Raw genomic sequence first — 56,451 nt, 5'->3', positions numbered from 1 at the left:
TAACACAACAGAAACAGGACAATTGACCTCGGCGATGAAGGGCAGCCTCACCACATCTGCGATCGTGCACGCCTCGCTGCTGGCCTTTGCCCTTGTGTCCTTGGGCTCGCCTGCACCGCTTGAGGTGTCTCAGGCCGAGTCGATGCCTGTCGAACTCGTGTCCGTCGAGGAAATGACGCAGATCCAGCAGGGTGACAAGAAAGCGCCGAAGGCGGAGAAATCTGCCCCCGTTCCGACGACGCGTCCTGACACTGTGCCCAACGCACAGAATATCGGCAACAACAGTGCCGACCTCGATGCGCCGCCAACGCCGACCGAAAAGCCAAACAACAATGTCAGCGCTGCCGCTCCGCCAAAGCAGGAGCATCCGGCACCGGTGGTCGATACCAATCCGAACGACGTCAAGGACATCGTGAAGGAAGAGACCGCACCGAAGCCGCAGGAAATGGCAGCCCTTCCCCAGCCAAAGCCGGAGATCGCGACGCCGCCGAAGCCTGCCGAGCCGCCGCCAGCCGAGCAGAAAGCTCAGGAGCCGCCGCCGCAGAGCCAGGAACCAGCGGAAATTGCCGTGCCGCAGAATGTGCCGCGCCCGAATGCACGTCCGCAGCCGCCCGAGCAGAAGCCCGAGCCGCCAAAGCCCGAGGCGCAAAAGCCGGCTGAGCAGAAGCCCGCGGAAAAGCCGACCGAAAAGAAGACCGACCAGGCAAAAGCCAACGAAAAGCCTTCCGACAAGAAGGTCTCTGATCGCAAGCAGGAAACGGCGAAGGCTGCAGCAACGCAGCAGAGCGAGTTCAACGCCGACGAGATTTCCGCCCTTCTCAACAAGCAGGCACCATCCGGCGGCGGGGCGAAGCGCTCCACGCAGACTGCGGCCCTTGGCGGGAAGAAGACGATTGGCACGGGCTTGAGCGCCAGCGAGATGGATGCTCTTCGCGGACAGATCTCCAAGAACTGGTCGATGGTCGCCGGCCTGACCGACGTTGCGCAGGTGGTCGTTGAAGTCCGCGTGCATCTCGACCGGTCGGGTGAGATCGTCGGCCAGCTTGAGGTTTCGGCGACAGGCGGCCCTGACGGGACGCGCCGTGCGGTGGAAGGCAGCGCAAGACGCGCCGTCACCCGGTCTGCGCCCTTTACCAATCTCCCACCGGATAAGTACGACGGTGAAAAAGGATGGAACACCTTGTTGTTGACGTTCACGCCGGAAGACTTCGGTGTCTAAGCCGCCGCTTCGGGCGCCAGGCATCCGTATTCCAATCGATGTGCAATTTATGAAAAAAAGCTGAAAGGCTTGTCTCGATGATCAAGTTCTCTTTCCTTCGCGCGATGATGGTGGCCTCCGGCCTCATCCTGTCGTTCGTTGCGATCACTCCGGCCAACGCGGAAGTTCGGCTCAATATCACCAAGGGCAATGTGCAGCCGCTGCCGATTGCGATTACCGATTTCATGTCGGGTGACGGCATCGGCGCGCAGGTTTCCGCTGTGGTTGCCGCGGACTTGCAGCGCTCAGGCCTTTTTGCGCCGATCAACAAGAGCGCCTTCATCGAAAAGATCAGCAATCCGGACCAGCCGCCGCGCTTTGAAGACTGGAAGGTCATCAACGCTCAGGCATTGGTTACGGGCCGGGTAACGAAGGAGGCCGATGGCCGTCTTCGTGCCGAGTTCCGTCTGTGGGACACCTTTGCCGGCCAGCAGATGATGGGCCAGCAGTTCTTCACCCAGCCGGAAAACTGGCGCCGTGTCGCGCATATCATCGCTGACGCCATCTATGAGCGTATCACCGGCGAGAAGGGTTACTTTGACACCCGCGTCGTTTTCGTTTCCGAAAGCGGTCCGAAGCAGCAGCGCAAGCGCCAGCTGTCGATCATGGATCAGGACGGCTTCAACGTTCGCAACCTGACCAACACCAACGACCTCGTGCTGACGCCACGCTTCTCGCCGAACCGTCAGGAAGTCACCTACATGTCGTTCGAGGGCAACCAGCCGCGCGTCTATCTGCTGCAACTGGAAACCGGACAGCGCGAAGTCGTCGGTAACTTCCCGGGCATGACCTTCTCCCCGCGCTTCTCGCCGGATGGTCAGAAGGTGATCATGAGCCTTCAGCAGGAAGGCAATGCCAATATCTACACGATGGATCTGCGCTCGCGCACCACGACACGGCTGACGAATACCGGTGCGATCGACACCGCACCGTCCTATTCGCCGGATGGCCAGCGCATCGCTTTTGAAAGCGACCGCGGCGGACGCCAGCAGATCTATGTGATGAATGCCGACGGTTCCGGCCAGACGCGTATTTCCTTCGGCGACGGTTCCTACTCCACGCCGGTCTGGTCTCCGCGCGGCGATCTGATTGCCTTTACCAAGCAGTCGGGCGGCAAGTTCTCCATCGGCGTGATGAGGCCGGATGGTTCGGGCGAGCGCATTCTGACGTCCGGCTTCCACAATGAAGGACCGACCTGGGCGCCGAATGGTCGCGTGCTGATGTTCTTCCGCCAGAATGCCGGTGCCGGTGGCCCGCAGCTCTATTCCATCGATCTGACGGGGTATAACGAGCAGATGGTCAAGACCCCGACCTATGCCTCGGACCCGGCCTGGTCGCCGCTGCTTGACTGATAATTCCGGGCGCAGCGTCCCAAACCGGGGCGTTGCGGCGGTTTTGTGGAGAATGCCGGGAATGCGCCTCTTTCTTGCCGCAAAGTGCTGTGAGGGAGCAAAAAAGTGGGACATTTCCTTTTTGTTAACCATAAGCGTTCGGGGGCCGTTAACCTCAATCGGTTAGCGTCTGGCAACGTTATCGAAATCCTAAGGAGAGACCGGCGATGAGCCGTACACAAACTTCGGCGCTTAGCCCAATGCAGAGAATCGCCCGCAATCCGGCTGTCATCGCTCTGACGCTCGCTCTGGCACTTGCCGGTTGCGCGAACAAGAAGAACATGCCGAACAGCGCTGGCGAGCTTGGCCTCGGCGGTGGTGCCGGTTCCGCGACGCCTGGTTCGCAGCAGGACTTCACCGTCAATGTCGGCGACCGCATCTTCTTCGATACCGACTCCACCTCGATCCGCGCCGACGCACAGCAGACGCTCCAGCGCCAGGCTCAGTGGCTTGCTCGTTACCCGAACTACGCCATCACCATCGAAGGCCATGCCGACGAACGCGGCACGCGCGAATACAACCTGGCGCTCGGTGCACGCCGTGCAGCCGCCACCAAGGAATTCCTGGCCTCCCAGGGCGTTCCGGCAAACCGCATGAAGACGATCTCCTACGGCAAGGAACGTCCGGTCGCCGTTTGCGACGACATTTCCTGCTGGTCGCAGAACCGCCGGGCGGTTACCGTTCTCGGTGGCGCTGGCATGTAATTGCCTCGCGCAATCGTGATGAAATTTGCAAAGGCGGCCCTCGGGTCGCCTTTCGTTTTTTTCATAGTTTGGCCGAAGTTAAGTTGCTTTTTCATCGCAGATGGAAAAAATCTGGAGTTGCGCCGCTGGGGCGCAAATCAATGAGACAGGAAGCACTATGAAGAAACTTGTCGTGGCGGGAATGCTGGGGCTTGGCTTGAGCGGCACTGCAGTGTCGCAGCCGTTGTTTGGCTGGGGTGGGAACGCTAGCACGACCAATTCGCGGGCTCCGGTGGTCAATGTCCAGGCCAACGAGACTTACCGCGTACAGCAGCTTGAAGAGCAGATCCGTCAGTTGAACGGTCGTATCGAAGAGATGAGCTTCCAGCTTCTCCAGATGCAGGAAACCATTCGCAAGGCGCAGGAAGACAATGAGTACCGCTTCCAGGAACTGGAAGGCGGCGGCAAGTCCTCCGCACCGGCAGCAGCACCGAAGAAAAAGGCCGAGGCGGATCTTCCGCCTGCAGGCTCTTCCGCCGGTCCGTCTGACGATGTCGCAACCATTATCGAAGAGCCGTCTTCCAACGGCGCTTCGGCGTCCGGCGGTGTGGCGCCCACCGGTCCGCGGTCCAATGCTGCGCCCGGCGAAACGACGCTTGGCTCGATCGAGCTCGATTCGCGTGGCATGCCGATTGGCGGCACGTTGAATTCGAACGCCAATAATTCTGCGGGCGCACTTCCAGGTGTGAGCACGGGTGGCAAGTCCACCAGCACTGATCCGGTCAATACCGCCGCACTCACCAGCGAAAACGACATCTATCAGGCGGCCTACAGCCATGTGCTGGCGGGCGATTACAAGCAGGCGGAGCAGGGCTTCGAACAATATATCCAGGGCTATCCCAATGGCTCGAAAGCGGCGGATGCCAGCTTCTGGCTTGGCGAAGCGCAGTACTCGCAGGGTAAGTTCACCGCTGCCGCGAAGACCTTTCTCGATGGCCACAAGAATTACGGCAAGTCTCCCAAGGCGCCTGAAATGCTTCTGAAGCTCGGCATGTCGCTTGCCGCACTCGACAACAAGGACACGGCCTGCGCCACGCTGCGCGAAGTGCCGAAGCGCTACCCCAGCGCCTCCAAGACCGTTCTCGGCAAAGTCACCAGCGAACAGAAGCGCATCGGCTGCTGAGCCTGCTCGCAGCCCCCGCTATGGCGATCCCTTCTTCTCCGCTAGCGCCAATCGAGGCAGCGCGGAATTTTCTCGAACAAATTCAAAAACCTGCCCTTCTTCTGGTCGCTGTATCAGGCGGAAGCGACTCCACCGGCCTGCTTCTGGCGCTTCACGAGGTTTTGCTTGCCTCCAGTCGAGACGATGTCCAGCTTCACGCCGTGACCATCGACCACGCTTTGCGGCTAGAAGCGGCGGATGAGGCAGAAGCCGTCAAGTCGCTGTGTCGCACACTCTCCCTTCCTCATTACATTCGTCGCTGGACCGACGAGAAACCGGAAACCGGCATCTCCGCCGCAGCACGCTTGGCGCGGTATCGGCTGATCGGAGAGGTCGCCGCCAAGATCGGCGCGACCGCCATCGTGGTCGGGCACACGCTTGACGACCAGCGCGAGACGATTGCCATGCGCAGTCACCGAAGCGCGCAAGCGGACAGACCCGGACTTTCCGGCATGGCAGATGCGGTTCTCTACAATGCCCGCCACTGGGTGTTGCGTCCGTTCCTGGGCGTGAGGCGCGAGGATGTCCGCCGCTATCTCCTGGCCAGAGGGCAGGGCTGGGTCGACGACCCCAGCAATGAAGACGACAAATATGAGCGTGTGCGGGTGCGCAAGCGCTCCACGGACGCCGATGTTCCGTCCAGCGAGCCGCTGCTCGACAGGGTAGAGCTCGCATCCAGAGCCGCCGCTCTTGTGTCTGCTGCTGCGCAGGCTTATCCGGGGGGCTTGATCAAGCTCAACGCTGATTGCCTTATCGATGATCCTAGCGTCATCCGCTATGCCCTCGCAGCCCTCGCTGGTGTCGCGGGCGGCAGGGCCTATCCGCTTGCGGCGGAGAGTATGGATCGGGTGATGGCCTTCGTTGCCGGTGGAGAGCCAGGCAGGCTGACAGCGGGGCGTGTCATCTTCGACAGGCGCAAGGAATGGCTCTACCTGATGCGTGAAAACCGGGACGTGCCGACGATCACCGTTGTTCCCGGTGAAACCGGCCTGTGGGATGAGCGGTTCGAGATCGTCAACAGTTCCAAGGTCGCGGTAAGCGTTTCCGGCGGGGCGGCTGCATATGAAGAAGATGCCGCGCACACCACAGTTCCGACCGGCGTGCTCAAACGGGCGAAGCTTTCACAGCCGCTTGTTAGACCAGAGGGTACAGGGCAGGGCAGTGCTGATATTGGATTGGTAACGATCCGTCCCTTGCTTGCGCCTTATGACCTGTTTCTGCCCCGCTTCGATCTTGAACTGGCAAATGCCATTGCGCTCAGCCTTGAGCGCGGCGTCTATCCGCAGCTTCCGGTATAATAGTGCGGTAAAATTCGCAGAGTTTTTACCGCAAAACACATCTCCTTTCTCCCTTCGCCTTGGCAACCGCACCTGTCCTCCTTATGTTAGGGGCAACATAATGGCGGGCGGTCCTCCGTCCGTTGGAGTTCGGGGAGTTCAATGAACCCAAATTTTAGAAATTTCGCCCTGTGGGCGGTGATTGCTCTTCTGCTGATTGCGCTTTTCAGCATGTTCCAGACATCGCCGTCTCAATCCGGCTCGCGCGAAATTCCATATTCGCAATTTATTCGTGATGTCGATGCAGGCCGTGTCCGTGAAGTGACGGTAACGGGCAACCGCGTTCTTGGCACCTATACCGAGAATGGAACGACCTTCCAGACCTATTCGCCGGTCATTGACGACTCGCTGATGGACCGTCTTCAGCAGAAGAACGTCACCATCGTTGCGCGTCCTGAAAGCGATGGGTCTTCCGGTTTCCTGAGCTATCTCGGCACGCTCTTGCCGATGTTCCTGATCCTTGGCGTCTGGCTGTTCTTCATGCGGCAAATGCAGGGTGGATCGCGCGGCGCGATGGGCTTTGGCAAATCCAAGGCGAAGCTTCTGACGGAAGCACATGGCCGCGTCACTTTTGACGATGTGGCCGGTGTCGACGAAGCCAAGCAGGATCTGGAAGAAATCGTCGAATTCCTGCGCGACCCGCAGAAGTTCCAGCGTCTGGGCGGCAAGATCCCGCGCGGCGTGCTGCTTGTCGGTCCTCCCGGTACGGGTAAGACGCTTCTGGCGCGTTCGGTTGCCGGTGAAGCCAATGTGCCGTTCTTCACCATTTCCGGTTCGGACTTCGTCGAAATGTTCGTCGGTGTGGGTGCGTCCCGTGTCCGCGACATGTTCGAACAGGCGAAGAAGAACGCACCCTGCATCATCTTCATCGACGAAATCGACGCCGTCGGTCGCCACCGTGGTGCCGGTCTTGGCGGCGGTAACGATGAGCGCGAACAGACGCTCAACCAGCTTCTGGTTGAAATGGACGGCTTTGAGGCCAATGAAGGCATCATCCTGATTGCCGCGACCAACCGTCCGGATGTTCTCGACCCGGCACTCTTGCGTCCAGGCCGTTTCGACCGTCAGGTCGTGGTGCCGAACCCGGATATCGTCGGCCGCGAACGCATCCTCAAGGTTCATGCGCGCAATGTGCCGCTGGCACCGAATGTAGATCTCAAGGTGCTGGCCCGTGGTACGCCCGGTTTCTCCGGCGCGGATCTGATGAACCTCGTCAACGAAGCAGCCCTTATGGCCGCGCGTCGCAACAAGCGCGTCGTCACCATGCAGGAATTCGAAGACGCCAAGGACAAGATCATGATGGGTGCGGAACGCCGCACGACCGCCATGACCGAGGCCGAAAAGAAGCTGACCGCTTACCACGAGGCAGGCCACGCCATTACGGCGCTGAACGTGCCGGTGGCCGATCCGCTGCACAAGGCGACGATCATTCCCCGCGGTCGCGCACTCGGCATGGTCATGCAGCTGCCGGAAGGCGACCGCTACTCGATGAGCTACAAGTGGATGGTGTCGCGCCTCGTCATCATGATGGGTGGCCGCGTGGCCGAAGAACTGACCTTCGGCAAGGAAAACATCACCTCCGGTGCGTCTTCCGATATCGAGCAGGCAACCAAGCTTGCGCGTGCCATGGTGACGCAGTGGGGCTTCTCCGACGAACTCGGTCAGGTTGCCTATGGCGAGAACCAGCAGGAGGTTTTCCTGGGTCACTCCGTCTCGCAGTCGAAGAATGTTTCCGAGGCAACAGCGCGGACGATCGATAGCGAAGTTCGTCGTTTGATCGACGAGGCGTATAGCGAAGCCCGCCGCATCCTCACCGAAAAGCACGACGAGTTCGTCGCTCTTGCCGAAGGCCTGCTCGAATATGAGACGCTGTCTGGCGAAGAGATCAAGGCGCTCCTGAAGGGTGAAAAGCCTGCCCGCGATATGGGCGACGATTCGCCAAACAGCCGCGGCTCTGCCGTGCCAAAGGCGGGCGCCAAGAAGGACGGCCCGAACGAGGCGAAAGGCGACGGCGAAGCGGAAGGTGGCATGGAGCCCCAGCCGCACTGAGGTTGCTACACAAGTTTACGACAGGAAGGCCGCTCCGACAGGGCGGCCTTTTTGCTGGGTGCTTGCACCGCTCCCATGCGGTGGGCTAGCCTTTCCCGTTGCTGGCGCTTCCCCTGAAAAACCCAATGCTTTCCTGGGGAGAAACCCGACCACTCACGACATATATTCCGTTTTTGCGGTAATTTACGTGCCGCCAGACTCGCTTTGTGGCATCTAGCGACAAAGGGCGCTTGGACTCGACCAGTGGTCGTCCTCAATATTTGGAGTTCACATGACACGTCGCTATTTCGGAACTGATGGCATTCGCGGGCAGTCCAACGTTTTCCCCATGACGCCGGATCTGGCGATGCGGGTGGGGATTGCTGTCGGCACGATCTTCCGTCGTGGCCATCACCGTCATCGCGTCGTGATCGGCAAGGATACCCGCCTGTCCGGCTATATGCTGGAAAACGCCCTGGTCGCTGGTTTTACCGCTGCCGGTCTCGATGTCTTCCTGCTTGGCCCGATCCCCACACCTGCGGTTGCCATGCTGACGCGTTCGCTTCGTGCCGATATCGGCGTGATGATTTCCGCTTCGCACAATCCGTTCGCCGATAACGGCATCAAGCTTTTCGGCCCGGATGGCTACAAGCTTTCCGACGAGCTGGAGCTGGAGATCGAAGACCTGCTCGACAAGGACATCTACGCCCAGCTTGCCAAGCCGCACGAGATCGGTCGCGCCAAGCGCGTCGATGGCGACATTTATCGTTACATCGAATTCGTCAAGCGCACCCTGCCGCGCGATGTGACGCTGAACGGGCTCAGAATTGCCATCGATTGCGCCAACGGCGCAGCCTATAAGGTTGCTCCCACCGCGCTTTGGGAACTGGGTGCCGAGCTTGTGACCATTGGCAACGAGCCGAACGGCACCAACATCAATTTTGAATGCGGCTCGACCCATCCGGAAGCCTTGCAGAAAAAGGTTCATGAAGTGCGCGCCGATATCGGCATTGCGCTCGATGGCGACGCCGACCGCGTGATCATCGTCGATGAACGCGGCCAGATCGTCGATGGCGACCAATTGATGGCAACCATTGCCCATAGCTGGGCCGAGGACAACCTCCTGCGAGGCGGCGGCATCGTCGCAACCGTCATGTCCAATCTGGGCCTGGAACGGTTCCTTGGCGACAAGGGTCTGACGCTGGCGCGCACCAAGGTGGGCGACCGTTACGTGGTGGAGCATATGCGCAACCACGACTTCAATGTCGGCGGCGAGCAGTCCGGCCATATCGTGCTGTCCGATTACGGCACCACGGGCGATGGTCTTGTGGCAGCGCTTCAGGTTCTGGCGCGCGTCAAGCGGTCGGGCAAGACGGTGAGCGAGGTTTGCCGCAAGTTCGAGCCTGTGCCGCAACTGTTGAAGAATGTCCGCATTTCCGGCGGCAAACCGCTGGAAAACCCGGTGGTCAAGCAGGCGATCGCCGATGCTGAAAGCGCGCTCGCCGACAAGGGTCGTCTCGTTATTCGCCCATCGGGCACCGAACCGCTGATCCGCGTCATGGCCGAAGGGGATGACAGCGCGCAGGTCGAGCGGATCGTGAATGATCTGGTCGGCGTGATCGGCAGTGTGAAGTCGGCGGCTTGACATATCCGCAGAGGGCGCTCGCATCCGACGGGACGCCCTTTCACCTTTGCTTCAACGTCGGATAGCGGATCATGGGCTGAGGCGTCAGTTGGGTCGCACGCGAGTGATGTCTGCACTGACACCCGTCACGCCCGCTTCTGAAGGCTCCCCTCCAAGTCCCCGTTTAGAAATGCGTGCACCTTCTCCGTCTGGATCGGTCGGGAGAAGACGTAGCCCTGCACCAGCGTGCCGCCGAGCGTCTTGATGACGTCGAGTTCGGCCTGGGTTTCGACGCCTTCGACAATCGTGTGCAGGCCCATCTCGCGGCTGAGGGTCAGGAGCGAGCGGACGATGTTGTAGCTTGCGGCACTGTCCTGAATGTTTCTCACGAAGCTGCGGTCGATCTTGAGCTTGGTCAGCGGGAGTGAGTGCAGAGAGGTCAGGCTCGAATAGCCGGTGCCGAAATCGTCGAGCGAAATGCCGCAGCCGATCTTTCGGAGCATCTCGACGGAATTGCGTGCCTTTCGGGTGTCGTGAATGATCGCTGTTTCGGTGATCTCCAGGTCGAGCCGCTGAGGGTCGAAGCCGCTGGTGGCGATGATGGCGATGATGCCAAGCGTGGCTTCCGTGCTGTTGACATCCTGGGCTGAGAGATTGAAGGACAGGCGCACATCCTTCGGCCAGGTCTTTGCCGCAGCGAGTGCCTGTTTCAATAGCGGTTTCGTCAGCATGCTGATGATGCCGGCGCGCTCGGCAATCGGGATGAATTGTGCAGGCCCGACCGTTCCGAGAACTCTGCTCTCCCAGCGTGCGAGCGCCTCGAAGCCGACCGTCTTGCCGGATGTGACGTCGAGGATCGGCTGATAGACCACCGACAATTCTTTGGCGAGATCGGCCTGTCGCAGCGTCTGCTCGACGCGCGCATCGCGGTGGATTTCGACGATATGCTTGGTGGTGAAGAGCGTGCTGTTCCCGCGATGCTCCCGCTTGCTCTGGTAAAGTGCATAGTCGGCGCGGTCGAAGAGTTCTTCGGGCGTCGAGGCGACATCGGGATAGATGGCGATGCCGATCGAAGCGGAAATCATGATCTTGGCATCCGGCGTTTCGAAGGGGATGCGGAGTTTAGCGCCCATCATGTTGGCAGCGGCAAGCACAGTATTCTCGTTGACTTGACCGGAGATGATGAAGGCGAACTCATCGCCACCCAGGCGGGACAGGAAGATGCCTTGTGCGCTACATACGTCCTGCAGCCTCTTGCCGACTTCTTTCAAGAGCCGGTCGCCGGCGGAGTGACCGTAAAGGTCGTTGACGGGCTTGAAGCCGTCGAGATCGATCGCGCCCACCGCCAGCCGGTGCTTTTCGGCCTTGGCGAGCGTGAAGCATGCGTCGAGATGATGGAAGAATGCGCGTCTATTGGGGAGTTCAGTGAGGCTATCGATGTTGGCGAGCTTGAGGTTCTCATTGCTCAGCGCTTCGGTCTTCTGCTGGGCCAGCACCATTTGCTCGAAATTGTCGTAGTTGATCTTGAGCACGACCAGCATGCCGAAGCAGACGAGCAGAATGTTGATGGCCGTGGCAACCAGCGTCATGTGCCCGGTGGACGCGAAGAAGACGACGAACGTGCCGTTGACGATTGCCGTCACCATCAGGGCGGCAGAGCGCACATGCATCATGCAAAAGATGCAGGAGATGACGGTGATCGCCATATAGAAGGCCACGTGTGACTTCTGGAAGTCATCGCCATAGGGGTAGAGCAGGCAGGACCAAGTGGTAAAGCCTGCGGCAATTCCTGCCCCGAGGATGTTTATCCACCGCATGGTGGACGCGACGGCCGCAATGGACGGGGTTTCACCCCGAGACCGAAGCCAGAAGAGGATGCGCGCACCGCACAGGACCGTGAAGACAGATGGAACGCCAAGCGACAGCAACCTCGGTGCGGCGTCCAAATAGGTCAGGGCCAGCGCCCAGGTGCTCGACAGCAGGATGAAGTACATCATCGGCATCTGCCGGCTGAAGGCCGCATATTGCGCTTGCAACAATACCGGATTGTCCTGTGGCGTGGGCGCGAAGTCGAAGATGCTTTTCAGATTTGTTTTCACCGAGGGCCACTCTGGACAGGTTGTTGTACCGTCTTCTTCAACGGGTTAGTCGCGATTTCAGCTGTTGCCGAACGCAGCGAGTGGCGGCGTCATGGTCAATGCGGGACGATGACGGGCGATGTCGAAACGTTCTGCGCGTGAACATGCCTGAGAGGTCAAAGTTTCGGGGTGTTGCACGCGCTTTTCATTTTATACTGGATACCGGTTAATACTGTTGTCCATCGACAGGACGAATTCGAAAGAAACACATCGATTCGGCACAGTTGTGCTGATCTGTTCTCGTGCAGCTACGGGATGTACTTAAGCCCGCTATGGGTGCATTTGCGCAGCTTTAGCTGCTGACATTGCTGCCGTTAACGCGGCGTTGACTGTATTTATTAGTAAAACAGCCTTTACTGGCGGTAATATTAATCGTCACTTAACCAATTTCATTCAGGTTTCATAAGTGAAGAATTCACTGGTGTACGCGCCACTTGCGTGTGCCGCTTATGGAGCCACCTATATGAAGAAGAGCCTGATCGGTATTGTTGCCGCTCTGATGGCAGGTCAACACGCACTTGCTGCGGATGTCTATCAACCAGCCCCACCCGCCTACATTGAGACTGCACCAGAAATTCAGGTGAAGGAAGCGAGCGGCTGGTATCTGCGTGGCGATGTTGGCTATTCCTTCAACAAGTTCCGCGGCGGCAGCTTCAACCGGGCGGTGTCGGCATCTGCGATGGAAGATGTGAGCTTTACCAGCACGTCCCAGAAGGACAGCGTCCTCTTTGGCGCAGGTGTGGGCTACCAGATCAACAACTATCTGCGCACCGACCTGACCTTCGATTATCTGTCGAAGTCCAAATTCCGGGGCTCTGCTCCAAGCCTCGAATCGCACACCTCGCTCACGGCCTATGGCCTGATGGCGAACGCCTATGTCGATCTCGGCACCTATGGCCGTGTCACGCCTTATGTCGGCGCGGGTATCGGTGGCGCCTATGTGAAGTGGGACACGTTCAGGACCGATTCCGGTTGCTGCGAGTTCGACGGCAAGAGCAACTGGCGCTTCGCCTACGCTCTGATGGCTGGCGCCTCGGTTGACGTCACCTGCGATTTCAAGGCCGATATCGGCTATCGCTTCCGTCAGATCGGGCAAGGCGAAATGTTCGGTCTCAACGGCGCTGCCGGTCCTGGCCGCGACAAGGGCCTGACCTCGCATGAAGTCCGTCTCGGTGGCCGCTATGTCTTCAACGGCTGCGACACCGCACAATATATGCCGCCTGCCGATATTCCGGTTCAGCCCGCCGTTTACAAGTAAACGTCATAGACCGATCGTAGACTTCGACCGCCCGTATCCTGTCGATACGGGCGGTTTTCTTTTGTGCGGTTATCGGCGTCTGACGCATATCGGACAAAATTGTTGAAGCTTGCGACATATTCCGCTTGACGGAAGTGGCGGAGAGGAATAGCAACGGCGTCAGGACACTCCACCCTAACGTGGAGCGCCTATCTGGAAGGATAGTCAAATGACAGATACAGTGAAGCCGGACGTTCGTCCGGGCAATACGCATTTTTCTTCAGGTCCCTGCTCGAAGCGCCCCGGTTGGTCGCTTGATGCTCTCGCCGATGCACCGCTTGGTCGTTCGCATCGCGCCAAGGTTGGCAAAGCCAAGCTGAAGCAGGCCATCGATCTCACCCGCGAAGTTCTCAACGTTCCTGCCGATTATCGTATCGGTATCGTTCCCGCATCCGACACCGGCGCCGTTGAAATGGCCCTGTGGTCGCTGCTCGGCGAACGCGGCGTGGACATGCTCGCCTGGGAAAGCTTCGGTGCCGGCTGGGTCACCGATGTCGTCAAGCAGCTGAAGCTCAAGGATGTTCGCAAGTTCGAGGCCGATTACGGTCTCCTGCCGAACCTGTCCGAAGTGGATTTCGACCGTGACGTGGTCTTCACCTGGAACGGCACCACATCGGGTGTTCGTGTTCCCAATGCCGATTTCATTCCTGCCGATCGCAAGGGTCTCACCATCTGCGACGCGACCTCTGCCGCATTCGCGCAGGATCTCGATTTCGCCAAGCTCGATGTCGTGACTTTCTCCTGGCAGAAGGTTCTGGGCGGCGAGGGTGGCCATGGCGTCATCATCCTGTCGCCACGCGCCGTCGAGCGCCTGACGACCTATGTTCCGGCCTGGCCGCTGCCGAAAATCTTCCGCATGACCTCTGGCGGCAAGCTGATCGAAGGCATCTTCACCGGCGAGACGATCAATACGCCTTCGATGCTCTGCGTCGAAGACTATATCGATGCGCTTCTCTGGGCGAAGAACCTGGGCGGCCTGAAGGCGCTGATCGCGCGTGCTGACGCCAATGCCAAGGTCATCTTCGACTTCGTGGCCGAAAACAACTGGATCGCCAATCTGGCGGTTGTCGATGAGACGCGCTCCAACACCTCCGTTTGCCTCAAGATCGTCTGCAAGGATGTTGCAGCCCTTGATGCGGCTGCACAGGCCGATTTCGCCAAGGGCATGGTTGCTCTTCTCGAAAAGGAAAATGTGGCGCTCGATATCGGTGCCTACCGCGACGCGCCATCGGGCCTTCGTATCTGGGCTGGTGCGACCATCGAAACGGCCGACATGAAGGCTGTGATGCCATGGTTGAAGTGGGCCTTCGAAACGCAGAAGGCAACGCTTGCCAAGGCTGCGGCCTGATCCATTCCGGCCCTGCGGATTGCAGGGCCGCACACACTTTTCGCTTTCCCGCATAAACCGTTTTTCAAGGAGCCCACACCATGGCACCTCGCGTACTCGTATCTGACGAACTGTCGGAAACCGCCGTTCAAATCTTCCGCGACCGTGGCGTCGAGGTGGATTTCCAGCCGAAGCTCGGCAAGGACAAGGACAAGCTTGCTGAAATCATCGGCAATTACGATGGTCTTGCCATCCGCTCCGCGACAAAGGCGACGGAAAAGCTGATCGAAGCCGCGACCAATCTCAAGGTCATCGGCCGCGCCGGTATCGGCGTCGACAATGTCGATATTCCGGCTGCATCGCGCCGCGGTATCATCGTCATGAACACGCCGTTCGGCAACTCGATCACGACTGCCGAACACGCCATTGCATTGATGTTTGCCGTGGCTCGCCAGCTTCCGGCAGCCGATGCCTCCACGCAAGGCGGCAAGTGGGAAAAGTCGAAATTCATGGGTGTCGAGATCACCGGCAAGACGCTCGGCGTTATCGGCGCCGGCAATATCGGCTCCATCGTCTGCTCGCGCGCACTTGGCCTCAAGATGAATGTGCTGGCATACGATCCCTTCCTGTCGCCGGAACGCGCCCAGGAAATGGGTGTGACCAAGGTCGAGCTCGACGAGCTGCTGGCCCAGGCCGACTTCATCACGCTTCACGTTCCGATGACGGACAAGACCCGCGGCATTCTGGGCGCGGAAAACCTTGCCAAGACGAAGCCCGGCGTTCGCATCATCAACTGCGCGCGCGGCGGTCTCGTGGATGAGGCTGCCCTTGCCGACGCCATCAAGTCCGGCCATGTCGCCGGTGCCGGTTTCGACGTCTTCGAAGTCGAGCCCGCGACCGAGAGCCCGCTTTTCGGCCTGCCGAACGTCGTCTGCACGCCGCATCTTGGCGCATCCACCACGGAAGCCCAGGAAAACGTTGCTCTTCAGGTTGCCGAGCAAATGTCGGATTACCTCGTCAAGGGTGCGGTTTCCAACGCCATCAACATGCCTTCGATCACGGCTGATGAAGCGCCGCGTCTAAAGCCCTTCATCAAGCTGGCCGACGTTCTCGGCTCCTTCGTTGGTCAGGTGCAGGAAAGCGCCACCAAGGAAATCGAAATCCTGTATGATGGCGCAACCGCCAGCATGAACACCAAGGCACTGACGAGCGCACTTCTGGCCGGTTTGATCCGTCCGCAGGTGGCAGACGTCAACATGGTTTCTGCGCCGATCATGATCAAGGAAAAGGGTATCATCCTGTCCGAAGTCAAGCGCGACAAGACCGGTGTCTATGACGGCTTCATCAAGCTGACAGTCAAGTCCGAAAACCAGGTTCGCTCGGTGGCCGGTACGGTGTTCTCGGATGGCAAGGCGCGTTTCATCCAGATTAAGAACATCAACATGGATGCCGATGTCGGTCAGCACATGATCTACATCACCAATACCGACGTTCCCGGCATGATCGGCTTCATGGGGACAACGCTCGGTGAAGCAGGCGTCAACATCGCGAACTTCCAGTTGGGTCGCGAAGTCAATGGCGGCGATGCCATCGCGCTTCTCTATGTCGATGGTCCTGTGTCCGAAGACGTCTTGAACAAGCTGCGCGCCAACCCGGCGATCCGCCAGGTCAAGCCGCTGACCTTCAATATCGACTGATCGGCACAACGCCTTTCTCATCCTCAAGCCCGGTGCGGATAGCCTTCCGCACCGGGCTTTTTCTTTTCCATGGACCGTGATCTACCAAAGGTTGCGCATCACGAAATATTTATGGTTCATACCCTCAAAATGAAGACCGATAGTTGCTATATCCCTGTCGTTCTTTGTCGCTCAATGGGAGGGCGACCCAACAGGAGATAACGATGTTTGCTGCCATTCGGCGCTTTAAAGGTTTGTTCGCAGTTGCCGCTCTGGGGATTGCGGTTTCGTTCGTGGCTGTCGATATGGCAGAAGCGCGCCGCGCCAGCGGCGGTTTCGGCAGCCGTGGCACGCGTACCTTTTCGGCACCGCCCGCAACCAACACGGCGCCCGGTCAGTCCGCGCCGATCAACCGCAGCATGACGCCGAACACCAACCAGGGTGCGCAACCAGGCGCAGCGCAGCCGGCACGTCCGACCGCGCAGGCGCCGCAGCAGAGCCGCGGCATGTTCGGTGGCATGATGGGCGGTCTCATGGGCGGCCTGTTGATGGGTGGCCTGTTCGGCATGCTGATGGGCGGCGGTTTTGGTGGCATGGCAGGCTTCTTCGGCATGTTGCTGCAGATGCTACTGATCGGCGGTCTCGTCATGCTCGCCATGCGTTTCTTCGCCTCGCGTCGTCAGGGCCAGCCGGCCTATGGCGGTGCCTCCGGCCAGAACAATGCGCGCAGCGACTATTCTGCCAATAACGGTCAAGGCCAGGGTGGCTTCAAGATTCCCCAGATGGGATCGCGCGCCGGTGCCTTCGGTGGCGCTGCCGCGGCAACGGCCGCTGCCGCTCCCGTTGCCACCAGAGCTGCACCGCATGAAAACGCCATGTCCGAAGGTGACGAAATCGGGGTAACGCATGGCGACCTGGAAACCTTCCAGCACATGCTGCAACAGGTTCAGTCCGCTTATGCTGCGGAAGATTACGGCACTTTGCGAAAGCTGACGACGCCGGAAGCCATGTCTTATCTTGCCGAAGAACTCAGCGACCATGCGACGAGCGGCGTGAAGAACGACGTTCGCGATGTGACTCTGCTGCAGGGTGACGTTGCCGAAGCATGGCACGAAGAAGGCCAGGAGTTCGCCACCGTTGCCATGCGCTACTCGGCCATCGACATCATGCGCGACCGTGCCACGGGCAAGGTCATTGAAGGCAATGAGCATGAGCCGGAAGAATCAGTTGAGATGTGGACCTTCGTTCGCAAGGACGGCTCGGAGTGGCAGGTGGCCGCAATCCAGGCTGCCGCATAAATCTTAAGTTTTTTCGACATGATGAAGGCGCCGGGGTTCGATCCCGGCGCCTTCTTCTTTTTCGGCGCTTCGCACTGGTGGGCAAGCGGTTCAGGCCCCTGGACCGAACGCCGCAATGGGGTGCTCCGCACCGCTGTCCATTTATTGCCTTTTTTCGTTCATCTCACATTCAGTCACTGCCTTTTAACCCAGAAAGGCACACGTCAATGTGAACTGTTCGCGTTTTAGCAAATGCGTTCATAGGCGGAACTCCCGCCTTTTATTCGCGTTGACAATCCGAACTTCGGGCCGACCTTCGGACTAAACCCGAGCAGAGGAACAGGCGACCTGCCATAAGCGCGGTCCGCGAAATGGAGAGCAGACACGATGAAACGCTTCGACCTGATCGACGGGATGCGCGGCTATTTCCTCGTCTTTATGCTGATCAACCATCTGGTGTTTGCAGGCGGTTTCTGGCTGGTGGAAATCAATCACCGTCAGTTCGCCTTCGTTGAGGACGCACAGGGCTTCGTCTTCCTGTCCGGTCTCCTTATCGGCATGGTCTATGCCCGCAAGATGGTGAAATACGGCTACGAGGCCGGGCGCGACATGATCTGGAGCCGCGCGCTCGAATTGTACAAATATGCAATGGGCTTGGTGATTGCGGTACTCTTTGCCCGCATGGTCATCCCACACGCGCCCTACATCTGGTACAACTGGCTGGGCATGACGTCCTTTGACGATCCGCTGCGTCTGGCAGCGATTGCCACCTTCCTGTTCCAGCCCACTTTCATGGACATTCTGCCGCAATACATCGTCTACATGATCTTCGCGCCCTTCCTGGTAAAGCTCTGCCTTGATGGCAAGTGGGCCTATGTCATGGCCGGTTCGCTGCTGGTGTGGATGGCCGGTCAGCTTGGCTTGCAGCAGCTTTTTACCGCGCCGATGAACGAGATCGTCAAGGGCGTGGACGAGCAGGGCATCCGCGTCAGCTTCAACCTGTTTGGCTGGCAGCTGGTGTTCTACACGGCCCTGGTGCTGGGTGCCATGACGGCGCAGAACCGTATTCCGTGGACGAAGATCTTCTCGCCAGAACGTAGCTGGATTGCCAAGGCGGCGCTCATCGTCTGCCTGTTCTTCGTGCCGCTGCGTATTGCGACCGCCTGGAACCTGATGCCGGAATTCATGCTGGGCAAATTCTCGACCATGGAAATTCGCGCCGACTTCGGCCCGGTTTACCTGATCAACTTCCTGGCCGTTGGTGTTGGTCTCACATGGTTGATCATTGCCGGTCCGAAGCATCATAATCCGATCGTGCAGAAGATCGCCGCTGGCGTGATCTGGGTGCTGTCCCTGAAGTTCCTGCAGCTTCTTGGCCGCCACTCGCTTCAGGTCTATGTCTGGCACGTCGCCATCGTCTACGGCATCTACTATCTGGATGGCCGCACGGCTGAGTTGACGCAGATCCAGAAGACGGCGATCGCCGCAATCGGTATTGCGATGCTGGCGATCCCCGCGCTCTGGCGCGAACGTGACAAGTGGATCGGCAGCGGCCAGAAGACCGCTGGCGCTTGATCCGACGGCTCATCGACAAAAGCTCCACGGGGTGGCACATGCCGCCCCGTACTTGCGTTTACGGCCTTTTTTTTCTATATGCAGCGCTTGAAAATCCAAGCTTACGCGCTTCTTGAGGCTGATCCACTTGGATTTGACGACAGGCGGCGGGGCCTTTACCCCCGTTATGACTGACGATTGGAAAAACCTTGAATACGCTCGACTTTGACAAGAAGCCGGAAGATACCCGGATTGTCGTTGCCATGTCCGGTGGCGTCGATTCCTCCGTGGTGGCTGGCATTCTCAAGCGTGAGGGCTATGATGTCCTCGGCATCACCCTGCAGCTTTATGACCATGGCGCCGCCGTACATCGCGCCGGATCCTGTTGCGCAGGCCAGGATATCGACGATGCACGCCGCGTCTGCGAAACGCTCGGCATTCCCCATTATGTGCTGGACTACGAAGCGCGCTTTCGCGAGACGGTGATCAATCCCTTTGCCGAAGCCTACGCCATGGGCGAAACGCCGGTGCCCTGCGTTGCCTGCAACCAGACCGTCAAGTTTGCCGATCTGCTCGCGACCGCCCAGGAATTGGGGGCCGATGCGCTGGCAACCGGCCACTATATCCGCTCACGCCGCAACCCGGTGGCGGGTAACCCCAACCGCCGTGCGCTTTATCGCCCGATCGATAGCGACCGTGACCAGAGCTGGTTCCTGTTTGCAACGACACAGGAGCAGATCGACTATCTGCGCTTTCCCCTTGGCGGTCTTTCCAAGGCGGAGACGCGTGCGCTGGCGGAAGAGATGGGACTGGTGGTCGCCAAGAAGGCGGACAGCCAGGACATCTGTTTCGTGCCGCAGGGCAAGTATACCGACATCATCAACAAGCTGAAGCCAAATGCGGCGCTTGTGGGCGATATCGTCCATCTGGATGGCCGCGTGCTTGGTCGCCACGATGGCATCGTACATTACACGATCGGCCAGCGTCGCGGCATCGGTGTCGCAACCGGCGAGCCGCTCTATGTGGTGCATCTCGACGCCCGTGGCCGCCGTGTGATTGTTGGCCCGCGTGAGGCGCTTGAAACGCACCGCGTCTATCTTCGTGACATGAACTGGCTTGGCGATGGCGCGCTTGAAGATGACGCGGCCGGTGGCTTTGCCTGCTTCGCCAAGGTCCGCTCCACCCGCCCGCCGGCAGAAGCCGTTCTCCACAGTGACGAGAACGGCATCTATGTCGATCTCGCCATCGGTGAGGCGGGCATTGCGCCCGGCCAGGCTTGCGTTCTCTACTCCGCACCGGGGGCGGATGCACGCGTCTATGGCGGCGGTTTCATCGAGCGCTCGGAACGTTCGGCAGAAGCCGAAGCATCACTCAAAGCGCTGCTCGCCAACCCGGTCGCAGCCTGAAATCGGCTTCCCGGCCAAGTCTGTCGAAAGACTGACTTTTTGCGCATCTTGCGCTTGACACTTTAGGGAGCGGCACCTTATAAGCCGCTCATCCTGATGAAACGGGCCGCACATCGCAGCTTTGTTTCCCTCGTGGCGGGGTAGCTCAGGTGGTTAGAGCAGCGGAATCATAATCCGCGTGTCGGGGGTTCAAGTCCCTCTCCCGCTACCATTTTCCCAATCTTTTTTGATCCTTAGGCGCTGTGGACCGCTTTCGGTGTACCCTGTAGCGCGTTTTCGGAATTTTGACACGAGATTTCGGAATCAGCGCGATTCCGAATAGGCGTCAAAATTCTCTCAGCGAGGATTTAAATCGGGTCGCTTCAGCGCGGGCGCTCCACTCCATAGAGAGCTGGTCGCCCATTCCTTTTTCAGCGTCTTTGCAACAGAATCCCAAGAAGGCATCAGGTGTGCTTCGCTTCGCTTTTCTTTGATCAGCAAAGATTGAAGTTTTCGGCGTTCTGAGCCTGGGAGAGTGATTTTTGTAAGACCTTTCGCAATGTGCTCGTTACTCTCAAATGACGGCCATGCTCCGTTTACAAAAACATCGTTCAGGTGCGGACCCTGAGCATGGGCCAGAAAGATACCACTCTGAGCTCTCATATTGGAGTTTCCGATGTTCGGTGGCGTCGTGAGCGTAACTGAAAGACCGTCTCCTCGAGGAACTTCGCTAAGCTTTAAAGCCCAAACGCAAAGATCCTTTTCAAAATGCACGTCCTCTCCAATAGCAAAGAAAGCCGCGGTTAAGGGATCGTCAGACCAATCCAAAAGCTGTGTTGGAACACCGTGGTGCTGAGCCAGTGCGAGTAGAGAAATATCGATGTAGGGAACATAGTCCCAAGGAGAGGTAATCAGGCTCCTTTGTATCTCCCATGGAATTTCAAGTCCCACGTTGCGGCCTAACTGCGCGAATTGAATAGCAGCCTCTGATAGCGCAAACCGCCAAAAGATAGCCTGGTCCTCATTCCTCAATGACCAAAGCTCTGTAACTTGCTTGGAGCTCCACGCGACGGCTCTCATAAGCGCACTTACATGAGGGTTATCGTCCAGGGGCCGCCATCCTTTTGGAATTAGCTTCCAAGCCGCATCTGCATGCCCTCTAAAGACGTGAGATGGTCTGTCGACGAAGTGATCCCACCACTGGTTTGCTGATGGTCGAAGATATTCCAAGAATTGTTCGGCGGTGGTGAGGGAGATCGTTGTCAATTTTTATTTCCGGTTCGAACAGACACGGTATCACCGCCTTTTCTCAACCATCGCATCCTCACGGGAGCGCTTCAAGCCGCCGGGCCGTGAAACTTGACACCCTGGCCCGGTAACACTGGTGTTGGTGGCTCATAGCTGATCGTCCAGTTTGCCGCCAACGCCTTTATGAGCCCAGCGGCGACTTCATCGATTGCATCCGAGCGAACATCCGAGTTTTTATCCGTCACCTGCTTGGCGGTGGCGTCTGGAACAGCAAGCAGGTGCTGCGCTAGAAAGTCCGCCAACTCTTCACGCTCTACACGCCGCCCGTTTTCATAGAAGCGGAACATGGCGCTAACGTTCTTCGATACGCGCTCTCCAATCTCTAACGAACCGATGGACTGCCGCCGCCGACGAACGCCAGTGCCTGCGAATGCTCGCAGAAAGGGCATGGGGCTCACCATTATGGCGATGCGGATTTGCATACTCAGTTCGTCAAGGTTCCCGCTCATCACGCCTCCAAATAGAAGCGGGCCGTTAAGCCCGCCTCAAACGCTTCTCAAGACCCAATTAAAGACCGCTCAAATGGGCATTTTTGAGAGTTCGCCACGCATACGCTGCAGCCAGACTGACCACCCCGTTACCGGCCGCGTCGGATCGGTCCATCCGATCGGCCACCCCATGATCCAATCCGAAAAACTCGGGTTGAAGGTCAGGACATTGATCGAGGATCTCGGCCCAGCGTTCAAAGTGAGATGGAGGGGGCGCGAAAAGGGGAAGCTGAAGCGCTTTGTCGGCCGAGCTCCGCAAGCTTTCATCAGCAGCCATATGTGTGTCCAAAGCCGGGCTGCCTTCCCCAAAGCTAATTGACTGCCAGTCTGGCTCGGATCGTCCCGCATCAGGAAGCAGTCGTTGACCAGTTCCATCTCGATCTTGTTGCAGTAGAGGGACTTTGTCGGCGTGGGCCATAATGAAGAGCCTGCGCCGTATGTGGCTCGCACCGCATTCGAGCGCCGCGAACAAGCCCGCTTTGACTGTAAAGCCCAATCCTTGAAGGTCCCGGAAGACTGTGTCGGCTCCCAGGGACATGTGTCCTTCGACGTTTTCGAAGAAGCACCATTCTGGATCGATCTCTTTGATGATGCGGCGGACATGGGGCCACAGGTGCCGGGGGTCGTCCTCGCCCTTTCGTTTGCCTGCAAGGCTGAACGGCTGGCACGGATATCCGGCAGTGAGGACATGAACCTTGTTGCGCCAAGCTCGGCCGTCGAAGGTGGTAACGTCATCCCAGAGAGGTGCCTTATCCAAGGTCTCGTCTTCCATCCGAGCCACGAGAGTGGCCGCAGGGAATGCTTCCCGTTCGACGTAACAAACAGTTCTATAGGTGGGTTCTGCGATGTGCAGTCCGAGTTCGAGGCCTCCAACTCCTGCACAGAGTGAGAGGCCGGTGAGATCATTTCCGGGGGTATATAGAGCCACACGAGGTCATCCTTGGTTGCCGCTCCTGGCGGTCGGTTAAGGGCTCTGCTGGCCTCAAGTGATTGAAGGTGCCGCAGCGGCGGCACTTGATTTCGATATCGTTGGCGATGGCATCCTGTCGAGCCCTAAAAAGGAGCGCCGAACAGGAGCCACAACGAATATTTTCCATGTCAAAAAGCTCACGACTCAGTCACAGAAAACCCGCCCTGCAGGGTACGGGTGTGACAGTTATCGATTTGCACTGTCTAACGGGTCTGGACGCCAATCTGAGGCCCGTCGCTGGGGTGCGCGAAACACCCCGGCCACCCGGTTTTCACCGGAGGGCTGTGTCGTCACGGCCAGTACGCTGAGTTTGTGGCGTAGTCAGCCGGGATTGGATCCATCGCCTTGAGAGCGAAGTATGCGGCATAGAGCGGTTGTCTCCATGCGGCGGCAGCATCCAGCACCAACCACCATTCAGAAGCTTTCACTTCGACAAGGCCGGTATTCGTCTTGATACCGATAAGGCGGTCGGGTTCGCCCATGTTCATCGCCGCTTGCGCAAGCGGCGTGACCTCCTGCATCCATCTGGTCATGTCGCCCGGCGTTGTGCCGAAGTGATGGACGCCGCGCTCATCCTTGAAATCGAAATCGAAACCGAGAGATAAGCGACGGTCGAGTTCGGCAGCCACAAATTCTGGCGGCGTTTCACCGGCTGGCACTGTGTTGAAAAGACGTGGCGGCATTACTGTCTCCAGTTCTCGACTACGCCGGAAATGGCGATGTTTTTGTTGTTGAGGGTGCGGGTGCGCCATCGCATAGATGTTCCGGCGGGCTGAGCGGAGAGAGATGCCTGTCCCTCGTACATCTTGATCCCGTACTTGTCGCTGATCAGCGCCAGAGTTGCCGCCGTCCAGGTCGTGCCGTTATCGCGGCTCACCTCAGCGATAAGATCGGTGTTGATCGTGATCGTCTCAGCCTCAAGCGTCTGCACAACCAGACGGCCAGAGGCGGGTGCCGCCGCGGCCGAGTAAGCCTGCGAAAGCAGCGTCAGATTGTTACGGCTATAGGAGAAGGGGGCAGTAGGAACCGAGAACGCTGCGCTGTACCGAGCGCTCTGGCTAATGCGAAACTCATCGATGTAACCGGAGAAAAAGTTGCTTGCGCCCCATCCCGCTCCGATTCTTGCTCGCAACGCCTTATAGTTATACCCGCTGTCCGAGGCGGATCCCTCCAGCGCGCCGTTGAGATACAGACTTAATTGGAGATTTCGCCTGACGACGGCGACATGATACCAAGTGTTGGAGGAAATGGTCGTGTTCGAAACAAGCAGGTTCGTCTGATAAGAATAGAACTTGATTTTCCCGCCTTCGATATAGATCACAGGGCAGGTTTGGTCGCTCCCTGTTCTCATTTCAAAGATATATTGCGTGACGGATGCATCCACAGTCCTAAACCAGAATTCGATGGTGAAGTCGCCATAACCGAACTCCAGATCGTCAAACTTGACAGCGTCGATGCTATCGCCCGATCCATCGAAATAGGCCGAAGTGCCTCCGAACTTTGATTGCTCGCTACCGAGTCTGGCATCACCAGATGCAGTCCATTGCCTGCCCGTTTCATCAACAATTCTCCTCGATCCGGGAGTTCCATCAAAGTGCAACAGGCTGCGGGTGTTTGGGTCCGTTAACGTAGCTCGAAACAAGTCATTGACGGGATCGTAGGACGCATTCTGGCTTTCTCCGGCATTTTGAGTGTAAGCCGAGGCAGGAGGGGAAAACTCCCCATCCCAACGGGCGATATTCGATACACGGAACTCATCGATATAGCCCTTCAGATAGCTGTCTGTGGTGGCAGACCACCCGAGCTGGAAAGGATTGCCATTGGCTGCAACTGACAGAGTTGAGGCGACCGATTGTTGGAACACGCCGTTCTTGTACAGTGTCAGCACACCGTTCTTTCTGACGATTGCATAATGCGTCCAAGTGTTAACAGCGAGCGCGACTAACTCCTTAACGGCATTGCCGTTTACGTTGTTGAGGACGAAGTTGAGTTTCCCATCCGAATTACCGAGTGAACAGGCCAGGAAACCTGAGCTGGAATAATTCATGTGGAAGAAAGACGCGTATGGCTGCACTTGAGTGTCGATCCTCGTCCAGAAGTCGATCGTGAAATCACCGGTGCCAAAATTGAAATCCGTGCTGAACGGGACGGTCAATATGTCCCCGCTGCCATCGAGATAGAGCGCAGAGCCGCCGAACTTCGATTGAGCCGTCAAGATTTTGGCATCGCCCGATGGCGTGACACGCCGCCCATAGGCAGAGCCATCGACGAATGCCGTGCTGTTGTTCGCCCCGTTCGCCGAAATCAGCACCAGCGTGTTTTCATCCAGGCCACCAGTGTTAATTACCACGCCGGTGGTGTCGTCGAAGGCGTCTGCCACACCACCAGTATAGCCGATCGTTCTGCCTGTGAGGTCGGCAACTTCCAAAGCAAGAGCGGAGGCCACAGACATCGCGCTATCGGCGGTGGCTTGCGCTGCCAGCGCTGGCGTGCCGAAAATCTCTGTGAGCGAGGCTTTGGTTATGACCTTCAGCGAACCATCCACCATGACGGCAAACTTGTCTGCGGAGGCGGCAGATGTCACCACCGGCGCTCCGTTCAACGCCGTTTCTACGGCGCCAGCGCTCGCAGACTGAGCCTGCTGCGCATAGGTTTGCGCCTGGGACGCGCTGGCGGCTGCCTGATTTTTCAGAGTCTGCGCGTCATCCCGATAGCCTTTGGCCGAGTTTGCAGCAGCTTCCGCCGCCGCCACAATCGCGGAGGCAACTTGATCGTTGATCAGCCGGAACTTGCCAGCGTCATAGTCCGCAAAGCCCCACACCATCATTGGTGGGACGAGGCCACCGGCCGCGATCGCGTTTCCGCTGTTCGACACGATGGAAAGAGCCGCGCCCTCGTTAAAGCTGACAGTCGGCGCGGTCGTGTTGGCGGCGGTGATAGGCAGTGCGACGATCAGCGATCGGGAAACGGGAATACCCGTTTTCGCCTTGATCGCATTGGCCGTAGAGCCCGCGACCTGCTCTGCTTCAGCCCATTGCATCGGCAGGTCAAGAATGCGTTGCCATGTCATCGGCGTTCCAGCCAGCGGCTTATAGATGCCGTTGTTCTCCACCGTTTCGTCGGCATAAACCCATGCCGATAGAAGATTGGTGGCAACGGCCGATGATGACAGGTTTGCCGCCTGCATCGCCGCTTTAGTGGTAAAGTAAAGCGTGTTGCTGCCGCTGATCGGCAGGGCGGCGCGCATAGGACCAGAAGACAACAGCTGTTGCGCCATTTGTTCAGCAGTTTGCAGGCGGGTGGAGCTGCCTTTGCTGCCGAGATAATGGTCGAGCGTTGCGCTCTTCTGGACGTTTGGCGTTCTTGTGCCGGTTTCATTCACCATGCATCACCTCAGATAATCGAAATTTGGAATGGGCCGGCGAGAGGTCCCGCCACGCCCTGGTCGTTGAGCGGCTCTAGCCAGAAGTAATGTTTTCCGGCCGTCAGGCAGGTGGCGGTCTCCAGATAGACGGCGACATTGTCGATGCTGCCGGCGAAGTCGGAAGATGCGCTGAAGGCAAACAGATTGTTGCCCGAGACAGCCTGTATGCGGTCGGTGTAAGAGTTGCTGGCGGTGCGGCCGGAGCCGTCGCGGTCAGACCCACCGGACAAGCGCGGCCGTATTTCGCCAGCAGAGACCGTCGCATCGAAACCGATCCTGTACCACTTGCCCGATGTGGTTGAGAGCGCGGCGCTGATAGTTGAAGCCGCGCCTGCGCTCTTGCTCGCCTTACCGTTCGCAATCGACCAGCCGGAGCCGAGCGTCCAGCCGTTTGCCGATGCAAAATCACCGTTTGCGACCAGCCGTTCGCGTGTCAGATCGCCGTCAGTCAATTCGTAACTGCGGGACGGCGCAACTGCGAGCGGCGCGCCCACCGCGTCGGAATTGACATTGAGAACGGACGCGGTCGATCGGTAGAGCTGAATGGCAGTGGTGGCGGTGTCGTCGCCAGTCTGGAACGTGATCCGCGCTCCGCCGAGCAGGGCTTGAAGTGTGATTAAGCTGCTATCGAGCGCCGTTGGAACCGGCACGTCAGCGCCGCCGATGACGACGGCAACAGTGCTGGTATATGGACCAGGCACACCAGCTGGCGACACGGCACAGGCGCGCAGCTGGACCGCCGCGCCGTTGAGATAGGTGTCGATCACCACACCGCCATCGGCCGCAGGAACGGTGATCGTCGTCCAGTTGCCGGAGATGCGGTGGTCGATCTGGTAGGACGCAGTGTTGACAGGACCGGAACCGGGCGCGATCTGCGCGACCAGACGGTTCGCAACGCCGGTTCCCTCGATGCCGGAGGCGATTGCCGTCCAGCGTGGAACGGGTGGCTGCGCGTTCGACGCTCCCACCTCCGCCCCGACACGGCCGGACCAAGCGGGCGGCACTTCAGCATCGGTCAGTTGGTCGATAATTGGCGCGGCGTCGAGCAGATTGTAGACGCTCGCCATGTCATCCCCGGCCTCGATGCCGGAAACGATCAGGGGCAAGCTGTCGCGGGTCGCCTCGCCGAAGTGGATCATTGAGCCGATCTCGGGGAGATCGCCGCCATCCTGCGACAAGGTCACAGCGTTAGAAATGCCGGGCAGTGTTTCCACGCTTCTGACGACAGAGCGGCCGATCGGGTCCGTTTCGGAAAGGCCGGCGCGAAACCGGACGGCGTAGTTCTCACCAGCCGTCATTTGCACATCCTCATCGAGCGCGATCATTGCGCCTTGAACGTCGATCACGCGGGCCGAGACCATGACGCGGTCGAGAGCGTCGAAGGATGCCATGACCAGATCGCCGCGTGTGGCGACGCGAACCGGGCCGTCTTGAATGACCGAGTAGGTGTCGGGGCGGTAGATCAGTTCGTACATGCGCCGGCGTGCTTCAATCCAGATTTCGTCCGGGCTCGTCTTGCCGGGGAACTCGATCTGCTCGGTTAGCGTGATATCGCCGGTATGGCCCGGCCAGGGCACGATCCTTTCCGCCGCCTGATAATCATTGGTGGCATCGAGGAACGGCACGCGGAACCCATGGGGCGGGTCTAGATAGACGCGGCTTGTCTGGAAACTATGGCTGTTGCGCGGGTTGACGTGGTCAATGACGAGCTGCTGCGGCCGGTCGATGACGACACCCCACTTCAGGCCATCGTGACGTGGTGCGGCGCGGCCGGCTGCTGCGATCTCGGTCAGCACTTCGCGAAGCGTCATGTCGCCGTCGATCACGCGATCGTAGCGCAGCCCCTTCAGCTCACAGTACTCGTGCCAGTCCTGCAACTGGATCAGGTCGACACCTGAATCGGGCGACGGGCGGGCGTTTGCGGCACTTTGGAGTACGTAGCGGTAAAGCGCGGCCGGGTTGCGGGTCTGCCGGAAGACCCACCGGCCAAGGCCCTTATCCCAGTCCAGGCAGAGCCGCGCAGCGGTCGCATTGAAAGAGTCGAGCTGGCCATTGATCTGGTGTGTTGCTTTGATGCGCAACGCCACAAGTGCCAGCGGCTTGCCGAAGTTCAACGGATACTCAGGCCGGATCGTCTGAATGGCCGCCCACACGCTTCGCGACGCGATCTGACTGGATGTGTGCTCATCCGTCATACGGGTGAGTTCGACCTCATATCGGCCACGCGCCGGGAACTGCCACGTGTGCTGCCGGTAGATCGCTTCCGATCGTTTGGCGCTGATCGAAAGTGTGGTCAGCACGATCCAGTTGGTTGCGCCGACAAGGCGGTACCGAATTCTGATCTGAACCGTGATAGCCTGTTGACCGCCGCGATCGTTGATTTCGACCAGGCCGGACGGAAAGGCCAGGATGACCGAGCATTTGTCGGCATCCGTGCCGGTGTATCGAACGACCGGTGTTTCCACAGCAGCGGCTCCGGTCGTGTCGCCAAGGTCATTTCGAGGGTATGGCCGCGTCAACTCAGCGCCGACGTTCTTCTCGAAAACCTGTTGCGGGAAGTAGGTGACATGAGCATCGGCCGCGTAGCCTTCGCGAACTTCGATATCGACTTCATCGTACGAATCGAGAGAGGTATCGCCGATCTTGAAATCAGACAGAGCGAGCGGCCCATAGCCGTAGCAAAACAGCGCGCGGACATACTGCCAGTCGCCGACAATCTCGGTATAGGACATTGCCGCAAACGGAGCGGCATAACGATGCTGGCCGAGCACATCCGGCACGGGGCCGTCCGCCTTCATGGGATTGCGCCAGCTTGTAATCTGATAGTTCGGGACCTTCTCCGCGTCCTCCCGCCCTGGTGGCTTAGGCGGCGGGATCAGCGCATTGATCAGAAGATTGCCGAGAACCGAGACGCCCATGCCGATCACGCTGGAGGCGATCGCAAAGCCGGTGGTTCCAGCAGTGAAGCCGAGCCCCACGGCCCAATATTGCCCGAGCGCCACTGCCGCGACCGCGACGACGATCGAGAGAACGGCCTTCAGAATGCTTTTCCCCGGCACGATGCGGATCACCACACGCGCTCCGGATCGGGGCCGGACGCGGTGCCACTTGTTCGTCGGCACAACGATCGAGCCGCGTTCGTTGACCAGGAGGACACGGGCGTATTCCAGATCGGCAGGCGTTGCAGCTGGAAGTGCTGCCGCGACCATCTCGGCGACGGTCGAACCCTCCGGCATGTATAGATCGATGCGGCCGGCACCCGGATCGAATAGCGGCGCAGCCAGTACGGGGATGTTTTTAACGGGCGCGTTCATGCAGACACCCGTTCGGCAAGTCGGTGATGGCGGTAGATGCCGCTCTGGCGGGTCGCCCATTTGCCGCCTCGATAGTGCTCAAGGCAGGAATGCGCGCCTTCAGCCATGTGCAGCATCAGCCCGCCAGAAACGACGACGCCCACATGCGCGTCCAGCCGGCCGCGACGAAACACGGCAATATCTAAGGGCATCGCCAAGCCTTCGACCCGCGCCCACGAGGTGCTTTCCTTCGCGCCGCCGATTAGCGCCGAGATCTCGGCGTGCTCATCCGTGCTGATATAGCCGTCGGCGTAAGACGGCAGTTCAATGCCGAGTTGCTGCGCGAAGACGAGCCGAACCAATCCCCAACAATCGCAGCCACTCAGTGTCCTGCCGTGATCAAGATGAGGAATACCGACAAAGGCGTTAGACCAATGCTCCATCATTCGTGCATCCCCGGAAATCGCTGTTTCGTCATCCGGTCGGCGGGGTAGTATTCGTCCTCGACTGGCTGACGGGAAAAGTTGACCGTGATTTCGCCCGCGTTCATATCGGCAGACAGGATCCGCATATCGCGATACTCGGCCTCTACCTGATCAGGCGAGGAAGCCAGCACCACGGCCATGTGGAGGGTGCCTTGGGTGTTGACCGAGCGCAGCACTTCCACCATGCGGCGATCCACGTTCTCCAGAATAAGATTGCCGGCGGCCGGCGCGTCTTCCAGATCGGAGGGCAGATTGGTGGATGCCAGGACGAACAGGAACGGGTCTTCGACCGGATTTGGGGTGCTCCAGGCAGACCGCGTTCCGTAGGCAAGCGGCTCGTCAGAAAGCCGCTCGGTTGGATCCGTTGACAGGCGCAAGGGGGCGTCCAGTTCGGGATGCTCGATCATGAACAGCGCGACATAGATTTCGGCGCTGGAATGATCCTCGTGCGACAATCGCATATTGATCGAGACACGGCGGCTCATGAACGTTGCTCCTGGCGAATGATGGAAGAAACGACGGCATCACACACCGGCAAGGGACGTGCGGTATGATTGTGAGCGCCGCCGCGTTCACGGCAAAACAGGTGGGCGCGCAGCGGTTGCGCGGTCCAGCCGTGCGGGCATTGTTCTGAGGGGTGGCGGATCGATCCGCAAGTCTCGCACCTCATGGCATCACCGCTATGGAAAACGCCAGCCGGAACCGCGTGCCAATGACGGTCTCGACCGGCATGTTATCGCCAAATTGGCAGAGCCAGATGTTGGCAAGGAGCAAAGGAACGCCTTCGTCGGTGAGCAACGGCAGGCCGTCATCGCCAAGTATCGGCCATCCGTCGGTGGTCGGATCGGGCATGTAGAAGGGCAACGCCCCGCCCGCGCAGTCATCCGCGAGGAAATTGTCGAAGACGGCTTTGCCATCGCGGCCGACTTCGATCGAGAGCGTCACAAGTCTTGCCGCGCTGGAGAACTTACGGCGGTAGCCCGCAGGTCCATTGTCGGTTCGGCGCTTCAGGCGCGCGTCCTGGGGCGATGCCTGCCAGCTGTCGCGCATTGGTCGGGGAAGCGTGGTTGGCCAAGTCGGGATCATCGGCGCACCGTCTTCGGCCGCATACCGTAAGTTTTCTCAAGATGCTTGCGTGCCCCGCCGCCCGGCTGCGCCATCGCCGCGCCGACCTGGTCAGCGATTACAAACTTGACATGCCGGTTGCCCTTCTCGTCGCGGGTCTCTTCGGTTTCGACACGAGCACTCGAATAGTTGTTGACCGTGATGGAGCCACCGGCTGGCGCGTTGGAGTTTGCCACCGGGCTGGACGGGTAGACCGGACCAGCGGTGACGTAACCGCCGTCACGAAATGCGGCGACCGGACGGTTTGAGTTGATTGCCTCAAGCCATGGGCGATACTTGGCGGCGGCTCTTGCATTGACCATGAACTCGCCGTTGGAGGCCCAGATCGGGATAGCGTCGTCGCGCGGCCCACCGGGGCCGACAATCGAGCCACCGTCTGCAAACAGGCCACCGAAGCCCGACGCAATGGCGCGCGCGGTCTGTGGTGAGGCGTTCAGGATGGACTGATTGAGGCCACCGCCGAACAGGCCGCTAAAGAGCTTGCTGAAAAAACCGCCACCGCCGCCCCCTGACGGAGCGGACGGAAATGCATTCATCAGATTGCGCCCGAATTGATCGAAGTTCGCACCAAGGTTTCCGAGCCCCTGCGTCGCCGTTCCTGACGCGCCAGCCAGCCCACCGAGAGCTTCGGTCGCCCGGCGTGCCTGGACTTCCGACGCATTCAGCCAGCCAGTACCGACGCCGTTTTTGTAATTGCCCGAAAGCATCTCCAGTTGGAGGTTGCCGCCCGACATGCGCGTTTGACCGGTGGCAAAACCTACATGGCCGCCCGCCTGGTTCGCGCCGAGGCCGCGTGTCTGAAGCAGAACGTCGCCACGCATGATTTGCGAGGGATCAACCCTGCTGCCCCAATTCTGAAAGGAGTTGGCGGCAAGTGAACCAGTGCCTTTCACGCCGATCTGTTTCAGGGCGGAATTGACAAACCCCGCGCACCAAGCGGTTTGCGCGGCGTCGATGTCAACGCCTCCCTTTCGCAGAAATGCGTTGATGTCGAGGCTGTTCGAGCGTTCATTCGATCCAAGGAGACCCGATGCCAGATCGACCGCTTTACCAGTGCTCGTTACCGATGGAATGTTGCTGTTTGCAGCCCGACCACCCAAGCTCTGCAACATGCCACCTAAGCCCGACGCGCTGCCACTTGCCCCAAGCCCGCCCGCAACACCACCGTTGATCATGACCGTCGCTGCTGTGACAGACATCGTCCCGACCGACTTGCCGAGCACGTCACCGACAAGCGCTTTCGGATCAGCGGCTTTCTGACCGCCAAACAGTCGAGAGAATATGCCGCCTAAGCCGCCGACGTCCTGCAGTGTCGGATTGTCATCTCCGAGCAGTGCATTCTTGAGCGGGTTCTTGAACGCAAGCTCTGAGAGAAGGCTCTTGACCTCGTCAGCTGCGCTCTCAAGAGCGCCCTTGAAATCACCATCCATCAGCTTGTCGATGCCGTCATCGATCGCAGTTCCGAGGGAGGTTTTCACCTGGTCCCAGGCTTCGGCTTGTTTCTCGATTTCTCGATTGAGCGTTGCCATAGCGTCGGCCTGGTCACGCATCGCGTTTGCAATCGAGCCGTTGGTGTCGAGGCCGTCGCGACGGATGCGTTGCTCCGCTTCAAGCAAAGCGTTTGCTCGCTGCTGCACCAAGACGTTTTGGCCTATCAGCGACTGCTGGAGCTTCAGCTGCTCAAATTTCTCCTGGTTGCCGCGAAGGTACTCTTGCGCAGAGGCAAGCTTCTCCTGTTGGGCAAGCGCGGCATAACCCTCGCGAAGATCGCCGATCTGCTGTTCCAGCTTCTGTTTTGCCTCGCCTTCAGCCAGAGCAGCAGCGGCCACGAGCGGCCGGAGTGTGGCCTCTTCCTGGAGCATGCGATTGGCTTCCGCAGATGTGATGGCGCCAGACCCGACGAGCGCGTTCAGCCGCGCACGAGTTGCAGCCTCTGCCTTCATATCTGCCGCTTGCGTAGCAGCGCCCGCGATCGTCTCCTCGATGACGCGGTTTCGCGCACGAGCAGCTTCCGTGGCGATCGTCTCTGTTGAGACTTCCTGTTCCGCCATCTGAAGCCGAACGCGACGGGCTTCCAGCTCCGCTCTCAGGAGGGGATTGCGTTCATTTGCAATCTGAATGTCGAGACGATCGAGTTCGGCCGCTCGCTGCTGACGTGTCACCAGTGCTTCCAGAGCGCGGGTCTTGGCCTCGATCGCAGCTTCGTTCTGGCCGGCGTCGATGCCTTCGATGCCTCGGGCACTTTTAAGCGTCTCGATCTCGTTGCGGAGGCGCTGTGTTTGAGCGGCACGAGAATTCGCCGGTGAGGCTTCATAGAGCGTGACCGCTGCGGCGCTTCTTCGGTTTTCCTCGGCCTTGCGCTTTTGCTCCGCTGCTTCCTGTTCCTGTCGGCGCTTTTGCTCCTTCAGGTCATTCAGTTCCGCCTCGATATTTTCACGACCCCGGACGCGGGGTTGTTTCAGTATCCCTTCAAGTTTTGCGATCCGCTCATCTGTGTCGAGGGCTCCGACTGCTCGATCAACCGCTTTGCCCATCCAGTCGAAAGCATCGCTAGCCCCTCGCGATACGGACTCCCAAGCGCGGCCGAGGGCCGTGGTCGCAGCGCTCGCATCTGCAAGCTGGTTCGGAAGCGCCTTCAGGAGTACGGCCTGCGCTTCAGAAAGGCGGTTTTGGGCGGCAAGGTTGGAGGCGTGGCGAGCGGTCGCCGCATCGATCAGGCCGTATTTCTGGAAAAGCGTGTCCGCAGCCTTTGCGGGATCTGCGAACATTTCCGCAAGGGTGCTACCTGCGTCTTCCGCCGAGATGCCAACCGTGGCGCCGAAGTCCTTGGAGATGGAAATCAGGCTCTGGAAGTTCTCATGGCCTATCCGGCCCGTTCGCAGGAATGCAGCCTCCATGGAGCGCGCCGAGGACACCGAAATGCCAGCAGCAGCGGCCCCGGCCTGCGCCGACGCTTCCATTTCTGCCTTAGTGCCTGCGACGGCTCGGCCTAGCCCAGACGCAGCAACCTCGACTTCTTTGGTAGACCGGAGATAGCCGTTGTATGCCAGCGCGCCAGTCGCGACAGCGGCAGTCAGTGCGCCCAATCCAAGCGTTAACGGCGTGATCATCCGGGTCGCACCAGATGCGAGCGTGCCGATGTCCTTCAGGGCCGTTTTAAGCCCGCCCTGACCTGCGTACAGCTGGAGGATTTGCGGACCTTGTTGAGCCGCGATCATTCCAAGCGGCATGCCACTTGCCAGCGTCTGCCCCACATCGAACGCCTGATAAGTCAGGTTCTGACGACGGAAGCGGTCGTTTGCGTTTCCGCCTCCGGTACCGAACTCACGCCCCTTCTGTGCCGCGATAACGGCAAGCGTCGCCTGGCGCTGGCGCGACAGGGCAGCGGTCATCTCATCTGCGGATATCGCGCCGAGCTTGTGCGCCTCGCGGATCTCGGCCTGCATCGTCTTGTAATTAGAGATGGTGGCGAATAGCGGATTGTACTTCGCTCGTAGACGGTCAAGCTCAACGCCGTAAGCTTGTATGTCGGCCGCACGGCCGTTGCTGTTCGCTCCCTGCCGATCAAGACCCACGAAGGAATTGACGAGCTTATCGACGCTCGGCCGAGCCCGATCGGCAGCAGCCGAAATCTGGTTGACGGTTTGCACCGCCTCTCTGGCGCCGGTCCTCGCGCCGGCCGGGTCAATGTTGACGCCAATGGAAATCCGATAGGGCGCGGCCATCAGCGCGCCTCGCGGTGGTTGAGATGCTTCAACGCCTCATGTTCCATCGCCCGCAGGTCCGAGAACGCGTCTGGAGGCGACTGGAGATCGTCGAGCACCAGCTTACAGGCGGAGTAGTCAAGGCCGATGAAGGTGATGCCTGCCATTGTTGACGCCGTTCTCCATTGAGTGCGGCATTCGAGGAATACTTTGAACGAAAGGTGGTTCACCGCCAGGACCTCAAATGCTTCTTTCTTGCTGACTTCATCTGGCTCGTAAGGAGCGCCCATGATCGCAAAATCGTCGGCGATGTCTTCGTCAACCACAGTGGCCACGGCAGGGTCGGAGCGGCCCGTCGTCAGGTATGCCCAGACGCGCGCCGCATCCTTCAGTTTCCCAGGCGGCCCTTGTCTTCGCTGATAGCCTCGCCATATGCGCGGTCGATCGCGCTCTTGATGTGCGGAAAAGCGTAGACTTTCGGGAACGAGGAAAACGGCAACGCGACGCCATCCTTGTTCGCGATCTTGCGCCAGTCCTTGATCCGACGAAGCGCCATGGCATCGTCGAAAGCTCTTAGATTTTGCTGCGCGGCTTGATAGTCCTCATCAGTGAGGTTTAGGTTTGTCAGCTTTTCGAGCAGCTCGGCGCGGGCTTTACGATCGGCGTCTGCCTCATCGGGTGTAGGTAGCTCAAACAGTACTTCGAACTCGCGCTCGATCAGTTTTCCCGGATGGTCGGGATCTGGTTCGATCGGTTTGACGGGCCACCAGAAGGTTAGATTTTCAGAGAATAAGAACATGTAGACGGCTTTCAAAAGGATCTTAAAAGGGCGTTGAGGTCAGCGGCAAACCAGCTCGAAATCATCGAAACCGCTGGTCACGCAGTAATCGAGCGCCAGCGTGTAATTCAGGATTCCGTTCCAGCTGCCGGGCTCCGGTTCGCCGATTTCGACAGCAGCCGCATTGAGTTCGATGATGTTGCCGGCTGTCTTGCCATGCTGAAATGCGAGCGCCGCCCTGGTGCGAGCGGTGGCACGCGCGAACCAATCTATGACAGAGAGCTTCTTCGCCTGGACAACTGCGGATCCGGACGCGGATGCGCCAGTGATCAAAATACCTTCGTCCCCTATGCGGAAAGTTGGCGTTACCGTGTTGCCAATGTTGATTGACAGGCTTTCCGCGACAGCACCCCACCCATGCAATGTCATGGTCGAATTGGCCTTGGAAACCGGTACCGGCGTAATCCAGCCAGCGCGGCTAACCACTGGATTGGAGACAAGATCGGTAATGGTGCCGAGGAGGCCGAAAACCGTAACCCGCATCTTTGGGATACCAGAGGAGGACCAGGTCAACACGGCCGTCCCGCGAGCACCAAGCAGGATATGGCGAACGCCGTCCATGACGAAATAGATTGATCCCGATTCGAGCGGATCATCGGCGCGCTTGTATCGAACATCGGTGTTCGCGGTCACGAGTTCGCGCAGGCCACAGATGCGCGCTATAGAGCCCCAGAGAGGCGGGGTGCCTGCAGCGCCCGAGCCTGCGAGTTCAATGTCGCCCTCGATAGTCGCGTACATGTCGGTGAGCATGACGCCCTGGTTGCCGTTGTATGGCAGTACGAGGTCACGGGAGAGCCGCTGCGCTACGAGCGGCCGGAACGTCACGTTGGACATGATGATGCGATCGGCAGCCGCAGGCGTGGCGTCCACGCCGTATGTAGCCTCGATTTTATTCAGGCAGGCCATTTTGTTGAAATAGCGAGGTGCGCTGAGTGACATTTACTTTCCCTTCCTACCGGGTACGGAGGTGCTGCCGGCCTGATCGTCTGCAGGGACTTCAGAACCGGCTTCTTCTGACGTGGCCGGCTGTTCGACAGGCTCGCGGACAAATTCGCCAGTCTCGGAACTGCGGACATAGCGCCCGCCGCTTACGGGTTCGGTCGGTTCGGTCATTCAACTGCCTCCAGATATCGGCTCGACTGCCACGTCATCACGTAGGCGGTGACGCCATTGCCTAATGGGGTTGCCTGTGCGGCAACGAGTTCGCATGGATTGTTGGTCTCGCTGGCCTGCCAGCCGGCCAGCGCCGCTTCGATTTCGGTCTTGCCGACGTCCAAGGTGAGCAGCTTCTTGCCCCCGCCTGCGTCGTCATGGGCGCGAACGACCAAAGCGACCAGGAACTGCACCTGGACGATTTGCAGGAAACCACCCATGCCAAGGTCGTTCGGCTCGGCCTTCTCCCGGTAGGGAAGGACAAACGCCGTACCCGAGCGCGGTGCCACGCCCTTGTCGAGCGCGGCCAGGCTCTCGATCGACGAAACATCGGCAAGCGATGTTGCCTTCGCCTTCAGGCGTTGCGTGATCAGTTGCAGCATCACAGCCAGCCTTTCAGGTTCTCGGAGGTGAAGACCGGCTCGGGACCGACGACGGAGATCCGGCCGTCTGGCGACGACTGCGGCTCGGGCTGGTTTTCGGCCGCCGTCAATTGCATGCGGCCGGCGCTGACATCCTTCAACTCCGCGATCGCCTCTTTCCAGTCGCGCACCACATAGTCGGGAGCGCCGTCGGCGTGGAGGAAATAGCGAGCGATCGACACCGCCCACGTCCGCACGAGATCGGGAACGGCTGCGAAGGGGAGGGCATAACGAACCCGGACATAGCCGTTGACGGTGTTGTCGGCGTGGGCAAGCGCCGCCTCGATGACAGAGGGATCGGCGACGCCGTCCTGATCGCGGTCGGCAACCTGGAGGATCTCAACAGCGCTGGCGCGCTCGATCAGGTCTTCGAGGCTCGCGTAGCTCATCGGGGCGGTGTCCCGCCGTTGCGCCAGTCTGGCTCGCAAGCATTGACGGCAAAGGCAAGCGCGTGTTCATCGAAGGTCAGCCAAACGCCTTCGTTCTCTTCGTGGAGAACGTTGTTAAGACGTATGGTCTTTGTGATGAGGAAGCGGCGTTTGTCGGTGAGGTCGGACGGGGAAGTTCTGTCTTCGAGCAACTCGCTAAGATAGCCCACCTGGTCAGAGAGTTCGCGAATGATGCCGGCAGGATTTTCGTCCGTCAGCCACCGTGCAACTTCGGGATTGCCGATGGAGATAAGCTCGATTTCAGCCAACACGTTTCGCCCGATCTCCGCGACGCGAACGACTTGCTCAAACTCTGTGAGACCGGACGCGTCCATGAAGAGGGTGAGTTCGGCGATCAGCTGATCGGAACCGGCATTCGCGCCGGCCCCGTCAGTTTCGCCCTGGGAGGCATCGGAAGAAGTCCCGGAAACCGATGCTTCCGTTTCCGGGGTTGACGTTCCGTTCGCCGCCTCGACCGTCGTGGTCTCGGCATTTTCGGCATTCGTCTGCGTGTTAACCGAATTGGCCGAAGCCTCTTCGGCAGCATCGCCGCTGCTCTGGGGGGTATTGATGGAATTGGTCCCGTCCGGACCGTTCGTACCGGACGGGGTAGATGCCGCTGATGTGGCAACGGCATCATCCTGCGCCTCTGCATTTGCCGATGTGGTTGCGGCGGTTGCAGTTGCGGAGGATTGGGAAGATTTTCTGGTGGCCATGTGTGGGCTCCTTCGGATTTTGCGGAAAAGGCGTGATGCGCCCCTTTCGGAAAACCCGCCCGGCACATGGCCGGGTCGGGTAGATCTCAAGATCAGGCGACGGCGCTTTCGAAGAAGTAGCCGAGGTCGGGTGCGGAAATGACTTCCTCGACGCTTTCACCCGAACGGACGCGGACAGAGCCGCGCAGACCGATCTTCGGTTCCGGTATGTCACCGGCAATGCGATCGCCATACTGAGCGGTCCAGCCGAATGTCGGAACTTCGCCCAGGCTGGAGACGATCTTTTCGCGACGGATCAGCGCCGCATGCTTGCCCCAAAGGCGATAGCGGACGGCGTTTTGACCGGGCTTCGCCGCATTAGCCCAGCCGGAGCCGACAAGGATGTCGTCGAGTTCCAACAGATCGGCGACCGCGCGCTTGTTTGCCAGACCTTCGCTCGATCCGGACGGGTTCAAGGCTTTCAGCAAGGACGGGTTGGTGCGCAAGCCGGACCACGTTTGGCGACCCAGGACAAGCACATTGCCCGGCATGATCATCTTGTCCTGTGCGGCCTGAATCTGATTGACCGGCTTCGAGTCAGGATGAGACCACTGAGAAGCACCTGCGAGGAGTTCCTTATTGCCAGCCACATAGGTGCCGGAATTGAACACCTTGGCGGCGGTTCGCGCTTCACGGTCGAGCTCGACAAGGTTGGTCAGCTGTTGAACCGCGAATTGGCGCGGATCGTATCCAGCAGGTGCTTGGTCGATGTCATCGTTCGGGATGATCGAGTCCTGACCGTAATCCTTGGTCATGGCCGGTGTTTCAGTGCCGCCGAACTCGATCGTGCCTGGCTCAGATTTGCGACCCACTTTGGTGTCGGGGATCGTAATCATCTGAGCGAAATCGAAATACATGTATTTGAATTGCTGAACGCTGAGCTTCGGCTCCAGGCGCGGCAGCACCTGGTCGGCAATCAATTCAGCATTCTTGAAGGCGATCGCAATGCCTGTCAGTTCGGGATTAACGGGAAACGGCTGTCCAGCCATGTGTTTGCTCCTGAGAGGTTATAGGGCTGGTCAGCCCTGGATGCGGTGCGGATTGACGAAGCCCTTGGCGATATCGCCAGCGACACCGTTCACAACCACGCGGCCAAGGATGAAGTGGTTGACGCCAGCTGCGGGAGCGGCCGCAATCGCTTTTCCGTTAGCGTCGGCCGTGACGCCTGCGCCCGGCCCGACAGTGCCGCCAAGCTCGATGTCGGCGGGGCCAAAGAGCACAACGTCGATGCGCTCCTTGTCTTTCGCGCCGCCCGGAAAGTCAGTGACGCCGGCGATGATGTCGGTGGGCGACGTTGCCAGCGCCATTTCGCCGTCGTTGGCGGTGTATTTCACGAGCCGACGGTGGCCAATCGCGCCAGCGCAGACGAAAGTCTTGATAAAAGGGTTCATGGTTCTTCCTTCAGCTTCAGCGCTTGTTCTTGGCGCGTGTCAGAGCCTCGACCGGGCTGATGTCTTCGCCCTTCTGCTTCGCTTCGAGGATCTCGGACTGGATGACCGCAGCAACGTGCTTCGGATCTGAGAAATCCGGACCGTCCCCGTTCGCCAGTTCGCCGGTCGAAACCGGCACAGGCAGTTTGCCGAGCAGCTCGCGGAACGCAGAGCGCGGGGATGTGGTGACGTCCTGGCCGCCTTCCGAGAAGGTCAGCGTTTCCCCGTCGTCAAATTCGGAGAACAAGGCGGTGGCCGATTCCTTCAGACCGATCGGCAAGCGACCGGCCTCGACGATCGACGTCACGAAAGCGGCGTCCTCTGCAGCGCGCGCCTTCTTCGCGTTTTCGGAAAAGGTGGTTTCGCGGCCATTGATGTCGGTCTCGCGCTGGTTCAACGCGGCCTCGCGGGCCTCAAGCTTCGCCAGCCGCTGTTCTGCGGTTTCCATTGTGGGGGTGTGCTTCGGTTCGGTTTCGGAGAAATGCGGAAGGGTCTGGACGTCCGTCCGGCTCTCGGCGCGCATGTCTGCCGCCGTCTGCGAGATCTGATCGAGGTCCCATGCCGGCACGATTTTGTCGGCCGTCTCCACGTCGCGCGTCTCAATGATGAAATCGCGCATGCGGCGAAACAGCGAGGCGATGTTGTCGAACGCCCAGGCGGAGCGGTATTCGGAGAACTCCAGCTCGATCGACATTTCACCTTCGGCAAACTCGACCGGCTTCAGGCCCTTGATGGCGGGCGGCTCAGCGCCGAGGAAGCCGACATGGCGAAGGTGATACTTGCCGGGGGTCGGGTTGCCCGCCTGCGTGGGGTGATAGAGACCGGCCGAGCGCTTGTTGAACTTGCCTTCGCGCACCATTTCCGAAAACGTCGCGTCAACCTGTTCAGGGATGGCCACGAGCGTGCCCTCGCGGACCTCAAGCGACTTGATCCAGCCATAGGCCGGGCCGTCCTGTTTCGGATGACCAATGACGATCGGCGCCTGGTGCAGCGCCGGGTCGTAGCTCGATGCGATATCGGCGACATCGCTCTCAGCGAAAGTGAGCGTCTGCCCCTTCGCTGTCGTGTGGGTGCCTGTGCGGAAGATTTCGAACGGTTTCATGCCCCCATCTAAGGGAGCGGGACGGGGTCAGTCCCATTGCCAAAAATGGCAAGCGGCGTGCGTTCGGTTCGCGATCAATGAATAACGTGGGTGAGAGGGTCGGGCAATAGAAGCAGGCTTCAAAATTGAAGCCGTTTTAAAGGCCGTAGACGCGTTTTCAGGTTCTCCAACGCGTAACCGGCCCTGAAGGATGCATGCGCGCATTCTGGAGCCGTTTTTGAAACGCCCTCAAGGACCGTTCGCAGCGTCAATGAAGTGGTCTTGAATGAGCAACTGAATTTCGTTGATGTCTTCGTCGCTGAAGCCGAGGAATTGACGCCTTGGCATCTTCACAGATTTGACGATGAAAGTCTGCCCGCCCATTGAGAACACGAGCGCTGCGCCGTTCGTGGGTTTGATGGTTCCGCCTTCATTGTGAATGCGGGCGTACTCGACATCCGAGCCGATCTCCACGCCGTCCTCTGCGGCCTGATAAACGATCTGGGAAAGACGCCGTGTTTCACCGCGCAGCTTGCCGGGGCCTTTTTTTGTGGCTGCATAAAGGGGGTTGAGGTCTTTCCATGGAATACCGTCAGGATCGGTTTCGGTAATAAAGCGCCGCTTTGTTGCATCCGCTTCGTAAGCACCGATGTTCTTGTAGACCGACAACAGATTGCCGCCCGCTGCGTAAAGCCGCTCCAGTGCTGAGATGGTGCTTGCGTCATTGACGGTTATGGATGCGCCGGCCATTTTGCTCGTCCGTTGTTTTCGGGGCTGTTGAGTGCTATATTTAGTCTGTCAGGTGGTTGAGGCATTCCGGTGCCCTCCGTAGATCACCCGATCAAGGCGCGGCCGGAAACCGCGCCTTTAATTTTTGCGGTAGATCAGCGCGCCCTTTCTGTACGCCTCGATATAGTTTTCCGTCGTGTCGAAACCCGTGATCGCGGTCCAGCCGTTCTTCGTCCACTCAAAGCGGATGAACATGCTGCGGCCGTCATCCAGTTCGACGCGCTTCAGGTAGGCGCGGCGCAGGACCGTTCCCGATTTCACCGCTGCCCAGTCTACCCATATTTCGTCGGGCGACTGGATGGCGTCGGCAAGCAGGATGGCATATTGCCCGCGCCCTCGCTTGCCGCTCTTCAGGCCGACCACGGTTCCATCGGGCATACGCTGCTCGAACAAGGACCGGTCTATGCCGATGATGCCGCCCGATGCATCCCGATAGTATCCCGCCTCGTCAGCGTTGAGGCCGAATTTCGCCAGGAACGCCGACAGGTAGTTTTCCGGGGTGTCGTTCTCCGGCAGGATATCGGCGGGATCGGCCTTGGCAGGTTTCGGCAAGGGTGGGAGCGGACGTGCAGGCGCTGGCGTTCCGATCGGTGGCAATGGGGCTTGTAGCTCTGTCGGTACCAAACCATGCAGCCACTCGTGACCAACGTTGTATTCCCATCCCCGATCGATGCCAGGAATGCGCATTTCAGGCTGACCGGTACGTGGGTCTATGTCCTCGTAAGCGTTAAGATCGGGCGACGGATCAGGCCCCGACTTCCCCATGCGCAGCAGATCTCGCTCGGACCGGCTCTCTACATCGCAGAAGCAGCCAAAGCCGTTCGGCGGGAACATGTAGCGCCAGGCCGGATCATCGGCGCGTAATATCTTGCCGTTCCAGGACAGGTGGAGTTTGCGGGGATGCAGCGAACCGGAATGGATGTATTCCAGATAAGGCCGGTATCGCATCACGTCCGGGTCGGTCAGCTGCTTCCAGCGGCCGGCCATGTAGGACGTGCGCATATTGGTGGTGAAGATGATCTTTGAGCGCCAGGCGCTGCGCTCCTCGTCAGTCTTCCCATGCGAGAAATACTTCCAGCCATAACGCTCGACGATCTTGTCGAAGTCGTTGCGAAAGTCGGCAAGCGACGTGCCTTGCGTCCGTGCTTTCTCGATCGCTGATCGGAAATCGGAAAGCATGTCGTCGCGGGCGACGCCAGCAACAGAAAATGCTCTCACATGCGCGCCGTGGCGCAGATCGTCAGACCGGCGCGTCGGCAGATTGACCTTCTGCGCGATGAAGTCGATCGCTTCCTGGAACGGCAGATCAGCCATTGACGCTGTCCACGCCTTCCAGCTCTGCCAGGAGCGAGCCCTGTTCCAGCGCGGCCGCGAGGTCCTCGATGCCGAGTTCGCCCGACAAGCGCGCCAGCCTCAGAACCAGATCGTCGTAATCCTGCGCCTCGGTAAACTCGGTGCGGATGCGCTCGATCATCGCGTCGATCGCTGGCTGCGCGACGGTTTCAAGCTGGCTTGAAAGCTCCTCAACCACCCTTTGACCGCGCGCCGAAACGCTGTTGGGGTTTTCCGCAAACTCCAGGTCGGCCGTCACCTGCGGCTTCGGTTGACCGTCCCCGGGTGTCTCCAGTGGGTCGCGCTTTTCCCGTTTCACCCACTCGCCGCCATAGGTTTCGTCGATGTAGGCGATATCGGCCGGCTCATAGCCCATCTCATAGAGTTTCTTGTCGCGATCGACTTTCTTGTCGAGATCCTCGGCCTCCGCGAAATCGCGCCAGACGTCGGGCAGGCGTGCGCCTGGATAGTTCAGTTCCACGATCCAGCGGACGATCGTGTTCTTGATCGTGGCGCTGAGCAGATCGGAATCGGCCTTGGCAATGGCAATGCGCACTTCGTTGTGGATCTCGCCCAGAGAGCGCGCGCCTCTTTCGCCGCTGTTGGTGGATAGCGTTTCGCCGAGCACTGCCTCACTCATCAACTCGTCGAGGTACCGGCTTAACTTCTCCTGCAGATCGCCACCGCCGCCACGAGCGGCTTCCAGCAGGGCCATCGTGACGCCTTCAGGTGTGACGACGCCGGTGTCATTGGCGAGCCGACGCAGTGCAGCTTCGATCATCGTCTGGCGGTCTTTATCGAAGCCGCCGGTATAGGTCGCGTGGACAGTAGGCGAGGCGTGCTTCTCCACGCCCCGGAGCCAATGCGCCAACACCTGGCGCTTGAACCATGCCGGCCAGTAAAGAACCGAGCCCAGCCCGACGCCATAGGGATCGTCATCGTCATCGTCGATCGAATGCCGGTGGACGATAAATTTGCGATCGGGAACGGGCTCGCCTTTAAGGTTATTCGCTCTGGTGAGCACGCGCAGCGCGCCGTCAACTGTCATGCGGAAACGACGCTGTTTCTTGACGCGCACAAGCTTGACGGTCCAGACGCCCTCAACGATATCCCACATGACCTCGCCGACCGCGAAGCCTTTCAGGATCGCGCCGAGCAGCCCTTTCGTCAGCTTGTCGAAGTCGAGCGCCTTCAGCTGCCGCTCTACCTCTTCGGCCGCTTTCTTTTCCAGCCTGGACGGGTTCTCCGGTGGCTGAACCTTCCATTCACGGCTGACGACCTCCAGCTTGCGTTTTTGCAGGATGGCAAACGCGTGCGGGTCTCGGCGGATTTCGTCGTAGACCTTCAGACCGGCAATACCGCCACGCCCCTGCAGCACTTCGTCGGTCGGCTGCATGATGTCCTGGAAGTGCGGGACATACGGGTCCGACGCGACGGTCGCGATTTCCTGTGTGATGAGCGCGGCCATGTTACATCCTCATGAAGTCGGCGAGATCTGCACGGGGTACGAGTTCCCCGAGATCGCCGGTATATTGTTCTGCGATTTTCGAGCTTTCGCGCTGCTCGCCAGTGGTGCCAATGCCGATCTCACCGCCGTCCTGCTCGCTGGCAAATACGGCAAGCGCACCGGCGATCGCCGCGTCACCATGCCGGGGGAAGCCGTCTGCGCCCATCGTGCGCGCGTCGTCGGGCACCTTGGCAATGCCCTTCACCATGGCGATGCCGCGATAGTCGGCAAGGATATCGTCATCAAACGGAAGCTCGAATTTGTCATCCTCAAACCCCGCCTTCAGCTTCGGCATATTGAGGATGTACCAGGACGAGCTAAGCTTGATTTCGCTGACAAAGCTCGCGCCGAATTTCTGCCTGCACGCTTCAGCTAGAAACGCGCCGTTACCGGTGGCATCAAGTGCCGCATGAAAGAAGCGGGGCAGGCGCGACCGGATGTAGAAGACGATCTCTTTCTGGCTTTCGAACGGAACGTCGCGGAGCTCCAGCACGAAAGGCGTCGCAAGCGACAGGTCAGGCCGAACCTGAAACGGGTGTATGACGGACAAGTCTCCTGATCGGCCAAAGTCCTGGCCGAATCCGGAACGCCATAACGGGTTCAAATCATCGAGCAGAGGTTTGAGCTTTTCCGCGCAAATATCCTCGATCTCAGATTTACGGAGATCCGCAGGCCAATCGACGAAACCGGGAGGCGATTTCCACCGGATTACGGGAATATGCTTTTTCATCCTGGCGGTGATCAGCGTCCGGGGCAGATATGAGCCGGAAGACTGCGACGGGATGCACCGCAGTTCCTCGTCAGCGCCAGCGCCATAGGTTTTATAGATGCCGGCGCGCCAAGCGGCTTCACCTTCAGGAGACCATTCTTTGCCTGTCTTCAGACACACACGCTGATAAAGCCCGTAGTTCAAGGCGTCATCAAAGGTGACGCGCACGACTTTGCCGGGACGCTTCCCCGCCCTGATATCCTCGATCAGCTGGTTAAATGGGTTGTCCACGCCATTGTGCGTCGAGATCACCAGAACTTTGCCGCCCCAGATCAGCAAAGCCATCGCGGCTTTCAGCAACTCCTCTGCGTCATCATGGAAAGCAAACTCATCCAGGATGACGTAACCTTGCCGGCCGCGAAGCGATCGGGGCTTGGAGGATAGCGCCACGATCTCAAAGCCGCTGGCGAAAGTGATGCGAAACGCCTTGATGGCTTTCTCTTCGCCCTTATCGCCCTGTTCGGTGAACATGAACTCCTGAACTTCGGAGCAGGCCGGCGCAAAAGCCTTTGCCCACATGCCGCAGGTGTCGATGAACTCGCGGGCCATATCGAGATTGTAGCCGAGATAAAGAACGTCCATTCCGCCTTCGCTGCGGGCAAGGCCGGCTGTCAAAACCGCATCGGCACCTACGCCCCAAGTTGCCCCGACGCGGCGGCTCTTGTCAGTTACGACGAGGTTGTAGGCGCTTGTGGCTTGGAGAAGTTCTTTCTGGTGCTGAAGGAGAACATCAGGCAGGGACTTGCCGGAAAACTCTTCCGGCAACTCCTGCATCTTCTCTCGGCGAAACTTGATCCAGTCCTCTTCCAGGACCAGCGTGTTCGGGTCAACGTGTGCGCTCAATTGCCGACCCCGAGAATGTTCTTCTTGATGTCTGCCGCTGTTTCACGCGTTAGGCCCTTGGCCTTGGCAACGGTTTCGACGGCCTGGTCGACCTTGTCGGCAAATTCCTTTTCGACCTTGATGCGGCGGTTCGTTGATACGCCCTGGGCACGAGTTGCCGAGAATAGGGCGTCCGCAAGAGCTTTCGCGCTCTTCGGATCAAAGCCCGCTTCGCCACCGTTGGTCACGAGTTCGAACACCAGCGTCTTGATTGCCTCTGACGCAATGAGCGTGAGGTCATCGGATGCGCCGGCGTCGAACTTGCTGGCGAGTGCCGTGGCGATCTCGCGTGTCTGGTTCAATCGTTGCGTAAGCGTCGCCAGTTTCAGGGAGTAGCGATTGAAGGCCGAAAATGAGGGGATGTCGATCTGAAGTTCGCCGCGATGTTCGCGATCGACGGCCTGAAGCTTTCCGACAAACTCCTCATAGATTTCTGTCTGCGTCCGATCGCGGCGCTGCAATTCCTCCGCAGCCCACGTCACGACATGAGCGCAGGCTTCCGGCAGAAGCTCAATCCGGTTTAGCCTCCCGCGACCCTGTTTTGCCATGACCTTAGTTCTCGCTACGAGCGCTCGGGCGCAATACGCCCGGAATGGTGATTATCCCCTGAAGGTGATATTCGCCCCGTTCTGCCAGTCGAGCGATTTTGACAGTGTCAGCCTGCACGATCGTGACCGCGTCCATATCCCGCAGGTAAACAAACTGCTGTTCCACCCACTCACGTGGCTTGTCGATGAGCAGGCGTTTCAAGAGATAAGCCTGCATTCTGTTAGAGGAGATCGCCTGATTATCTTCCTTGGCAAGCTCCTTCAGGATGGCAAGACGCGCCTCTTCGACCATCAGTTTCTCCATTGTCATTTGTCGGCGTTCTCCAACAGGTACTCCTGCAGGCGGTGATTGGTGGAGGCGATCGGCTTCAGCTTTTCATCCATGGTGTCCAACCGACCAAGCATCCGCTCCAGTGTGATTTCGAGACGATGCGTCGTTTCTCGATCCGGCATATGCGTGAGGTCGTTTTCGAGTTTCTGGATGCGGCGATCGTGGTTGATGAGCGTGGTCTCCGCTTTCGCCATCCGCTCGGCGAGCTTCTTCTCGCCTTCTGACATGATGTTGCGGACGGCTACAAACAGGTTAAGCGACGAAAGCGCGAGTGCTACCAGGGCGGTCAATAGTGAGAGATCGAAAGTCATCTGCTGTTCCTCTCAAAAAGAGTTTGGCAGAAGATACAACGTGTGGCGGAGGGCAAAGCGATCCGTCGTTCACGCGCGATGTCATTGCCGCAGTCTTCACATTCGGGCGTGCCGGGCGCCCGTAGGGATCGGGAAACAGCCGATATCGACGCCTCGCGTTCCTGCTCTGCTCTGTCGGATGCGAGATCCAAAGCAGCGTTGCTGCCGAAATTCATTGCTTCGTTTCCTGTGCCGGCATGTTGTCGATCGCGGCAACCGCAGCGGCACGGCGGGCATCGCATGAGATGATTTCGGTTCTGTCAGCACCCCAAGCCTTCGTCACTTCTCGCTGGTCCAGATCCCGGTCGGGCACGTCGCCGGGGACGCAGGGAACGCGAGACGCCGGCGGGACGGAGGGTCTCGCGGCGGCGCGGTATTCGATGGGAGCCTTTGCCTCAGTGAGGGAGCAGGCGGACGCGACCCCGGCCAAGGCCGCAACTATCGCCATTCGGCAAGCGCGCATTCTCGTTTTCCCGTTCTTGCTTTTGGGTGCGCAGCGCATCCAGTTTGACATTGGTGTCGCGCTCCAGATCGAGCGCGCGCCGGGCTTGGTTAGCTTCCGCCTCGGCGGCTTTCCTGTTCGCTGCCTCGATTCCTGCTGTCCAAAATGCGTTCCGTTCCGAGACTGTGCTGGCGACGGCATCAGCAATCATGCCGTTGACCGTGGTGATGGTGAGCCATCCGAGGAAGAGCGCGGCCAGGATCAGGAGCAACACGATGATGAGAGGCCGAGCCGCCTTCAAAAGCCAAGCTTCGATCATCGTGCCGGCTCCCCTGCATCTTCCGGCTGGTCTCTTGGAAGGTAGGGCGGAGGCGGCGGAGGCGTTTCTGCTTCAGCGCTTGCGGCGGCCTCGAAATCCTTGCTGCCGTAGTGCCGATGAACGCCAAGCATTGCGGCGATCAGCGTCAACAGCGCCGGAATAACAAATCCAGACAGGCCAACGGCTTCTTTGGACCCGCAAATCGCACTGACGATAAGCAGATAGATGCCGCCCCAGGAGGCCCAAAACGAGCCCCAGAGATAGCGCTTTGACGTTCCGTAAGATGGTCTCAAGATCAGGCCTCGCTCTTTGAGGAAGCCGCGCCGCCAGGCGTGAGGGCCACTCTTCCACCGGTCGGTGCTTCACCTGTTGTCGGCCAACGGACGCCACCCTTTTCGAGGCGCTCTTTCGGGATGCGCTTTATCGTGACGGCGTTGTCCTGGTTGGCGCCGAGAACGTGGAAATCCGTGGCGTCTTCGCCGAGGTAGTAACCGACATGGCCGCCACCCTTCCGACCGAATACGAGGATCGCTCCGACGCGGGGCTCAACTTCCTTGCCGAACTTCTTCCAGTTGAGCGCGGCGAGCGGGTTTGCAGGCATGGGCTCTTCTGGAAGCGTGGTCGCAATGTTGTTCGCGACAAATAGCCCGCACCAGGGCGTGTCATCGTTGGTGTACCAGGACGCAATCCAGCCGCCGAGCTTCTTGGCGAAGCCGAGAATGATCGGGTTTGACTTTGGACCGGGGATCTCCTTCACGCCGAGATAACGGCGGGCGTCTCGCAACCAGACCGGCTCGGTGATTTTCGGGGGGACTTCGGCGACCACGAGATCAGGCGTGGTGCCATCGGTTCGACGCTTTGGGACAAGCCGAAGCGCTATCACTGTGTCGTCGTCAGCCCGGCCGGTGACTTTCAGTCCCCGGCTGTACTGAAAGCGCTTCAACGCCTCAATATACTGACGGCCTTCAACGCCGTCATAGGCACCGGCATATGCACCGGCGTCGCGCAGCTTGCCGATTGCCCATTCGCCGAACGTCTGAGTAGTCATTAAAAAAGCCCCTTGAAAGGGGCTCGAAGCGTCCCCGTGATGGGGACTATTGGCGGTTTGGCAGCAACACCTACCCATGACAAAAGTCACATGGGCTAGAACAATTCGCCCTGTTGATCGTTTTTTTTGCCGCGCTTTTTTGAATGGTTACGAACAGTGCTGAAAGAGACGCCTGTTCGTCGTACGATTTCGTTGATTGAATAACCATTGTCGAGCAGTTCGGCAATGACTCTTGCCCGTCGAATTTTCTCGCCCGCTAGCGCCGCCGGGATTACGATGTTCTGAATGCCGAACGCTCCCACAATCGCTACAGCCGCATCGTATCCGACCAATTGCGATAGCCAATGCTCTGGTGTGACCGTGCCGGGAATATAAATCTGTTGCCCCGCCTTTTCGCGGCCGAGTATGAGCGCCGCCCGCTCACCCGCAACATCTGCGATGCGGTTGAGCAGCGGTGTCATATAGGCGCGATCGGGCGTCTGTGTCATTTGCCGACCTTTGCAAGAGCGGCCTTCTCGCGGCGCAGCTGCGCACCGAACCAGTTCATTACCGTGATCCACTCGGCGTCAGTAACGTCTCGATAGCTTGGAGGCTGGTTGACCAGTTCGGTGACGATCGGCCAGAAATCGCCCGACCGGGCGCGCAGGCAAGACCATTGTGCCCTTGCGATCTTGTAGCCGTGGCTCTTTGCGTAATCTGGAGGGCATGGCGTCTCGTCTTTCCAGACAACGCCATATCGCGCCAGCATGCCCTTCAGCGCCTCAATGACGCTAGCAGCGTCCTCGGGCTTGTGGACGAACCGCATATCTGAAATCTCGGGCAACTGGCGGCCCATGGCGAAAGCCTCAAGCGCCACATCGCGTTTGTCTTCAATGATGCCGAGATTGTAGCAGGCGATCCAAAGCGCACGCATCTTCGGCAGGTACTTGCCGGAAAGGCGGTGTTTGCCGTCGCGGCCGTCGTGACGAAACGCCACTGGCTTAGGCTGATTGCCGCGCAGGCTCACAAGAACCTTTTGCCGTTCGGCCTCTGTCATGTCCTTTGTCGATGTTTTGCCGGTCAGGTGCTGCAGCTTCAAACGATAGGTGTCATCGTCCAGGCCGAGCTTCTTCTGTTCGATCTTGATGGCGGCGATCGTCTTGCTCATGATGAAAGCCTCTCTGCCGCAGTCTCCGCGATCGTCGTCAGGCAAAAATCCATCTTGAAGTGGACTTCGCCCTGATCGTTCTCGGGAGACGTGACGCGGGCGTAAATCTTGCCGTCGTCGTTGAAAATGAAGCAGCCCAGGTCCTGATATTCTTTGATCAATGCCAAAAGAATTGGCTCGGCTTCAAATGTCCTCGACATCGCAAACCTCCTCAGTCTTGGGGTTGGTGGATTTGAAAACGGGGATGAACACGCGGACATAGACCAGCTTGACGCTCCAGCCCTCTGCCTGTGCTTTCGCCCAGGAGGCATCCCGCGTCTTCTTGACGGGAAAGCGCGCGGAGATAGCTGCGTCTCTGGTGCCGCGAACCGTTTTCGGGAGCAGCCGGCCGCTCGGGTTACACAATGCATAACCCTTGGAAAAAGCCGGGGGGATGGAAAGCTTTTGCTTCATGTGCGGCCAGCCTTCAGCTTCGAGGCCGCTTTCTGCTCTACGTCAATCTTATCGAGCTGGCGAAGTATGTCCGCCAGCTCGTAGTGATCAACCGTCTCCAGTTCGATCTTGATTATCGATTTTCCGGATTTGGTGGCCGCCGAGTGTGAGCGAAGATTCGCGTCGAGAAAAATGATGCTCTTCATGGTAAGTTCGCCGCCTCTGCGGCCTTCGCCTTGCGATAAAGATGCAGAATGGAGGTGTGGTCGCGTCGCATGAAGCGTGCGATCTGCGGGTACGTTTTGCCAAGCACATCGCGGTAATGGACAACCATTTCCATTCGAATGCTTACGAGCTTCCGATACCGAATGTCGCTTAGTATCTGCCGCAGCGTGACATCAGGGTACTTCTGGAGAATGAACCTCGACGCGTCAGCCATTGTATCTTGAGCCACGTATTCCAGCGGGCTAACGAGACGTAGATAGCCGTCAACGCGGTTGGTCTGGATGAGGGTAATGTTGATTTCCGTCTGCTCGATCATGCCGCACCGCCTTTCGGTGCGGGTATGCCGGCCTCAAGATGAGGCTCGGCGCGTGAGAGGATAAGCGACAGTTTCCTCATATGCCTTGTACCGCCACGGTATTCATCGGCGCATTTCGCGCAAAACCGCGTGCCGGCGCTGTCGACGAAAATTTCCTCCGCTCGGTATGTGCAGCCGTCAACATCTGAGGCGTACCACTGGCAGGTCAGGCAGAAGTAAAGCGCGCGCTGCGCGGCGGGAAGCTGCTCGTCTGCTTCCGCCTTCTTAATGGCCGCGTAAATCTCCTCGATAACCGATGTGTCCTCGATCGCGCCGCCAAAAACCTCATCGACCACGCGCGCCAGTAATTCCCGTGGGATAACGGTGATCATGCCGCGCAACCTTTCCAAAACAGGCGGGCGTCTCTCACGGCGTTCGCTGCGACCTGATTAGGTTGCAGCACTCTTCCAGACTCACGCGAAAAGTGGGACACCTCGACGAGGTGGCGCTGACGGGGGTTGAGATGCGGGCGAGCATTAAGAAGAGACTTAAGGTTCTGGGCGCTTTTGTGCTGATAGTCACGATTATTCCGCCAGTGCTGATTGGAGCGCCGAGGGAGATCGAAGGCCAAAAGGGCGGGGACCCGTGGCGGAACATCATCTTTGATTTTCAGACTTTGATTACAGGTTTGCTCGCAGTCGGAGCCGCGACGTGGACCGTGGCGACGATGGAGAAAACCGACAGAAGGGCAGAAGAGCGACACCGCCAGTTGGTCAATCTTAGCGTCCGAGCAGATCGATTGCGCGTCGAACGATTGATGGTGCCAGCGCTTTCCCAACTGGAGTTTCACTATGAAGTTTACAGTGCGGTTGCTGTCAAAAAGCTTAAAGAGATGTTGCCCGAAGCCCCATTGCTCGTAGCTGAGGTGGCAAGCCAAGCACTTGGGTCCTCCCACCATGTGACCCACGTAATCAGCACTAAGCCTTTTGCCGAAGCCTTGGACCTTTTTTCGGGAGACCTTGCTTATCGGTATGGCCTGATGGAGGCCGGGGCTCTTGGGTTCGAAGCCAACGTCAGCAACCTCATCTCTTTCTGCCGAGATTTGGAAGGTGCGAAGGTTGCGAATCAACCGAGCCTTGTGACGCTGTATTCCCAGGACGCGCTCAGAGCACTTGACCGCTTTGAGAGGGGAGTTGCGGCACACAAACAAAGTTTGGGTGAATTGATTTTTTACCTGAGGCTGATGAAAAGCGAATACAGGTTTCATTGAATGAGCTCCTCACGCCTTCGCCAGATCAATTGTAATGGGCTTGAACTCATCCTCCAGACTGTCCCGCTTGTAAAAGCGCACATACTCCTTTGAGCCTGTGACGCGGATGGCATCCCGGATCGCCTCCATGGCGGTCTTCCAGCGCTCGTCCTCGATCTCCAGCTTCAGCAGCATGAACACGTCGGCGCGGTTTACCTGTCCCTCCTTTTCGGTGTTGAAGGCGCGTGTGACGATCGACTGGATTTCCGGCCGGCTGTCGGCGCTCCATTCGGTCAGGCAAGCATCGATGAGTGACTTTGCCACCTGAAGCTCCGGGCCGAAGGTGATGAGGTCGGAAACTTGCACCTGAATTTTCATCAGGCCGTCATACGTCTGATAGGTGCGGTTGCCCTTCTTTCCGCCGATCGTGACATTGTACTTCTCTGCCAGGAGCGCATCGAGGGTGCCGAGGTCTACGGCAGTATGGTTGCGAAAGCGGGAGAGTTGCGCATTCAGGTCGAGCGCGTACTCAATGCATTTGCGCACGGTCTGGTCCTCGAGCTTGTACTGGTCTTTGACGTTGCCGATGGGATCGAGCCCGCCTTTGGAGTTGTTCATGAACTCCCGGCCGTTGAGGACGGTTACGCCTGGCTTTGCGCTTTCTTCGATGATGACTGACTGCATGGGTCTAAACCTCATAGATTTATGTGAAACGGGAGATCAGGCGGCGTTACCGCCTGGAGGGGATGGCGGTTGCGGCGTTGTTGGCCGCTGCGGAAAAGGCACAACGACATTGCCTTTCGGCTTTTCCGGCCGCATCAGGTCGAGAACTTCCTCGGCGTCGCGTGTTAGGTGCCTCATCAGTTCCAGCTGATCGGCTGCTGCGCGGCGGTTCCACTCAGCCTGTGACCACGCATTTTCAAGCTTGCTTGCGGCCTCGGCGATGCGCCCGAGATTGTAAACCAGCAACGCCGATGTCTTGCGGCCCTGGTGTACATGGCCCTTTTCATTCAGGGCGTCTCGTAAATGCTGCTGTAGATCCCGCAGCATGTCGGAAACGCAATCGGGTGCTTTACTCATGGCGATTTCCTCCGAAGTTGGGACGGATGACATTTGCGCCAGCTGCATCCAGCATGCCCGCAAGCTCACCTGTCGCCAGTTGCTCGGCTGTCGCGGCAAGGCGAACGCCTGCCTCGCTGTCCCGCAGGATCGAAACCTCCAACTCCAGCAGGCCAACTTGTTTGGTGAGGAGCTTCAGGGTCTGCGCCACCGTGCGGGCTGAGAGCGCATCCAGCACAAGGGTCTCGTCAGCCTTCATCTTCTCGGCTTCCTGGAAGACGGCAGAGAGCTTTTCCAGATGAAGTTTCAGGGTGGATTTCGTCATAGGACGTCCCCCATGTTGCGGTTCTTCCAGGCGGCTTGCAGATGGGCAAGTGTGATGCCCTCTTCGCCGTCGCCGATCGCGGCCATGGAGGCTGCTTTCATCGTGCGGTCGATCAGGCGCAGCGCACCGGCTTTGCTGCCAATGCCGAGCAAGAACTTTTCGCAATCGGGATCGCTTACACCCCATGCCGCGATGAGCATCTTTGCGTCACCGACCGGGTCACGCTCTCGCTGCAGGAGCTTGTCGAAGCGAGAGAGCACCTGGGCACGGCTTGCAACCGAGCGGCCCTGATCTTTGACGAAGGCAGTCGCCGTGTGTTCGTTGCCCAAAAGGGCGACGCCGCATCCGTAGTTATCGACAAAGTGCCGCAACTGGTTGACCGCGTCAGGCGTCGCGTTCTGCGCCTCATCAATGATGAGGATGGATCCTTCACCGACCCTGCGTAGCTTGTTGCCGATTGCGCGGACGTATCTTGCGGGGTTGTGCTCCTGAACATCGATCGCCGCGCAAAGCTCGACGAGCATGCCATGCACGGTCTTGGTGTTCGGGCTAAGCGTCGCCATGAAGGCGTGGGGCCGGGTCGCGCAGAAGTAATTTGCCGCCGCAGTCTTCCCGCTTCCAGAGGCAAGCGTAATAGCCGTAAAACCTGCCGACACCTGTGTGAACAGGAGAGTGTTGAATACATCCATACCCACGGACGTGCGCTGGAAGGGTGGAGACACCGGCATTTGCGCGGCCATGTTCTGGCTTGCCTCGATCGCATCGAGCCAGTTGGAGACAAGCTGATTTTGGTTTGCCAGAACGCCGGGGTACTTGCCGCTGAACCACTGCGAGAACGTGCCGTCTGGAATGCCTGTGCGGCGGGAGACTTCGGCTTTGCTCCAGCCGTTAGAGCTTGCAATGCTGGCGACACCGGCCGTCAGCTTGCGCCAGAGATCGACTTCGGATGCCGGATGCTTCGTCAGAAACTCGGCGACTGGATTGGACTGCTCCCACCCATTTGCGGTTGTTGGCTTTTTCATATAAGGTTCCTCGTGTTCAAGTTTGGGGCGGCCTTTTGGCCGCTCTTTTTTTCGCCCTGTCTCGGCGGAACCGTACTCACTACTTATCGGCTCTTCTTTTGCGGGTGGGCTTGGTGCCCACCTGGGTATTCCCTTTCGGGAATGGGATGATCGCGCTTTCGCCGCCCGCAACGCGGGCTAGGCCTCTCGCGAAAATGTCTTCGTATTGATCCTCGCTCACAGCGTCGGCGGGCGCTGGCGCGTGCGCCAGATTGCTGGTGACAAGACGTGTGACGACCGGGCGAACCGGTTGCTCTGGACGGTTGCGAGCCGCCGCCTTGCGCCCCTTGTCCATGATCTCGCCAAGTTCGATCGGCGAGAGTGCCGCGTTGCTCCTTGCCAACGCCGCGAGGTTCTTCTGATGGGTCTTGCGGGCTTTCTCGTGTGTGCGAGCAGCGCCTGTGTCGTTGAAGCCGGTCATGCCCAGGCAATCGGCATCGCAGAGGAAACGGCCTTGCGGATCATAAACCTTGATCGGCTTATGAAGGTCGGCCGGATCAAAGCGCACTGTAAGCTTCTTGCCGATCCACTGATTGAGCGCCGCGTTCCAATAGCGGTTGCCGTGCATGTGGATCGCGCCGTCTGGCTTGCGGGCCGTGATGGCGACAGCAGAGAGCATCCATAGGGCGCGCTGGGCGCTTGAGGTGTAACGGATGATCGTGGACGGATTGGCGAGGCTGTCCGCGAACGTCTGGTTAAAGCTGCGCCCCTTTGCAGTCTCGGTCTTACGGCCAGTTCGGCTGTTGTGTTCTTCGATGCAGGCGGCAACATGCTTTTGCAGCACATCAAGCGGTACGGCGCTGGAACCGTAGTTTTCCGGCTTCGCATCGGGCTTGTTGCCAGTGTAGCAACCAGACATGGAGGGATGCTTCGAGATCTCGCTGGCAAGGTCGCGCCAGGCGCGCTCGATCGGCTTCGACTGACCAGAATATGGCTTGACGAAGTGCGGCACGATATCGAGCGTCTTCAGAAGCCCCGCCACCTCATCTTCAGTGATCTTGAAGCGGTTACGGGTCTTCGCTCCGCCCGAAATCATCTTGCCCGCAAAAGCGCGACCGTTATCCATGTAGGCGTGATAGGGGATCGCGCCGTCATTGTTCTCGATCATCGAACCGAAGCAGGTGCGCACCGCTTCCCATGTTTCCGCTTCCGCCAGTGTCCAGGACAGCACCTTGCGGGAATAAACATCCTGAATACCGATCAGCGTCAGACGCACTGGCGAGGCGGACCACGGAACGCGG

General features: G+C 59.0%; 59 protein-coding genes and 1 tRNA gene (2 of these 60 only partly in view). 16 read left to right on the top strand and 44 right to left on the bottom strand.

The features are described 5' to 3' along the window. The 8 genes from tolR to glmM form a co-directional block, all read left to right on the top strand. Positions 1-26: the final stretch of a protein TolR gene (gene tolR, locus QE435_RS11115; protein WP_062427953.1), read on the top strand. 436 nt of this gene lie to the left of the window's left edge; 26 of the gene's 462 nt are visible here — the last part of the coding sequence; its start codon lies beyond the left edge, outside the window; the stop codon is at positions 24-26. Between the two features lie 8 nt (positions 27-34). Further along, entirely contained in the window at positions 35-1,219 is a 1,185-nt protein-coding gene (locus QE435_RS11110) for a hypothetical protein (RefSeq protein WP_309771638.1), read from the top strand. A 77-nt stretch (positions 1,220-1,296) separates the two neighbouring features. Further along, complete coding sequence (tolB, locus tag QE435_RS11105; protein ID WP_349041404.1) at positions 1,297-2,610, top strand: Tol-Pal system beta propeller repeat protein TolB; 1,314 nt, start codon at positions 1,297-1,299, stop codon at positions 2,608-2,610. 206 nt (positions 2,611-2,816) lie between these two features. Further along, a complete protein-coding gene (gene pal, locus QE435_RS11100; protein ID WP_306934109.1) occupies positions 2,817-3,353 on the top strand; it encodes a peptidoglycan-associated lipoprotein Pal in 537 nt (178 codons plus the stop codon). 157 nt (positions 3,354-3,510) lie between these two features. Further along, a complete protein-coding gene (gene ybgF / locus QE435_RS11095) occupies positions 3,511-4,515 on the top strand; it encodes a tol-pal system protein YbgF (RefSeq protein WP_349041403.1) in 1,005 nt (334 codons plus the stop codon). Between the two features lie 20 nt (positions 4,516-4,535). Beyond that, a complete protein-coding gene (gene tilS, locus QE435_RS11090) occupies positions 4,536-5,852 on the top strand; it encodes a tRNA lysidine(34) synthetase TilS (RefSeq protein WP_349041402.1) in 1,317 nt (438 codons plus the stop codon). Between the two features lie 141 nt (positions 5,853-5,993). Continuing rightward, the gene (gene ftsH, locus QE435_RS11085) at positions 5,994-7,940 is read left to right on the top strand and encodes an ATP-dependent zinc metalloprotease FtsH (protein ID WP_306934102.1); all 1,947 of its coding nucleotides are present in this window, start codon (positions 5,994-5,996) and stop codon (positions 7,938-7,940) included. Positions 7,941-8,211: 271 nt separating this feature from the next. Continuing rightward, complete coding sequence (gene glmM, locus QE435_RS11080; protein ID WP_306934100.1) at positions 8,212-9,564, top strand: phosphoglucosamine mutase; 1,353 nt, start codon at positions 8,212-8,214, stop codon at positions 9,562-9,564. 125 nt (positions 9,565-9,689) lie between these two features. Here glmM and QE435_RS11075 read toward each other — a convergent pair whose 3' ends face one another. Then, positions 9,690-11,642 carry an EAL domain-containing protein gene (locus QE435_RS11075; RefSeq protein WP_349041401.1) on the bottom strand — a complete coding sequence of 651 codons (1,953 nt, stop codon included), beginning with the start codon at positions 11,640-11,642 and terminating at the stop codon, positions 9,690-9,692. 502 nt (positions 11,643-12,144) lie between these two features. Here QE435_RS11075 and QE435_RS11070 point away from each other — a divergent pair. The 7 genes from QE435_RS11070 to QE435_RS11040 all read left to right on the top strand — a co-directional run bounded on the left by QE435_RS11070 (position 12,145) and on the right by QE435_RS11040 (position 20,429). After that, positions 12,145-12,939, top strand: a complete 795-nt coding sequence (locus QE435_RS11070) for an outer membrane protein (protein ID WP_349041400.1) — start codon at positions 12,145-12,147, stop codon at positions 12,937-12,939. Between the two features lie 208 nt (positions 12,940-13,147). Beyond that, entirely contained in the window at positions 13,148-14,326 is a 1,179-nt protein-coding gene (locus tag QE435_RS11065) for a phosphoserine transaminase (RefSeq protein WP_349041399.1), read from the top strand. 80 nt (positions 14,327-14,406) lie between these two features. Further along, positions 14,407-16,002, top strand: a complete 1,596-nt coding sequence (serA, locus tag QE435_RS11060) for a phosphoglycerate dehydrogenase (protein ID WP_306934097.1) — start codon at positions 14,407-14,409, stop codon at positions 16,000-16,002. A 203-nt stretch (positions 16,003-16,205) separates the two neighbouring features. After that, the gene (locus tag QE435_RS11055) at positions 16,206-17,279 is read left to right on the top strand and encodes a Tim44 domain-containing protein (RefSeq protein WP_349041398.1); all 1,074 of its coding nucleotides are present in this window, start codon (positions 16,206-16,208) and stop codon (positions 17,277-17,279) included. A 366-nt stretch (positions 17,280-17,645) separates the two neighbouring features. Further along, positions 17,646-18,833 carry an OpgC domain-containing protein gene (opgC, locus tag QE435_RS11050; protein ID WP_306934094.1) on the top strand — a complete coding sequence of 396 codons (1,188 nt, stop codon included), beginning with the start codon at positions 17,646-17,648 and terminating at the stop codon, positions 18,831-18,833. A gap of 188 nt (positions 18,834-19,021) precedes the next feature. After that, a complete protein-coding gene (mnmA, locus tag QE435_RS11045; RefSeq protein WP_349041397.1) occupies positions 19,022-20,218 on the top strand; it encodes a tRNA 2-thiouridine(34) synthase MnmA in 1,197 nt (398 codons plus the stop codon). Between the two features lie 134 nt (positions 20,219-20,352). Further along, a tRNA-Met gene (locus QE435_RS11040) sits at positions 20,353-20,429 on the top strand. 125 nt (positions 20,430-20,554) lie between these two features. Here the strand turns inward: QE435_RS11040 and QE435_RS11035 are convergent. The 38 genes from QE435_RS11035 to QE435_RS10850 form a co-directional block, all read right to left on the bottom strand. After that, the gene (locus QE435_RS11035; protein ID WP_349041396.1) at positions 20,555-21,463 is read right to left on the bottom strand and encodes an FRG domain-containing protein; all 909 of its coding nucleotides are present in this window, start codon (positions 21,461-21,463) and stop codon (positions 20,555-20,557) included. Between the two features lie 71 nt (positions 21,464-21,534). Continuing rightward, positions 21,535-21,954, bottom strand: a complete 420-nt coding sequence (locus tag QE435_RS11030; protein WP_349041395.1) for a hypothetical protein — start codon at positions 21,952-21,954, stop codon at positions 21,535-21,537. 58 nt (positions 21,955-22,012) lie between these two features. Next, the gene (locus tag QE435_RS11025; RefSeq protein ID WP_349041394.1) at positions 22,013-22,921 is read right to left on the bottom strand and encodes a DNA cytosine methyltransferase; all 909 of its coding nucleotides are present in this window, start codon (positions 22,919-22,921) and stop codon (positions 22,013-22,015) included. Positions 22,922-23,253: 332 nt separating this feature from the next. Further along, complete coding sequence (locus QE435_RS11020; RefSeq protein WP_349041393.1) at positions 23,254-23,646, bottom strand: hypothetical protein; 393 nt, start codon at positions 23,644-23,646, stop codon at positions 23,254-23,256. Further along, positions 23,646-26,348, bottom strand: a complete 2,703-nt coding sequence (locus QE435_RS11015) for a LamG-like jellyroll fold domain-containing protein (RefSeq protein WP_349041392.1) — start codon at positions 26,346-26,348, stop codon at positions 23,646-23,648. The genes QE435_RS11020 and QE435_RS11015 overlap by 1 nt, the downstream gene beginning before the upstream one ends. An 8-nt stretch (positions 26,349-26,356) precedes the next feature. Continuing rightward, positions 26,357-29,701, bottom strand: coding sequence for a phage tail protein (locus QE435_RS11010; protein WP_349041391.1), 3,345 nt, complete (start codon positions 29,699-29,701; stop codon positions 26,357-26,359). Next, positions 29,698-30,126 (bottom strand): NlpC/P60 family protein, encoded by a 429-nt coding sequence (locus QE435_RS11005; protein WP_349041390.1) that lies wholly within the window; start codon positions 30,124-30,126, stop codon positions 29,698-29,700. Before QE435_RS11005 ends, QE435_RS11010 begins: the two co-directional genes overlap by 4 nt. Further along, on the bottom strand, positions 30,123-30,650 hold the full coding sequence (locus QE435_RS11000) for a hypothetical protein (protein ID WP_349041389.1): 528 nt from the start codon (positions 30,648-30,650) through the stop codon (positions 30,123-30,125). The genes QE435_RS11005 and QE435_RS11000 overlap by 4 nt, the downstream gene beginning before the upstream one ends. Before the next feature lie 181 nt (positions 30,651-30,831). Beyond that, positions 30,832-31,251, bottom strand: coding sequence for a hypothetical protein (locus QE435_RS10995; protein ID WP_349041388.1), 420 nt, complete (start codon positions 31,249-31,251; stop codon positions 30,832-30,834). Continuing rightward, positions 31,248-35,015 (bottom strand): phage tail length tape measure family protein, encoded by a 3,768-nt coding sequence (locus QE435_RS10990; protein ID WP_349041387.1) that lies wholly within the window; start codon positions 35,013-35,015, stop codon positions 31,248-31,250. The genes QE435_RS10995 and QE435_RS10990 overlap by 4 nt, the downstream gene beginning before the upstream one ends. Next, the gene (locus QE435_RS10985) at positions 35,015-35,329 is read right to left on the bottom strand and encodes a DUF1799 domain-containing protein (RefSeq protein ID WP_349041386.1); all 315 of its coding nucleotides are present in this window, start codon (positions 35,327-35,329) and stop codon (positions 35,015-35,017) included. Before QE435_RS10985 ends, QE435_RS10990 begins: the two co-directional genes overlap by 1 nt. Positions 35,330-35,382: 53 nt before the next feature. Further along, positions 35,383-35,793, bottom strand: a complete 411-nt coding sequence (locus tag QE435_RS10980) for a hypothetical protein (protein ID WP_349041385.1) — start codon at positions 35,791-35,793, stop codon at positions 35,383-35,385. Between the two features lie 39 nt (positions 35,794-35,832). Continuing rightward, positions 35,833-36,771, bottom strand: a complete 939-nt coding sequence (locus QE435_RS10975; protein ID WP_349041384.1) for a phage tail tube protein — start codon at positions 36,769-36,771, stop codon at positions 35,833-35,835. Continuing rightward, a complete protein-coding gene (locus QE435_RS10970) occupies positions 36,772-36,945 on the bottom strand; it encodes a hypothetical protein (protein ID WP_349041383.1) in 174 nt (57 codons plus the stop codon). Beyond that, positions 36,942-37,367 (bottom strand): hypothetical protein, encoded by a 426-nt coding sequence (locus QE435_RS10965; RefSeq protein ID WP_349041382.1) that lies wholly within the window; start codon positions 37,365-37,367, stop codon positions 36,942-36,944. The genes QE435_RS10970 and QE435_RS10965 overlap by 4 nt, the downstream gene beginning before the upstream one ends. Next, positions 37,367-37,795 carry a DUF1320 domain-containing protein gene (locus QE435_RS10960; protein ID WP_349041381.1) on the bottom strand — a complete coding sequence of 143 codons (429 nt, stop codon included), beginning with the start codon at positions 37,793-37,795 and terminating at the stop codon, positions 37,367-37,369. Before QE435_RS10960 ends, QE435_RS10965 begins: the two co-directional genes overlap by 1 nt. After that, positions 37,792-38,550 carry a hypothetical protein gene (locus QE435_RS10955; RefSeq protein ID WP_349041380.1) on the bottom strand — a complete coding sequence of 253 codons (759 nt, stop codon included), beginning with the start codon at positions 38,548-38,550 and terminating at the stop codon, positions 37,792-37,794. The genes QE435_RS10960 and QE435_RS10955 overlap by 4 nt, the downstream gene beginning before the upstream one ends. A gap of 92 nt (positions 38,551-38,642) precedes the next feature. Then, positions 38,643-39,578 (bottom strand): capsid protein, encoded by a 936-nt coding sequence (locus QE435_RS10950; protein ID WP_349041379.1) that lies wholly within the window; start codon positions 39,576-39,578, stop codon positions 38,643-38,645. A gap of 30 nt (positions 39,579-39,608) precedes the next feature. Beyond that, a complete protein-coding gene (locus QE435_RS10945) occupies positions 39,609-39,980 on the bottom strand; it encodes a hypothetical protein (protein ID WP_349041378.1) in 372 nt (123 codons plus the stop codon). Between the two features lie 16 nt (positions 39,981-39,996). After that, positions 39,997-41,121, bottom strand: a complete 1,125-nt coding sequence (locus tag QE435_RS10940; RefSeq protein WP_349041377.1) for a peptidase — start codon at positions 41,119-41,121, stop codon at positions 39,997-39,999. Between the two features lie 228 nt (positions 41,122-41,349). Further along, positions 41,350-41,850 carry a phage virion morphogenesis protein gene (locus QE435_RS10935; RefSeq protein ID WP_349041376.1) on the bottom strand — a complete coding sequence of 167 codons (501 nt, stop codon included), beginning with the start codon at positions 41,848-41,850 and terminating at the stop codon, positions 41,350-41,352. Positions 41,851-41,967: 117 nt separating this feature from the next. Next, the gene (locus QE435_RS10930) at positions 41,968-43,203 is read right to left on the bottom strand and encodes a PBECR2 nuclease fold domain-containing protein (protein ID WP_349041375.1); all 1,236 of its coding nucleotides are present in this window, start codon (positions 43,201-43,203) and stop codon (positions 41,968-41,970) included. Further along, entirely contained in the window at positions 43,196-44,689 is a 1,494-nt protein-coding gene (locus QE435_RS10925; protein ID WP_349041374.1) for a DUF935 family protein, read from the bottom strand. Before QE435_RS10925 ends, QE435_RS10930 begins: the two co-directional genes overlap by 8 nt. A 1-nt stretch (position 44,690) precedes the next feature. Then, a complete protein-coding gene (locus QE435_RS10920; RefSeq protein ID WP_349041373.1) occupies positions 44,691-46,340 on the bottom strand; it encodes a hypothetical protein in 1,650 nt (549 codons plus the stop codon). Continuing rightward, positions 46,337-46,927: a DUF3486 family protein gene (locus QE435_RS10915; protein WP_349041372.1), complete on the bottom strand. Its 591-nt coding sequence runs from the start codon at positions 46,925-46,927 to the stop codon at positions 46,337-46,339. Before QE435_RS10915 ends, QE435_RS10920 begins: the two co-directional genes overlap by 4 nt. A 4-nt stretch (positions 46,928-46,931) precedes the next feature. Continuing rightward, positions 46,932-47,219, bottom strand: coding sequence for a hypothetical protein (locus QE435_RS10910; RefSeq protein WP_162760683.1), 288 nt, complete (start codon positions 47,217-47,219; stop codon positions 46,932-46,934). 14 nt (positions 47,220-47,233) lie between these two features. Then, positions 47,234-47,569: a DUF2730 family protein gene (locus QE435_RS10905; protein ID WP_113488689.1), complete on the bottom strand. Its 336-nt coding sequence runs from the start codon at positions 47,567-47,569 to the stop codon at positions 47,234-47,236. Next, positions 47,566-47,784 (bottom strand): TraR/DksA C4-type zinc finger protein, encoded by a 219-nt coding sequence (locus QE435_RS10900; RefSeq protein WP_349041371.1) that lies wholly within the window; start codon positions 47,782-47,784, stop codon positions 47,566-47,568. The genes QE435_RS10905 and QE435_RS10900 overlap by 4 nt, the downstream gene beginning before the upstream one ends. Before the next feature lie 219 nt (positions 47,785-48,003). Beyond that, positions 48,004-48,369, bottom strand: a complete 366-nt coding sequence (locus QE435_RS10895; RefSeq protein WP_349041370.1) for a hypothetical protein — start codon at positions 48,367-48,369, stop codon at positions 48,004-48,006. Beyond that, positions 48,366-48,662, bottom strand: coding sequence for a hypothetical protein (locus tag QE435_RS10890; RefSeq protein WP_349041369.1), 297 nt, complete (start codon positions 48,660-48,662; stop codon positions 48,366-48,368). The genes QE435_RS10895 and QE435_RS10890 overlap by 4 nt, the downstream gene beginning before the upstream one ends. A gap of 2 nt (positions 48,663-48,664) precedes the next feature. Further along, the gene (locus QE435_RS10885) at positions 48,665-49,417 is read right to left on the bottom strand and encodes a TIGR02594 family protein (RefSeq protein ID WP_349041368.1); all 753 of its coding nucleotides are present in this window, start codon (positions 49,415-49,417) and stop codon (positions 48,665-48,667) included. Positions 49,418-49,512: 95 nt separating this feature from the next. After that, entirely contained in the window at positions 49,513-49,905 is a 393-nt protein-coding gene (locus tag QE435_RS10880) for a helix-turn-helix domain-containing protein (RefSeq protein WP_349041367.1), read from the bottom strand. Continuing rightward, positions 49,902-50,564 carry a regulatory protein GemA gene (locus tag QE435_RS10875; protein WP_349041366.1) on the bottom strand — a complete coding sequence of 221 codons (663 nt, stop codon included), beginning with the start codon at positions 50,562-50,564 and terminating at the stop codon, positions 49,902-49,904. Before QE435_RS10875 ends, QE435_RS10880 begins: the two co-directional genes overlap by 4 nt. Then, on the bottom strand, positions 50,561-50,764 hold the full coding sequence (locus QE435_RS10870) for a hypothetical protein (RefSeq protein ID WP_349041365.1): 204 nt from the start codon (positions 50,762-50,764) through the stop codon (positions 50,561-50,563). Before QE435_RS10870 ends, QE435_RS10875 begins: the two co-directional genes overlap by 4 nt. After that, complete coding sequence (locus QE435_RS10865) at positions 50,748-51,017, bottom strand: hypothetical protein (protein ID WP_349041364.1); 270 nt, start codon at positions 51,015-51,017, stop codon at positions 50,748-50,750. The genes QE435_RS10870 and QE435_RS10865 overlap by 17 nt, the downstream gene beginning before the upstream one ends. Further along, entirely contained in the window at positions 51,014-51,202 is a 189-nt protein-coding gene (locus QE435_RS10860; RefSeq protein WP_349041363.1) for a hypothetical protein, read from the bottom strand. The genes QE435_RS10865 and QE435_RS10860 overlap by 4 nt, the downstream gene beginning before the upstream one ends. Beyond that, complete coding sequence (locus QE435_RS10855; RefSeq protein ID WP_349041362.1) at positions 51,199-51,537, bottom strand: hypothetical protein; 339 nt, start codon at positions 51,535-51,537, stop codon at positions 51,199-51,201. The genes QE435_RS10860 and QE435_RS10855 overlap by 4 nt, the downstream gene beginning before the upstream one ends. Further along, positions 51,534-51,908, bottom strand: a complete 375-nt coding sequence (locus tag QE435_RS10850) for a hypothetical protein (RefSeq protein ID WP_349041361.1) — start codon at positions 51,906-51,908, stop codon at positions 51,534-51,536. The genes QE435_RS10855 and QE435_RS10850 overlap by 4 nt, the downstream gene beginning before the upstream one ends. A 131-nt stretch (positions 51,909-52,039) precedes the next feature. Between QE435_RS10850 and QE435_RS10845 the strand changes: the two genes are divergently transcribed. Continuing rightward, positions 52,040-52,786 (top strand): hypothetical protein, encoded by a 747-nt coding sequence (locus QE435_RS10845; protein ID WP_349041360.1) that lies wholly within the window; start codon positions 52,040-52,042, stop codon positions 52,784-52,786. 9 nt (positions 52,787-52,795) lie between these two features. On the opposite strand, the gene QE435_RS10840 is transcribed toward QE435_RS10845, so the two are convergent. The 5 genes from QE435_RS10840 to QE435_RS10820 form a co-directional block, all read right to left on the bottom strand. Next, positions 52,796-53,449, bottom strand: a complete 654-nt coding sequence (locus QE435_RS10840) for a DUF3164 family protein (protein ID WP_349041359.1) — start codon at positions 53,447-53,449, stop codon at positions 52,796-52,798. A 36-nt stretch (positions 53,450-53,485) separates the two neighbouring features. Then, positions 53,486-53,845, bottom strand: a complete 360-nt coding sequence (locus QE435_RS10835; protein WP_349041358.1) for a hypothetical protein — start codon at positions 53,843-53,845, stop codon at positions 53,486-53,488. After that, entirely contained in the window at positions 53,838-54,149 is a 312-nt protein-coding gene (locus QE435_RS10830) for a hypothetical protein (RefSeq protein WP_349041357.1), read from the bottom strand. The genes QE435_RS10835 and QE435_RS10830 overlap by 8 nt, the downstream gene beginning before the upstream one ends. Beyond that, positions 54,146-55,171 carry an AAA family ATPase gene (locus QE435_RS10825; protein ID WP_349041356.1) on the bottom strand — a complete coding sequence of 342 codons (1,026 nt, stop codon included), beginning with the start codon at positions 55,169-55,171 and terminating at the stop codon, positions 54,146-54,148. The genes QE435_RS10830 and QE435_RS10825 overlap by 4 nt, the downstream gene beginning before the upstream one ends. Positions 55,172-55,250: 79 nt before the next feature. Beyond that, on the bottom strand, positions 55,251-56,451 hold the 3' portion of the coding sequence (locus QE435_RS10820) for a transposase domain-containing protein (protein ID WP_349041355.1). It continues 824 nt past the right edge of the window; only the last 1,201 of its 2,025 coding nucleotides appear in the window; the start codon falls outside the window, past its right edge — the gene reads right to left on this strand; its stop codon occupies positions 55,251-55,253.

Origin of the sequence: Agrobacterium sp. SORGH_AS 787, from assembly GCF_030819035.1 — a bacterium.
In the GTDB taxonomy this organism is placed as follows: Bacteria; Pseudomonadota; Alphaproteobacteria; order Rhizobiales; family Rhizobiaceae; genus Agrobacterium; species Agrobacterium larrymoorei_B.
Note: the sequence above shows the minus strand (reverse complement) of the source record. Positions and strands in the feature narration are given on the sequence as shown.

Coding starts and splice junctions, on each gene's coding strand:
- QE435_RS10825 (WP_349041356.1), bottom strand. CDS start 55,171: ATGAAAAAGCCAACAACCGCAAATGGGTGGGAGCAGTCCAATCCAGTC.
- QE435_RS10965 (WP_349041382.1), bottom strand. CDS start 37,367: ATGCTGCAACTGATCACGCAACGCCTGAAGGCGAAGGCAACATCGCTT.
- glmM (WP_306934100.1), top strand. CDS start 8,212: ATGACACGTCGCTATTTCGGAACTGATGGCATTCGCGGGCAGTCCAAC.
- QE435_RS10950 (WP_349041379.1), bottom strand. CDS start 39,578: ATGGCTGGACAGCCGTTTCCCGTTAATCCCGAACTGACAGGCATTGCG.
- QE435_RS10870 (WP_349041365.1), bottom strand. CDS start 50,764: ATGTCGAGGACATTTGAAGCCGAGCCAATTCTTTTGGCATTGATCAAA.
- QE435_RS10865 (WP_349041364.1), bottom strand. CDS start 51,017: ATGAAGCAAAAGCTTTCCATCCCCCCGGCTTTTTCCAAGGGTTATGCA.
- QE435_RS11020 (WP_349041393.1), bottom strand. CDS start 23,646: ATGCCGCCACGTCTTTTCAACACAGTGCCAGCCGGTGAAACGCCGCCA.
- QE435_RS10875 (WP_349041366.1), bottom strand. CDS start 50,564: ATGAGCAAGACGATCGCCGCCATCAAGATCGAACAGAAGAAGCTCGGC.
- serA (WP_306934097.1), top strand. CDS start 14,407: ATGGCACCTCGCGTACTCGTATCTGACGAACTGTCGGAAACCGCCGTT.
- QE435_RS10895 (WP_349041370.1), bottom strand. CDS start 48,369: ATGATCGAAGCTTGGCTTTTGAAGGCGGCTCGGCCTCTCATCATCGTG.
- tolB (WP_349041404.1), top strand. CDS start 1,297: ATGATCAAGTTCTCTTTCCTTCGCGCGATGATGGTGGCCTCCGGCCTC.
- QE435_RS10855 (WP_349041362.1), bottom strand. CDS start 51,537: ATGATCGAGCAGACGGAAATCAACATTACCCTCATCCAGACCAACCGC.
- QE435_RS10850 (WP_349041361.1), bottom strand. CDS start 51,908: ATGATCACCGTTATCCCACGGGAATTACTGGCGCGCGTGGTCGATGAG.
- QE435_RS10945 (WP_349041378.1), bottom strand. CDS start 39,980: ATGAACCCTTTTATCAAGACTTTCGTCTGCGCTGGCGCGATTGGCCAC.
- QE435_RS10910 (WP_162760683.1), bottom strand. CDS start 47,219: ATGGTCGAAGAGGCGCGTCTTGCCATCCTGAAGGAGCTTGCCAAGGAA.
- QE435_RS10845 (WP_349041360.1), top strand. CDS start 52,040: ATGCGGGCGAGCATTAAGAAGAGACTTAAGGTTCTGGGCGCTTTTGTG.
- QE435_RS10970 (WP_349041383.1), bottom strand. CDS start 36,945: ATGACCGAACCGACCGAACCCGTAAGCGGCGGGCGCTATGTCCGCAGT.
- QE435_RS10930 (WP_349041375.1), bottom strand. CDS start 43,203: ATGGCTGATCTGCCGTTCCAGGAAGCGATCGACTTCATCGCGCAGAAG.
- QE435_RS11110 (WP_309771638.1), top strand. CDS start 35: ATGAAGGGCAGCCTCACCACATCTGCGATCGTGCACGCCTCGCTGCTG.
- QE435_RS10940 (WP_349041377.1), bottom strand. CDS start 41,121: ATGAAACCGTTCGAAATCTTCCGCACAGGCACCCACACGACAGCGAAG.
- QE435_RS11015 (WP_349041392.1), bottom strand. CDS start 26,348: ATGGTGAATGAAACCGGCACAAGAACGCCAAACGTCCAGAAGAGCGCA.
- opgC (WP_306934094.1), top strand. CDS start 17,646: ATGAAACGCTTCGACCTGATCGACGGGATGCGCGGCTATTTCCTCGTC.
- QE435_RS10960 (WP_349041381.1), bottom strand. CDS start 37,795: ATGAGCTACGCGAGCCTCGAAGACCTGATCGAGCGCGCCAGCGCTGTT.
- QE435_RS10980 (WP_349041385.1), bottom strand. CDS start 35,793: ATGTTCTTATTCTCTGAAAATCTAACCTTCTGGTGGCCCGTCAAACCG.
- QE435_RS11010 (WP_349041391.1), bottom strand. CDS start 29,701: ATGAACGCGCCCGTTAAAAACATCCCCGTACTGGCTGCGCCGCTATTC.
- QE435_RS10955 (WP_349041380.1), bottom strand. CDS start 38,550: ATGGCCACCAGAAAATCTTCCCAATCCTCCGCAACTGCAACCGCCGCA.
- QE435_RS11070 (WP_349041400.1), top strand. CDS start 12,145: ATGAAGAAGAGCCTGATCGGTATTGTTGCCGCTCTGATGGCAGGTCAA.
- QE435_RS10905 (WP_113488689.1), bottom strand. CDS start 47,569: ATGACTTTCGATCTCTCACTATTGACCGCCCTGGTAGCACTCGCGCTT.
- QE435_RS10880 (WP_349041367.1), bottom strand. CDS start 49,905: ATGACACAGACGCCCGATCGCGCCTATATGACACCGCTGCTCAACCGC.
- QE435_RS10925 (WP_349041374.1), bottom strand. CDS start 44,689: ATGGCCGCGCTCATCACACAGGAAATCGCGACCGTCGCGTCGGACCCG.
- QE435_RS10935 (WP_349041376.1), bottom strand. CDS start 41,850: ATGGCCGGCGCATCCATAACCGTCAATGACGCAAGCACCATCTCAGCA.
- QE435_RS10990 (WP_349041387.1), bottom strand. CDS start 35,015: ATGGCCGCGCCCTATCGGATTTCCATTGGCGTCAACATTGACCCGGCC.
- QE435_RS10900 (WP_349041371.1), bottom strand. CDS start 47,784: ATGAATTTCGGCAGCAACGCTGCTTTGGATCTCGCATCCGACAGAGCA.
- QE435_RS10975 (WP_349041384.1), bottom strand. CDS start 36,771: ATGTCACTCAGCGCACCTCGCTATTTCAACAAAATGGCCTGCCTGAAT.
- QE435_RS10830 (WP_349041357.1), bottom strand. CDS start 54,149: ATGACGAAATCCACCCTGAAACTTCATCTGGAAAAGCTCTCTGCCGTC.
- pal (WP_306934109.1), top strand. CDS start 2,817: ATGAGCCGTACACAAACTTCGGCGCTTAGCCCAATGCAGAGAATCGCC.
- QE435_RS10995 (WP_349041388.1), bottom strand. CDS start 31,251: ATGATCCCGACTTGGCCAACCACGCTTCCCCGACCAATGCGCGACAGC.
- ftsH (WP_306934102.1), top strand. CDS start 5,994: ATGAACCCAAATTTTAGAAATTTCGCCCTGTGGGCGGTGATTGCTCTT.
- QE435_RS11030 (WP_349041395.1), bottom strand. CDS start 21,954: ATGAGCGGGAACCTTGACGAACTGAGTATGCAAATCCGCATCGCCATA.
- QE435_RS10840 (WP_349041359.1), bottom strand. CDS start 53,449: ATGCAGTCAGTCATCATCGAAGAAAGCGCAAAGCCAGGCGTAACCGTC.
- QE435_RS10915 (WP_349041372.1), bottom strand. CDS start 46,927: ATGGCAAAACAGGGTCGCGGGAGGCTAAACCGGATTGAGCTTCTGCCG.
- QE435_RS11000 (WP_349041389.1), bottom strand. CDS start 30,650: ATGAGCCGCCGTGTCTCGATCAATATGCGATTGTCGCACGAGGATCAT.
- QE435_RS11065 (WP_349041399.1), top strand. CDS start 13,148: ATGACAGATACAGTGAAGCCGGACGTTCGTCCGGGCAATACGCATTTT.
- QE435_RS10860 (WP_349041363.1), bottom strand. CDS start 51,202: ATGAAGAGCATCATTTTTCTCGACGCGAATCTTCGCTCACACTCGGCG.
- QE435_RS11005 (WP_349041390.1), bottom strand. CDS start 30,126: ATGATGGAGCATTGGTCTAACGCCTTTGTCGGTATTCCTCATCTTGAT.
- ybgF (WP_349041403.1), top strand. CDS start 3,511: ATGAAGAAACTTGTCGTGGCGGGAATGCTGGGGCTTGGCTTGAGCGGC.
- tilS (WP_349041402.1), top strand. CDS start 4,536: ATGGCGATCCCTTCTTCTCCGCTAGCGCCAATCGAGGCAGCGCGGAAT.
- QE435_RS10835 (WP_349041358.1), bottom strand. CDS start 53,845: ATGAGTAAAGCACCCGATTGCGTTTCCGACATGCTGCGGGATCTACAG.
- QE435_RS10885 (WP_349041368.1), bottom strand. CDS start 49,417: ATGACTACTCAGACGTTCGGCGAATGGGCAATCGGCAAGCTGCGCGAC.
- QE435_RS11055 (WP_349041398.1), top strand. CDS start 16,206: ATGTTTGCTGCCATTCGGCGCTTTAAAGGTTTGTTCGCAGTTGCCGCT.